This window comes from Calditrichota bacterium, assembly GCA_013152715.1.
Classification (GTDB): Bacteria; Zhuqueibacterota; Zhuqueibacteria; order Thermofontimicrobiales; family Thermofontimicrobiaceae; genus 4484-87.
The window spans coordinates 1-57,671 of sequence record JAADFU010000002.1; the positions used below are offsets into that span (position 1 = coordinate 1).

Here is a 57,671-nt window from a genome sequence, read left to right on the forward strand (position 1 = left end):
CCTGCCGTTTGCGGCGTTTTTGGCTCGAAAATTACTGAAGAACCAGTGTTCGGCGAGATCGGATCCAGCGTGCCGGTAACGCCCCAGGTAGCAAAAACATCATGGGAATAATTATCATAATTGTCAAACCCGGCCGCGTACAGCGTGAGTTTATCTTTTGAGGTCAGAGATGTGGCGCCGATTTCCTGACCGGTACCGCCGGCGGCATCCATTATTTTCAAATAAGAAACCTGCGCTGCATTGACATTAAAATAATTAGACTGCCCGAATTTGCCCAATTGCGTCGCGCGAATGTAAACATTTTGTCTCTTTTTAGTAATGGTGATTTGTCCGGCCCATTCCCCATTGATGAAATTAGTGGTTGCCGAGGGACTGATCGTACCGGTGTTGTCCGTCAAAGAGACAGTGGAAAAGAAAGACGTCACCGTATTTTCCATGGAATCTTTAGCGGCAATCGTCACCGAGAAAGGTTGACCAGCGATTTGCGGGGAAAAAATTTCAGACAATGCAAAATGATCAAGCGCGCCCGGAAGCACATTGAACAAATTCGACTCGCCTGATTTTCCTATTCCAGACGCAAATATGCGGTTGTAAGAATATGTTTTCGTAATTTTGACGGTGCCGCTCCAAATGCCGTTGGAGAAAGCAGTCGTCGTGGCCGGCGTAATTGTGCCGGTCAAATCTGTCAGCGAAACGGTGCCGGTAAACGTGGGCACAAGATTTCCTGTTCCGTCAATTGCAGAAATTGTAACGGAAATGGGCACGCCCGCCGTCTGCGACGTGCCGATCACTGAAAACTCAAAATGATCCACGGTTCCGGCTTCGACGTCAAACACGTTGGAAATGCCGGATTCTGTGCCATTGGTTTTTACCACAGAAATGCGATTGTTATTTTGCGCCTGACTGACGACGACATTTCCCGACCATGTTCCGTTCCCAAAATTTCCGCTCCTCGTCGGAGACACACTTCCGGAAATATCAGAAATATCCACCGTTCCCGTAAAAGCATCGACAACATTTTCGTACAAATCCCTCGCCGAAACCGAAAGCAAAAATGGCACTCCCGCGAACTGGTCTTCGAGGGGAGCAATTGTGAAATGATCCAGCGCTCCCGACTGAACGTTGAAATCATTGGAAACGCCCTGTTTCCCGCTGCCGGTTGCTGTAATGCTCACGTCATTCTGCTTTTTTGTAATGGAAACGTTTCCCGTCCAGACGCCGGCAGTGAAATTCCCCGTCGTAATCGGAGAAAGGGTTCCTGTGTTGTCCGATAAATTTACCGAAGAAGTGTAGTTCAAAACAGTATTTTCGTAAACATCTTTTGCAGTAATGGTAAGCGAAAAAGCGGTTCCTGCCACCTGCGGCGATCCGATGCTGCTCAGTTCAAAATGATCCAGAGAATTGGGATTGACATCGAAAGCGTTGGAAAATCCGGATTCACCCAGCGCCGTTACCGTGATTTTGTCGGAAACATAGTAGCCGGTGATTGTGACCTGTCCCGTCCAGACGCCGTTCACGAAATTTCCCGTGGTCTGCGGGGAAATTGTTCCGCTCAGATCGGACAGATTTGCCACACCGTTAAAATTTGTTACCGTATTCAAATCCGCATCTTTGGCGGTAATGGTGACAGAAAAAGGAACACCGGCAGTTTTCGGCGAGCTGATTGTGCTCACCACAAAAGTATCAACCCGGGAAGAAATGACGTCGAACGAATTCGACTGTCCGGTTTCGGTGCCATTGGTTCGCGTCACGGTGATGACATCGCCGCTGTTGGCCTGACGAATCATCACATTTCCCGACCACACACCGCTGATGAAATTATTGCTAATCTGCGGCTCGATGGTTCCGGAATTGTCGGAAATGTCGACAGTGCCGGTGAATTGTGTGGCAATGTTGGCAAAATTATCCCGCGCTGTTACGGTAACCAAAAAAGATTTCCCTGCCTGCTGAGTACTCACGGGATCCAGATCAAAACTCGCCAAGGCGCCTGGATTGACATTAAAATAATTAGAAATTCCTTGCTTACCGTTGTAAGCCGCTGTAATGCGCACATCGTTTTGCGCCTTGGTAATGGTCACATTTCCGGTCCAGCTTCCGGCGCTGAAGTTTCCCGTTGTCGCCGGAGTTAACGTGCCGCTATTGTCAGACAAATTTGCTGCATGTGTGAAAGAGGTGATTTTATTTTCATACGCGTCACGGGCAGTAATGGTAATCGAAAACGCTGTTCCGGCTATTTGCGGTGAATTGACCGGCTGAATTTCAAAATGATCCAGCGCATTGGGAGCGACGTTGAAATAATTGGAAACACCGGACTCGCCCAGCGCATTCACAAAAATCTGATTTGAACTGTATGATTTCGTAATTGAGACCTGGCCTGTCCAGACGCCATTGGAGAAATTTCCCGTGGTTTGCGGTGAAATTGTCCCGCTCAAATCCGACAAATTTGCCGTGCCGGAAAAACTGGTCACGGTATTCAAATCCGCGTCTTTGGCAGTAATCGTAATCGTGAATTGCGCCCCTGCCGTCTGCGGAGATGAAATCGAGCTAATGACAAAAGTGTCCACCTGACTGGAAATGACGTCAAACGCATTGGATTGTCCATTTTCCGTACCGCTGGTTCGCGTCACAGTAATGACGTCGTTGGAAGTCGCCTGCCGCACCAGCACATTTCCCGACCACATTCCATTGACAAAGTTGCTGCTCACCTGCGGCTCGATAGTTCCGGTCAAATCCGACAGATCGACGGTTCCCGAAAAATCATCCACCACATTTGCCTGGGCATCGCGCGCCGTGACCGTCAGCAAAAACGGGACGCCGGCTTTTTGAGTGCCCAAATTTGAAACATCAAAATTGGCTAAAGCGCCAGGGTCAACGTTGAAGTAATTTGACATCCCCTGTTTTCCGCTGTAGCTGGCAGTAATTCTCACGTCAGTTTGCGATTTCGTTATTGTTACATTCCCTGTCCAGACGCCGGAGCTAAAATTGCCTGACGTCACCGGTGAAATCGTGCCGGTATTATCGGACAAACTAACCGGCGCCGTGTGGCTCGTTACGGTGTTTTCGTAAACATCTTTTGCTGTAATTGTGACGGAAAAAGCCGATGCGGCTGTTTGCGGAGAATTAATCTCCTGAAAACTGAAATGATCCAGCGTCGCCGGAGAAACAGTGAAAGAATTGGACACTCCCACGTGGCTGGCATCGGTAGCGGTTATCTTGTCGGCGGAGTAACTTTTGGTGACGACAACATTTCCCGTCCATGTTCCGCCGGAAAAATTCCCGCTGTTCACCGGTGAAATCGTGCCACTCAAATCCGACAAAGAAACCGTGCCCGTAAATCCTGTGACTAAATTATTTGAAGCGTCCTCAGCGCGGATGGTCACAGAAAATTGCGTTCCGGCGGTTTGATTACCGATGGTTGAAATTGCAAAATGATCGACATTCACAGAGACCACATCAAAATTGTTGGAATAGCCGTCTTCGCTGCCACCCTGTCTGACAACGTGAATCCGGTCGCTGGTGTACGCTTGAGAAATGGTTAAGCTCCCGGACCACTGTCCCTGAGAAAAACTTCCGCTGAGCCCGGGCGAAATCGTTCCCGTTAAATCTGAGATCGTTACTTTTCCGGTAAATTGTGCGGCAGTGTTGCCGTATTGGTCTTTGGCAATTACTGTAATGGAAAATGGCTCGTTCGTCGTCTGGGTGCTGACGGCGCTGATTTCAAAATGATCGAGCGTTGTCGGGGAAACAGTAAAATTATTCGACGTTCCGGCTATCGCACTGCGTGTGGCACTAATTTGGTTGTCAACCTGACTCTGCGTAATGGTAACATTTCCGGTCCACGTTCCCGACGAGAAATTTCCCGTCACAGCCGGTGTCAACGTTCCGGTCAAATCTGACAAATTCGCGGTATTGGCAAAACTGGTAACAATGTTTTCGTAAACATCCCTTGCTTCAATGGTCAGGGAAAACGGTTGTCCCGCTGTCTGGGGGCTGGAGATTGTCGCAAAAGTGAAATGGTCAATGCTCGCGGATTGCACAGTGAAAGCATTGGACTCGCCCGATTTTCCTGCCCCGGCAACGGAAATTTTATTATTGGAGAATGATTTCGTTACCGTCAGATTTCCCGTCCACGCGCCGCCGGAAAAATTTCCCGTAACCGTGGGCGACAGGGTTCCGGTTAAATCGTACAAATTAACAGTCCCGGTGAAATTCGTCACTGTCTGGTTATTGGCATCCTGAGCCGTGATCGTTACAGAAAATGGCGTCCCGGCAGTCTGCGGCGATGAAATTGCTGAAATTTGAAAATGATCCACATTTCCCGCGACAACGTCGAACAAGTTCGACGAACCCGTTTGTGTCCCTCCGGAACGCGTAACGGTGATGCGGTCGCTGCTCATCACTTGTGTGATCGTTACAGCGCCGCTCCATTGTCCCTGATCAAAATTTCCGCTCGCCGTCGGGCTGATCGTGCCGGTTAAATCGGTGATGTCCACGGTTCCGCTAAAATCTGTTACGCGGTTGCTGTAAAAATCCAAGCCCGTCACTGTAATTGTGAACGACTCTCCCGCTGCTTGCGTGCCAATTGTGGAAACTGAAAATCTTTCCAATGGCGCCGGCACAACATTAAAATAGTTGGACGCGCCTTGTTTTCCGCTGCCCGAGGCGGTAATTCTCACGTCAGTCTGACTTTTGGTGATACTCACGTTTCCTGTCCAGACGCCATTGCTAAAATTCCCGGTTGTTACCGGCGAAATTGTCCCCGTATTGTCGAATAAATTCACCGGCGTCGTGTAAGTATCCACTAAATTGCCGTAAGTGTCGCGCGCGCGAATTGTAATCGAAAATGGCGTGCCTGCAATTTGAGGGCTTCCGATGGAGCTGATTTCAAAATAATCCAGCGCTGCGGCGTCAACATCAAAATTGTTTGAAGTTCCGGTTTTGTTGCCGCTGGTGGCCGTGATGCGATTAGATGGTTGGCTCTGCGTAATGGTCACGGTTCCCGACCAGACGCCGCCGGAAAAATTTCCCGTTACACCGGGATTTACCGTACCCGTTAAATCCGACAAACCAGCAGTACCGCTAAAACTACTTACCGTGTTATTGTTGGCGTCCATCGCGGTGATTGTGATGCTAAATCCCAGACCTGCTGTTTGCGGAGAGGCGATCGAATTAAACGCAAAATGATCCAGCGGCCCGGGCTGCACATTGAAAGCATTCGACTGACCGGACTCGACTTGAGTAGATGTGCGCACTACAGTAATTTTGTCCCCCGACTGCGTGGTTGCAATGGTTACATCGCCAGTCCAAATTCCCTGTGAAAAATTGCCGCTCACCGTGGGAGAAATTGTTCCGGTTAAATCGGAAATATCAGCCGTCTCGGTGAAATTCTCCACCGTATTTCCGTACTGATCCTGAGCCGTCACTTGAATTGAAAACGGCGCGCCGGCGGTTTGGTTGGCGATAGTGGAAATGGAAAAATTTGCCAGCGCCGCCGACTGCATGTTGAATAAATTTGACGAACTAACAATCGCGCCATAAGTAGCAATAATTGCCACATCTTTTCTCGCCTGAGTCATGGAAACATTTCCCGTCCACTGACCGGCGACAAAATTTCCCGTAACTGTGGGCGAAATTGTGCCAGTGCTGTCAGACAGATTCACGATGTCAGTGAAATCTGTTACCTGATTTCCCTGCGCATCAGCGGCGGTGATGGTTACAGAAAAAGCGGCTCCGGCGGTTTGCGGGCTGGAAATTGTCTGAAAAGTAAAATGATCCAGACTCCCGGCATTGACGTTGAAATTGTTCGATGTTCCGGCGATATTCTGATACGTTGCAGTAATGTTGTCGTTTTGGTAGCTCTGATTAATCACGACGGTGCCGCTCCAGACGCCTGACGAGAAACTTGTCGTCGTGGTTGGCGACAGCGTGGCGCTTAAATCCGAAAGAGTTACTGTATTGGAGAAAGTTTCGACCGTGTTACCGTAATTGTCCACAGCAGTAATTGTAATCGCAAAACCAGCACCGGCAGTCTGATTACCGATAGGCGCAAAATTGAACGTCGCCAGCGAGCCATGTGTGACAGTGAAATTCGCTGAAGTTCCGGAATCTATTTGTGTGTCATCGGAAAGGCGGGTTTCCATTTGCACTTGGTAAGTCGTAGCGGCAGTCTGATGATTTCCGACAACGGCAACTTTTAAACCGACGGCAGTGTTTCCCGCAATGACTGAACCGGTGCCGTCTCTCGTAACAAAAATTGTATCACCGGACACCGTTGTGGTCAAACCGCCATCCAGTACGCCCAAGTCTGTTGATTGCGCCAGCTCAGCGCTGGTCAAATCAAATCCCGCGGGAAAAATGATCACAACTTTTCCGTCCGCAGGAATTCCCACGTCCACACCGTTGCCGGTGGCAGAAGTTGTGAAACCAAAAGTGTAAATTGTCGGCGCACCGGCGGCGTTATTGCTGGGAGTAACAGTCACCGAAGTGAGTTGCCCTGCCAGCGTCATTTTTGCAAAAACAACTATCAAAAAGATTGCTAACGAAAATATTCTTCGCCCGTTCATGTATGCCCTCATCTATGTTCATATTTTCATTTTCGGAAAGAGTTGGCTGAAGTTCATGGGTGTGAAATGGATTAGTCTGTGCCAGGATGCAATTTTTTCTCGTTGGGTGCCATCTCTAAATTTTTCTAAAGCTTAATTCAATTTTGTTACAAAAAGTATGCCTTTTTCGCGCCACCCCGAGAATTTATGTTAATTGTCTAATTTTTAAAAGCTAAACGTAGCGCCCAAATTAACAACCTGTAACTTTTAGCCAGCGCCATCTGTGCAAAGCTGGAACAGTTGAGCGACTTTCGGGCGATTCTGATCATCTGCGCGCCTCAGATAAATTTCTTAAAAAACAAATATTTTGCCGTGCGCTAAATCACGTTTTCCGGCTAAATTATCTTAATCCAGACGCGTCTGCTCCGCGGTCCGTCAAATTCGCAGAAAAATACCGATTGCCAGGTGCCCAATTTTGCTCTGCCATTTTCCACAATCACTGTCTCGGAGCAACCCACAAGACTCGATTTAATGTGCGCCGCGGAATTTCCTTCGCTGTGATGATAGCCGTCGCTGAGGGGAATCACTTTGTTGATTTCAAACAGAAAATCGCGCACCACGCTCGGGTCAGCGCCTTCGTTGATGGTAACCGCCGCTGTGGTGTGCGGAATAAAAATTTCACAAATCCCGTCTTTGATGCCGCTTTCCTCGATAGCGCGATTCACCAGATGATCAATTTTCACCAGTTCGGTTTGAGAATTCGTTCTTACGTTAAATTCAAACATCCTGTCCATTATGTTTTCCTCTTTTTTTTCTTTGCCGCCGGAAATAAAATGTTATTCAAAATCAAACGATAGCCAGGAGAATTTTTGTGCAGCGAAAGCTGCGTCTTGGGATCGCCGACGAAATGGCGATAATCTTCCGGGTCGTGTCCCCCGTAAAAAGTGAATGTCCCCTTTCCTAAATTCCCGTGTAAATATTTGACCTGCTCCGTACCTTCGGTCTCCGCCATGATGACCACAGACCTTTTGATGAGACTTTTTCTGAAGCCGGTCGTCTGCCCCATAAATCCCTTGATTACTGAAACGTGGCACTGAGTGAGCATGGTCGGAACCGGGTCGTATTTGGCGGAAAATTCAAAAAGCGTGAAATAGTCCGTGGATTCGTCGCGCAAAATCGGATTGTTGCTCGGCGGAATGTCGATGTCGGAATATTCGTAAACCAACGGATCCGTGATCACTTTGAAATTCTGAAATGCGAGACATTTTGAGTAGTCCAATTTTTGCTGGAAATTCGGGTCCACCGGATCGCCGTCAAAAACCGCGGCGCAAATATCGGTGTTCGCGGCCGCCAATGCAATATCATAAGTGTCCGTGCCGGAACACATGGCAAACAAAAACCCACCGCGCAGAACATATTCCTTGATCATTTTCACCACGGCTAATTTTAATTGGGAAACTTTTTTGAATCCCATCTCGCGCGCCATGGCTTCGTTCAATTTGACCGTTTCCACATACCACGGCGTATTACGGTAATTTCGATAAAATTTTCCGTACTGTCCCGTGAAATCTTCGTGATGCAAATGGAGCCAATCGTATTTGTCCAGTTCTCCGGTCAGAACTTCCTTGTCCCACAATTTAGCGTAAGGAATTTCAGCGTAATCCAGAGCCAGCGCTACGGCGTCATCCCATTTGGTCTCGCGTGGTGACTGGTAAACGGCAACCGCCGGCGCTTTTTCCAGCAGGACAACGTCCATGTTGTTTTGCTCAATTTCTGCATAAATCCTCGCTGCAGCAGAGCCGGAAATCACCGAATAAGAAACGCCGCGGATACGCAATTCCCGTTCCACATCCGGGTTAAAATCAATGAAAAATGATCCGCCGCGATAATTCAGCAACCATTCGACTTTCAGACTTTTCTCCAGCGCCCAGTAAGCCACGCCGTACGCTTTCAGGTGGTCGTTTTGCTTTAAATCCATGTACACGAGTATTTTTTGCGCAAACGCCAGCCCTGCGAGAGTGAAAATTATTATGATTGACACAACGAAAATCCGCAACACCTTTTTCAGCATGACGCCCTGCCCGGTTAATTTATTTTCTGTTCTTCTATCCGACGAATTTTTTCCCGAACTTCTTCGAGATAAATGGAATCGGGATAATTCACCAACACGTGCTCGTACGCTTTCATCGCGTTTGTTTTGTCCTGAAATCCCTGCGCGTAAATGTCGCCAATTCGTTTTTGCGCCAGGTCCGCCAGCAGACTTTGCGGCACTTCCTCGATCACACGCTCAAAATCAGAAAGCGCAGAGGCATATTTTTTATTTTGAAAATGAATTTCTCCCAATTTGACAAGGATGCGATCTTTCATTTGCGCCCCGTTTTTCGATGTGAGCATTTTCTTCAAAATATCAATCGCCCGAGAAAATTCTCTCTGCTCCGTTTTCAGTTCCGCACGCGCAAAATTTTTCAACACTTCTTTTTGTTGACTATTTTCCTGAATGAGCATGACGTACTCAATGGCATCGTTCACAAAAAGGCCCTCATTCTTTTGCGGCACAAAAATCGGCGCATCAATGATTTCCTGAAAAATCTTTTGCGCGGCGTCAAATTCCCCCAACCAAAAATTTACCCGCGCTTGGTTAAATTTGGCTCTCATGCGATTGGTCTTCCTAAGGTCTGAGCGCTTCAAAATTTGCCCGAACCATTTCAGCGCCGGCTTCAGTTCATCTCTTTGAATGTAACAATCCCCAATGCGAAAACGCGCCTGAATGTCCAGGGAATTCGCCGGCTTCAAATTTAGTACCCGGCGAAATGATTTTTCAGCCCCCACCGGATCGTTCAAATCCTCCAACTGAATTTCCCCGATACGAAAATAGCACGTTTTTTCAATCTCCCGGTTCTTCCTTTCAACCGCCACTCTTTCATAGTGAGCGATGGCTTCGGGAAATTGTTTCAACCGTCGCAGACACTGGCCTATGCCCAATTCCGCGCTTGCGGCGTACGAAGATTTCGGATAACGCTGCGCCACCAAGCGAAATCCTTGTAACGCATATTCAAAAGCACCGTCATTCAGGGCATTTTGGGCGAACTGATACAATTCTCGGCCTAATCGGTTTTTTTCTGATTTTTTTCGAGTCAAAATATATTCGTCAATCGCAGTGTATTCGCTCAGCGCCGCCTGATAATTTGCCGTGCGGAAATAGGATGCTGCCAGCAAATGCCGGAGCTGCACGTTTTTGGGATTTTTTTTCACCCGCTCTTGCAAAATTTTAACAATGTCCTCGGCATAGTCGGGATTTGACGCCAGAGAGATGATATTGGATTCAACAAAAGAATATTGTTTCGGGAATGCTTCCAAATAGCTCAAATACTGTCGCGCGGCATTGAGATAGTCCATTTGCGAGCGATAAACATTTGCCATGTCGATTAAAAAAAGACGTTTATTTTTCAATCGTTTTTGTCCCAAACGATAAACTTGGATCGCCCGATCGAATTGCGAATTCTTCTGCATCGCCAACGCCACAATTTGATAACTGCTCTGGCTTTTAGGTCTGGCCGCTAAAATCTGATCCCAGACAGCAAATGCCTCATCTTCCCGCCCCATCTTGAAATAAACATCTCCCAAATCCGCTTGCACCAAATCTGATTTTGTGAATTGGAGCATCTGTTTGACCGTGCTCTCCGCTTCAGCAAAACGCCCCAGCCGAATGAGATTGTTCAACACGCCGCGATAGTAATTGATATTTGTCCGCGAGTTATTCCACAATTGCCGATACACATCAAGCGAAAGGTCGAACCGGCCTATTTGTTCAAGATTTCTCGCCCGCAGCAAAAGCTGCTCGTTATATTTTCGCTGGGCATCATTTTGCTGAGCCAACGAAACATTTGCCAGCAAAAGCAACGCGCTAATTATGATTCGGAATTGTATTTTCATCGGCCGCATTTTTCTTGATTAGTGCTTCAAAATATTTTTTAATTAATTGCTGATAATCTTTGGAATAGCCTTCTTTCAAAGCGCGTAACAAATCTTTTTGCATGGACTGCATTTTTTCTCCCAGATTTGCCGGTAATTTTCCCGGGTTCACCGCCGGATAAAATTTGCCCGTTTCAGCGCGCCGCTTGCGACTGAAATCCTGTCGCCGCGCTGACCGCTGTGCATCCAAAAGCCGTTGCAAAATTTTTTGCTGGCGCTGAATAGTGTGCCTGTTCACTCTCTTTGCCTGCAAATCTTTCACAACATCATCCATCTGTTTTCCGATGCCGTCTAATCTGCCTAAAATATCTGATCGTTCACCAAATTCTTTTTGCAGTTGTTCCATCGTTTTGCGCAACGCCTGTTGCTGTGCCGCCAAACGAGCCATTTGCGCCTGTTGACTCAGAGAAAATGGAATTTGTCCCGGTCCCATTTGCAAAGTCTGCTGATTGATGCCCTGCTGCTTGCCAGACATTTGCGCTAATTTTTGCATCATCTCTTCCAGTCCGGTAGCGGACTGCGCATTCGCCAAATCTTTCATGGCAGACATCATCTGTTTTGCCGCATCGTTCAAACTGAGCATTGCGCGCTGCTGATTTCTGCCGCTCTGTCCGATATTTCTCTGCTCGAATTGCGACAGCGCCTGAGACATGAACTGCATCGCCTGGCCCACAGCGCGCGCCATTTGCGGAGAGACAAAAAATGTTTTCTGCGACAAACCAGCCATTTTGTCTGCATTGCGATTCACCGCATTCAAAATGTTTTGCTGCTGATCTGCGATTTTATTCAATTGCGGACTATTGGGACTCAATTTCTCCGTTTTTTTGAGCAATTGTTCCTGGCGGTCAGACAGCAAAACAAAATTATGAGTCAGACGCCGCAGCTCGCGCATGATTTCCCGCTTCTGTTTTTGGATCATTTGCTGCTTCGCCTGATTCATGTTACTCAGCATGTTAGAAAGAGAATTCATCGCCTTCTGCGAACGACTTTGCGCTTCCTGCTGATTTCCCGCGCGCAACTGTTTTCCGACCTGACTCATGTTTTCCAGCAAACCTTCTCGCTTCGCCTGCTCCAACAATGCCTCAAGCGCCTCGTCCGGCATGTCCGGAAATTCTTTCATGGCGTCTGCCAACTGCTGAGTGTCGTCCATCAGGTTGCTGGTTTTCTCTTTCGCCTTTTGCTGATTCTGACAAATTTTGTCGGTCTCGTTCTGGTCAATATTTTTGTTAAGCTGCTCACTGATTTTTTGCTGTTCATTGATGAGTTGCTCCATTTTGCGCGCCAGCTCATCCATCTTTTGTTCTATTTGAATGCGTTTAAAAATTTCCAGCGTTTTTTCAATATTCTTTAAAAATTCTTCCTGAGAAAAATTCAACTGCTCCATCGCCTGTTTGATCAGTTCAGGGTCCATTTTCTCAGCCGCTTGCTGCAATTTCTTCAGCGCCTCTTTCAATTCATCGGTCAAAATCTCCTGCAATAAATTCTGCAACTCTGCGTATTTTTTCAACGTTTCCAGGCTGACGAGATCATTTTTCTCCATGCGCTCAAGCATTTGATCCAATTGCTGCTGCACTTCCGCGAGCGATTTTTCTACATCTTTCTGATTTTTCAGCACATCGTTGACTTGCTGCTTTTGCTCCCATTTCATTTCGGGATTTTTCTTCAGCTCCTGCACCAATTTGTCAATGTCCTGCTTGAGCGCTTTGCTTTTTTCGTACAAACCCTCGACGCTCTGATAAGTCTCCTCCTGTTCGGAATTTGCCGCAGCGTAAATTTCTTCCAGCGTTGGAAATCTCGCGGAATAAATCATCGATTTCATGCTTTTGGGACCGGAAATATCGTCGTTGTCAAAAACCTCGGCAAAATAACGCACGATATCTCCGGGAAACAAATTCAACGGAGTCAATTCCCAGACAAAGTCATTGAACAATTTTGTCTTTTGAAAAACCTCATATTTCAGCGGCAAAAACTGCCACGTTGTGTCTTGGTTGGGCGAATCAGAACGAAGAATTTTGTAGCCCAAGCGCAGCGCTGTAAATCCGAAATCATCCTCGGCCTCGATTTGCAGCGGCAGCACTAAATCTTCAGACAAATCTACGTCCTGGCCGGGTACTTTAATCGTGATCGTGGGATAGACATCTTCAATGATGGAAATGCGATACCGGATGGGATCTTTATTTTCCATTTCCTCGGCATCTTTCAGACGAATAAAATAAACCCCCGAATCGCGCACGCGAAATCCGCCCTGAGCGCGCATTCCGGAGAGGGACAAAGAAAATTCTTTTTTTTCATTCAAAACAATCTTCGCGCTTGTCAAAATTTTATTCGCCGCGATTTTCAACGAAGCGTATGAACCGCGCAGACAACTAAAGTCACCGACATTTTCTTCCAACGGCGTTGCTTTCATTCCCGAATATGTCGGAGGAATAATTGTCACCTTGAGCTGCCGAATCAACGGTAACTCCACAACATCGAGTTGAAAACGGGCGCTGTTGTTCTCTTTTGCCGAAAAATAATAAATTGTCGTGTCCTGAATGTGCGGAATGGTGTAGTAAAACTCACTTCCGTTTTTGGCAGTCAACGGATATTCCTGGTGAAACGCGCCGTGGATACCTTCCAGATGCAGGGAAATTTCATCAATTCGCTCCCCCGTCACTCGCGCTGAAATGGCGACAGATTCATTTTTTATGACCCGCCCGTTACCTGGCGTTACTTCAAAACTAATTTTCGGCGCATTTTTGAATGGCGTTCGCGGATGCAATAACCGATTTGCAGCACTTGAAAACGAAGAAGAAAAAACGATTTGCAAAAAAAGAAAACCGACCAGTGCAATTGACAGAAACTTTCCCCACTGCATCGCCGGACGCCAGGAAACTGCCTCGAGGAATTTTTTTTCTTTTGTCTGTTCGTAAATTTCTTCAACGCTCAAATCCGTCAGCTCGGACGACAGACCAAGTTCAGCATCGTCCCGCAGCCGAAAAACCTGAAGCGCATTAGCAAGACGATCGGAAATGCCGGGAAAATGACCCCCGATTTGCCGGGCAACTTCTACATCCTTGGGCTTATTTCGGGCCAACACAAGCGACAGCAAAGGCCTAATCAAAAAATAAACAGCCGCGGCCAATGCGCCAAGCACCAATACAACCATCAGCACGGTTCTTCCCATCGTGTCAAAACGGAAGACTGACTCCAAAATCTGCATCAGCAAAAAAGCGAGTGTAAGAAGAAAAACGAAAATAATACTACTTTTGACAAGCTCAATGATTTTGCTTTTCCGCCGAACCGCGCCGATTCTTTCCAATAAATTTTGATATTTTTCCTGAACAGTCATCTCTCCCCTAATGCGTGAGCGCATAAACAATAATGTTGGTGCCCATTTTGAAAGCCTCTCTGCGAACTTCTTCCGGATCGCCGTGAACTTCTGGATCCACCCAGCCGTCTGAAATGTTTGTGTTGAAAGAGTAAAACACGACCATTCTGCCCTCATGGAAAAAGGCATACCCGTGAGGCGGACCGCCATAGTGTTCGTGAATCTTGGGCAAGCCGCTGCTAAATTGAAACTGGCAATGATAAATCGGATGACTGAACGGCAGCTCGACCAGTTCTTTGTCGGGAAAAACTTTTTTCATCGCTGCGCGAAAAAATTTATCCATACCATAATCATCGTCCGCGTACAAAAAGCCCCCGTGCGTCAGGTAATTTCTCAATCGTGCTGCCTCTTCGTCAGAAAACTCGATTCTGCCGTGGCCTGTCATAAAAATAACGGGATAAGAAAACAATTCCTGATCCATAATTCCCACGCGTTGCTCATCTTCAGCCACTTGCAGCGTGGTGTGCTGTTTCATGAATTGAAGCAAGTTTGGTATGGCTGACGGGTCATTGTACCAGTCGCCGCCGCCGCGATATTTCAACCGCCCCACAGTAAACTTGCTGGACGGCTCGCGCAACTGAGCGAACAGAGCCGGCGCTGAAAACAAAATTAACAAGGCAACAATTGTCTTTTTCCAATGAATAGACATTGACAACTTCTTTCGAGAAAATTATTTGTCTGTTTTACTCAAAATCATTTCTCACAAAAAGAGAACATTCTATTTTACTGAACAGCAAATTCATCTGTTCCCTGTTTCCTTTTGATTTGCCTTCTAAAATCACAATGATCTTTTTTTGTAAACAAGACTCAATAGATTTAGCCCCATACAAAGTAAGCCCTGTGGATAACAGAATCCAAGGGCTTGTCTTCGCCAAAGAATTTTTCATAATCGAAAATCAATTCAGAAGCAAACTGCGGTAATCAGAATCTTTCATTTTTATTTCAACGTAAACATTTTTCTTATAATCATCCAGCCATTTCTGAAACTCTCTCTGCTGTTTAATTTTCAGCGCCCAGGCTTCCAATTGATCCCAATCTTTTTCAATGGAGATCTTTCTCGCATCCTGTCTGTCGTTTAATTTTAAAATATGCCAGCCGAATCGCGTTTTAAAAGGCTGGGAAATTTCTCCCACTTCAAGCGACTCTATCACATTCTTAAATTCTTTTTCCTGCAAATTGTCAACTTCAAACTTCCCCAAATGACCGCCCTGATCCCGGCTCGTTTCGTCGTCGGAATATTTTTTAGCGATCTCCGCGAAATCAGCACCCGGCTCGTCGAGCATTTTTCTTATTTTCAAGGCTTTTTCGTAGGTGCGTTTTTCGTCCTCTTTTGTCGGCTGCAACAAAATGAGCAAATGGCGCACGTTGATTTTGTCGCCGCGACGTTCGATGCATTGAATAATGTGATAGCCAAAACGCGTCTTTACAATATCGGAAATTTCTCCGGGCTTCAACATGAAAGCGACTTCTTCAAATTCCGGTACAAAATCGCCGCGCTGAATGAAACCCAATTCTCCGCCACGCGCTTTGCTGCCTGGATCTTCTGAGTATTGTCGACACAACTCAGCAAAATCTTCGCCCGCCTGAATTCGTTTTTGCAATTCCTTGATTCTCGCTAGTGCTTCTTTTTCCGCAGCTTCTCCGGGTTTGACATTCAATAAAATATGACTGATGTCCACTGTTTCTTTTATTTCAGGAATACTGTCCTTCATTGTCTTGTAAAATTCTTCCACTTCGCGACGTGAGATAGTTATTTTCTGAGACATCGTTCCGCGTAGTCGCTCCACCCTTAAATTATTTCTCACATCATCGCGAAATTTGCGTTTTATCTTTCCAATAGACATGCCTAATTGTTTTTCCAATTCAGCTTCAGAACCCACTCTTTTAATCATATTCTTGATTTGTTCCTCAAGCACGCTGTCTACTTGGCGTTCATCAACCTCAACGCTATCCTCTTCCGCCTTCGCCAGCAAAATTTTCTGATTGATCAAATTCTGCAACGTCCGCTTTTCCAGTTGTACAAATTTATCCGGATTTTTTCTCGGGTCAATTCCTAACTGAAAAGCCATGTTGAGGGAATACTGTGTCAGCTCTGAAGATAAAATAACATCATCTTCGACAATCGCGGCGATTCTATCAATTACCTGCTGAGAAAATAACCCGTTGACAGTACCCACGCAAAGAAGAATCGCCCATAAAAATATTTTGTTTTTCATCAAAAAAATCTCCATTATCAAAATTATGGCATTTTTTTCGCGGCAGCAGAATCACCGTACATTTGATTAATAAAAGATTCGTTCTTTTCCACTGCAATTTTTTGACGCAGATCAGAAATCAAACTGCGATATGCCTGTTTCTTTTTGCCGGCGCGCAAACGTTCATAAATTTGATTCTTGACATCATCAAATTTTCGAAAGGTGCCTCTTTCTCGCCTGGCTAATATTTTAAAAATATGATAACCAAATTCTGATTTGATCGGCCGGGTCACAGAACCAACGCGATACGAAAAAACCTTGTTCGCGACCTCCCGAACAACGTCGTCCTTATTAAAATAACCTAAATCGATTCGACCGCGGTCACGATAATCGACAGACAAATCTCGCGCCACCTTTTCGAAGTCCTCGCCGGCACCGATGCGTTTTAGCGCCTGATTTGCGATCTCAATCGTCGGCGCCAGTATGTGCAAAGCGTGGATTTCGGTCTTGGGAACAATAAAAGTGTCTTTATTTTTTTGGTAAAACGCCAACGCTTCATCCTCTGAAACTTGAGCGTCTTTGGTCAATAAATAACTTTCTAAAAATTTCCGCACCAAGAGCTCTTTTTTCATCTTTTCCAATTCCTGGAAATAATCCGCGTCCAAATCCATTCCCATTTTCACTGCCGCCTGATATAAAAGCTCCTGATCTATCCATTGCTGGATATAAATACCAACTTCCTCGTGCGACATTTTTCCCTTCAAATTATCCGGAATCTCTCGCGATAACATGCCCCAGGTCAACTTTTCGTTGCCAACACTTACAATAACTTGTTTCGATTCTTCTTTTTTCTTGGAGCAGGCAAAAAATGAAACAATTAACAGGAAAATAAAAAATCGGGTTTTCATTTATTTTAACATCCTTTAGCTTTCTAAAATTTTGCAAAATCTCTTTTATTAATAAAGAAAAAGACTACTCCTTCTTCAATCCACAGCCACAATATCAGGCCCAACATATTTTTTGCCTGTTTGCTTCAGCGCATTTTCATAGACAACAACATCGATTCTTTGTCTCAACGATTCCAGCCATTGTTTTTCCAGGCTGTCTTTTTTAATTCGGCGCAGTCGCGATTGCACCAAGCGCTTCGCCTCATCGTAGCTTTGCAGCGTCGCTGGTTTTTCGCCCAGAACCTTGATAATGCTATAGCCTTTGCCAATCAGAATCGGATCGGTCACGCCGCCAACTTTCACCTTGAAGGCCGGTTTTCCGATTCCTCCGCGGCCCCGTGAAATAAACCCAATTTTGCCTTTGTTTTTCTCCAAAGACTTCTTTTTATTGTACTGCTCGAACAAGCGGGTAAAATTTCTCCCGGCGCGAGCTAATTGAACAACTTTAGCGGCTATTTCTTTCGAGTTCACATAAATTTCCTGAACATCGCGCATGGGCGGATTTTTGAAATCCTCTCGATGTTCCTCGAAATATTTCTGATAATCTGCCTCTGTTAAATTCAATTTTTTGGAGACGCGATCGCGGTAAATCATCTGAATCAACTGCGCCTCTTTGAAATTTTTCACCTGCTCCTTGACTATCGGATCTTTTTTAAGATCGTTTACATTAATCTCTTTTTCCAGTAAGTACTTTTGCGCCACTCTTTCGTCTAAAAAAGTTTTCACGTCGTCAAGCGTTCGAAATCGGGGTCTGCGGTGTGACGGATAAATGCTCAACACATCCACTACGTCTCTGACCGAAATGGTCGTGAACGATAATTCCGCAATGACCCGACTCAGTTCTGCCGCAGAAAATCGTTGTTCAAGCTTTTTGGGTTTTGATTTTTCCCCTGCCGGCGAACTCGGCTTTTGATTTATCCGATCCAAGAACATTTGCATCACTGCTGACTTATATTTCAGACGATACTTCTTCTTTAATTGGTCTAAATAATCATAAAAACCCTGTTCAATCTCCCGATTATGAACGCGCCAAATCGCCTGTTTAATTTGCTCCTTCTGCTGTTCATAAGGAGGCGCAGGATACTTTTTGATGTGAACAACCTTGACGATATAAAACGCGCTTCCTACTTCAATAGGATCGGAAATCTCATTTTCTTTTAAATCGAACACCGCGACGTAAAGCGGATTTTTATAAGAAGTGGGTCCCCATTTCAAATAGCCCATGATGCCGCCCTGGGAAGCGGTTTTGGCGTCGTCGGATTCGCTCTTTGCAATTTTATCAAACCTATCGCCTGATTTTAATTTACGAACAATCGCGCGCGCCCGCTGCAAAGCGCGAGAACGTGAATCAGGAACGTTGGGATCAAATTTCACTACGATCTGTCGAATTTTCACCTCACGGTTCGCTTTGTGGTAGTAATCTTTCACGCGCGATTCCGGTACTATTTTTTCCACGACTTTCTTTTCCACGAGACGGCGAAACATAATAGCGCGAGATCGCTCGTCCAGTCTCTTTTGAAAGAGAGTATCTAAATCCAACTTGCTTTGATAGGCGTCGATCAATTTGAGAGCATTGTTAATCATGCCATTGAGATGCTTCTTTTTTTCTTCAAGCGTGGCTCCGCGCACCTGATTAGTCTTTTTATTTCTGGCAAAAGATTTGATAAAATCTTCTGCAGAAATTTTTTGACCGCCGACGCGTGCGACGAGTCGCTTATTTCTATCGCCGCAAGAAAATAATGTGACCAGCAACATCGCAGACAATGCAAGCGCCCAACCAAAACGACCGGAAATTTTCATTCCCTTCCTCCAAGTTTGTTAACCAACTGAAATTAAAGAGGTTAATCCACTATTATTTTTTAGAAACACACAAGCCCAATATAAACAAATAGTTACCATTTATTTTGGGGCGTTAAATTATCCTAAAAAAAGCTTCAACCGCTAATTTAAATTCATCAAGAAGTTTTTCCCATACTCGAGCGGATCCGCTTCCTTTTCTGGAATAAGAATTTTTATGCCAAAGCCCTCTTCTTTTCCCTGCACAAATTGATACTCACCATGTGCTTTGTCTATTATCCAACTGATTTTATTTTCAATTAGTTCCCGACTCGCTGCCTTGGCAATACGATCGCTGAAAAAGCACAACAGTTCTTGCGGGAAAAACTTGATTACTTTGAAATCATTTCTTTGCGCCAGCAATTTCAAAACAACAAAATTGAATAAATTTTTTGCGGGTTCAGGCATTCTGCCGAAGCGATCAATGACCTCTTCGCGAATCTGCTCCACTTTTTCGACTTCTGCCGCATTCGCCAGACGGCGATAAATATCCACTTTAAATTCCGGTCGGTCAATGTATTTGTCCGGCAGATAGGCGTCTTTTTCAAAAATAATTTTCACTTCTGTCCGCGGCTTGATTTCGGCAACCGGTTTTCCTTCCTGTTCCGCCTTTAATTCTTGAATCGCCTCATCGATTATCTTGGTGTACAGATCAAATCCCAGCGCCACAATATGGCCGCTTTGTTCTGTCCCCAAAAGATTTCCCGCGCCTCTGATTTCCAAATCCCGCATCGCGATATTGAAACCAGCGCCCAAATCCGCAAATTCTTCAATAATTCGTAGCCGTTTGAGCGCACCTCGGGTCAGACTTTTAATCGACGGCGCCAGCAAATATGCAAATGCCTGCTGATCCGAGCGCCCCACACGGCCGCGCAATTGATACAATTGAGACAAACCAAATCGATCTGCACGATTAATAATCATAGTATTCACATTGGGAATGTCCAGACCGGACTCGATAATCATCGTGGAAACAAGGCAATGGTACTTGCGCGTGGCAAAATCCCACATCACTTTTTCCAACTGCCGCTCATCCATCTGTCCGTGCGCTACAGCGACACTAATTTCCGGTACATGGCGGCGAATGATATTTGCCATCGACTCGATCGTGCCCACGCGATTGTGTACAAAAAAAACCTGTCCTCCGCGATCGACTTCTTTTAAAATAGCGCTCCGAATCAAATCCAAATTAAACGGCGCAATCTCGGTATGAATTGAGCGCCTGTTTTGCGGAGCCGTTGCGATTAAAGACATGTCCCGAATGCCCAGCAGCGCCATGTTTAACGTTCTCGGTATTGGCGTCGCCGACATGGATAAAACATCTACATTCACGTACTTCGTTTTGAGCTGTTCTTTTTTGTTGACGCCAAATCGATGTTCTTCATCGATGATCAGCAATCCCAAATTTTTGAATTGAACATCTTTGGACAGCAGCCGATGTGTGCCGATGACGACGTCTATTTTTCCCTGCGCCAATTTTTCGATGATGTACTTCTGCTCCGAACGTGAACGAAAACGAGAAAGCATCTCTATTCTCACAGGAAATTTTTCCAGCCGCTTCTTGAATAATTCATAATGCTGCAGCGCAAGAATGGTCGTCGGCACTAAAACAGCCGCTTGTTTGTTATCATTAACCGCTTTAAAAGCGGCGCGAATGGCGACCTCGGTTTTTCCGTAACCCACATCGCCACAAATGACGCGATCCATGGGGTAGGTTTTCTCCATGTCTCTTTTTACCTCTATCGTCGCTTTGCGCTGATCCGGCGTGTCTTCGAACTCAAAAGAGGCTTCCAATTCCTTTTGCCACAAACTGTCTTCGGAAAAAGCGTGTCCAGACTGGAGTTTTCTTTTCGCGTAAAGTACTGTGAGTTTCCGCGCGATATCTTTGATTCGCTTTTTGGTCCGTTTTTTTAAGCGATCCCAATCTTTGGAGCCCAATTTTGAAATTGTGGGAATGGCTCCTTCTTTGGCGGAATATTTCTGGATGCGATCCATTCGCTCCAGCGGCACATACAGCATGTCTCCGTCGCGATATTCGATACTCAGACACTCGCGCTCGTGGCCCAAAACGGTGATTTTTTTCAGCCCGCGATAAATGCCGATCCCTTTATCCACATGCACCACAAAATCGCCGACGCTCAATGTATTGAGTTGCTGCACCGTCAAGCCCTGAGGTATTTTTTTCCTCTTTCTCCAGCGAGAACGGCGACCGTAAAATTGATTATCGGTTAAAACGACAATTTGCCCCTGCCGAAAAATGAATCCCTGACTCAACCCCGAAACGACAAATTGCATTTTATCGAGATTTACACCGGCGTCTTCGAACAATTCGCTCAGCCTTTCTACTTGTTCTGCCCGTGCGCACAAAAAGAAAATTTGATTCTCGCTCCTCCCCGAATTGGTCATTCCGGCATAAGCGGCTACTTTTGTCTTCAGCAGTTTAACGTTTCCGTGCAGCGACTCCTGTTCCTGGGCGCCAAAATCAATGACTTCGGAAAAATCTCTGTCAGGAAGAAAAGAATTGTGTTCGATACGAGTGAATTTTTCGAGCTTTTGTTTAATTTTCTCCCAGGGAAAAAACAAATCACCCATATTTGTTTGTTTTTTAATGAGTTGTGTCGTTTGCTGCGGATTGTACCCAAAAAATTCTTCAAGATTTCTCTCGATAAGCGGCTTTTCGTCGACAACCACAATGGCAGTATCATCAAAATAGTCAAGAATTGACTTTTCAAAGGAAAGTGAATTTTCATCGGTCTGTTCAGGAAATTGAGAATAAACCGCTAATTCATGAATCTTGTTAACCGAGCGTTGCGTAACCGGGTCGTAGCTTCTGATCGATTCGATTTTATCGCCAAAAAATTCTACGCGGTACGGCGAGTCGCTTCCATAAGGAAAAATATCCACGATGCCGCCGCGAACGCTCATCTCGCCCCAGCTTTCTGCCAAATATTCGCGCACAAAGCCCAGATCAGATAGCATTTTTTTGACAAATTCAAAATCCAAAATTTTCCCGACTTCAAAATATAGTCTTTGCGCGCGGAAATCAGCCAACGAAGGAAATTTGTGCGCTAATGTTTTTGCCGGCAAAATAGTGATAAATTTTTTCTTTTCCAGAAGCTTCTGAATTGCTGACAACAGTTCGTTTTTGAGATGATCGTCGTAAAGAGAGCCTTTCGCAGCAAATTCTCTCAGACGAGGGAACGAAGCGACTCGGCTCTGGCCTAACAGAGATTCCAAATCGTCGCGAAAAAGCTCTTCGCTCCCTTCTTCGCCCGTAATAAAAATAATCGGGCGATGCAGGTTTTTGTACAGCGCCGCTAAAAAAAGAGCTCGCAACGAACCTGCCAGCCCTTTGATGTAAATCTCTCTTTTCGATTGAATACCAGAAAGAATCCGCTTTACCGGGTGAGATTTTTCAACAATATGTAAAATGTCTTCTACTGTCATAATTTGATTAAAAATTGCCTTCGATTGCCTTTCTTACAAATCCGTCCGATAAATTTAACCGCCTCTGCGCTTCTTTTTTATCCACGCCCTTCAAAATCATCACTAACGCCGTTTTTACATGACCTTCCGCTTCTTTGAGTACTTTTTTCGCCGTATCGTAGTCGACTCCCGTGACCATGATCACTGTCCTTTTGGAGCGCTCTTCCAATTTTTTTGACGTCATCTGCAGATCGACCATCATATTGTTGTAAACTTTTCCCAGACGAATCATGGTCGTCGTGGTCAACATATTTAACACCAATTTTTGCGCGGTGCCGGCCTTCATCCGCGTAGAGCCCATAATTACTTCCGGGCCGACAACAGGGCAAATCGCGACATCGACATCCAACTCCAATTGTTCGCGATGAGTACAGGTCACGTACAGCGTCTTGGCACCTATTTTTCGCGCTTGTTCGATTGCTCCGACGACGTAAGGAGTAATTCTGCTGGCGGAAATTCCGCACGCGACATCTTTAGCCGTAAAGCCAATTGCCATCAAATCGCGGGCTCCGTCCTCTTTTCTGTCCTCGGCGCCTTCCTGGGCTTCCACTAACGCCCTATTTCCGCCGGCAATGATTCCCCGAACCAAATTTTTATCCGCTCCAAAAGTAGGAGGAATTTCCGAGGCATCTAAAACACCGAGTCTGCCGCTGGTGCCGGCGCCTACGTAAATTAGCCGGCCGCCATTTTTTATTGCATTTACGACGATTTCCACTGCCTGCGCAATGTAAGGAATTTGTTTCTCTACTACCAGGGGAACGGTTTTATCTTGTTTGTTGATCACGAGCAAAATTTCTTCCACACTCATTGAATCCAGCCCCATTGTGTCAGGATTCTGCTTTTCAGTTACCAACGTTTTCAACTTCTCATATAAATTTGATTCCAACTTACAACTCCTCCATTTTAGACTTTCACGTACACAAGGCATCTTTTTCTTGCCGGATCTACTAATTGATGATCCATTTCTTTGCTTTTCACCGTTTCGATTAGATGGTTTTGCTTCAATTCTTCAATTTCCGAATTCACATCTCCGCCTTTCCAGGCGATGAAAAATCCTTCTTTTTTCAACAATGCTTTTGTCCAACCAAAAACGACAGCGAGTTTTGCCACGGCTCGCGTCACGACAAAATCAAAAGAATGAACTAAGTTATCTTCCCGCCGCAGATTTTCACAGCGATCCATTATCACGCGCACATTTTTTAAATCCAAACCTTCAGCCACTTCCTTCAAAAAAAGCGCTTTCATTCGTTTCGATTCATTGAGAAAAACCTCAAGTTCAGGACGCAAAATAGCAATGGGAATGCCTGGAAAGCCGCCGCCGCTGCCAACGTCTAACATTTTTCCTTTGTTTGGAACAAAAAAATCAGCGAAGATAGCCAGCGACTCGGCAAAATGGTGCTCAACAATGTGAGCCGTATCGCTGCGAGAAATCAGATTTGTGCGCTGATTCCATTGCTGCAATAACTGATAATAACGCGCAAAACGGCTAATCTGAAAAGCAGAACCCGGTTCGCCTATCAGAGCAAAAATATTCTCTAATTTCTCTCTATCCTCGTTTCTCATTCTCTTTCAAATTGTTTCACGTGGAACATTTTAACCAGCCATCTTTTTCATGGCAACCAATAACACGGCGATATCCGAAGGAGATACTCCGGCAATACGAGAAGCCTGACCTATGGAACGCGGCTGTATTTTTTTTAATTTCTCCCGCGATTCTCGGGAAAGAGACGCCACATCTTCAAAATTGAAACCCGCCGGGATTTTCTTGTTTTCCAACTTGCGAAATTTTTCCACCTGCGCTTGCTGTCTTTTTAGATATCCCTCGTATTTGATTTCAATCTCCACTTGCTCGCAAACTGATTTCAGCAGCGAATCTTTTTCCGCTTTAAAAAGCGGGTGGTCTAAAATTCCCCCGAAATCCTCTAATTTTAATTCAGGCCGCTTGAGCAAATGGTACAGCGATGCCTTTTCAGAAATCGTTGACCGCTGTCTTTGCTGCAGAATCGGATTAATATCTTCAGGCGCGATCATTGTTTTTTTGAATTCTTCAATGTAACGAGCGATGAGTTGTTTCTTTTGTGTGACGCGTCGGTAAAAATTTTCGGGTATCAGTCCAAACCCATGCCCGAAATGCGACAGTCGTAAATCCGCATTATCCTGGCGCAGCAGCAGGCGATACTCTGACAGCGAGGTAAAAATACGATATGGCTCATCGATTTCGCGATTAATCAAATCGTCGATCAAAACGCCAATGTATGCCTGAGATCTATCGAGAATGAAAGGCGATTCATGGCGTAATTTTCGTGTTGCATTTACCGCAGCCACAAATCCCTGCACTGCTGCCTCTTCGTAACCGGACGTGCCATTTATCTGACCAGCAAAATAGAGATTTTCCACCAACTTGGTTTCCAGTGTTGCTTTCAATTGGTTGGGCGGAAAAAAATCATATTCGATGGCGTAGCCCAGACGAGTTACCTTGACATTTTCCAGCCCCGGCACGGTGCGCAAACCTAAAATTTGCGTATCTTCGGGCAAAGAAGTAGAAAATCCGTTCACGTAATACTCGCTTGTATCCCTGCCTTCGGGTTCGAGATAAAGCTGATGACTAATTCTGTCGGGAAATTGATCCAGCTTGGTCTCTATTGAAGGACAATAGCGCGGGCCCACGCCGATTATTTTCCCGGCAAACAGCGGCGACCGGACAAATCCAGAACGGAGAATTTCGTGAGTCTTTTCGTTAGTCGCCGTCAAAAAACACGGCACCTGCTGCTGGGTAATTTTTTCCGTTTGAAAAGAAAACGGTACCGGCTCCGGGTCTCCGGGCTGTTCGACCATTTTGGTGAAATCAGCCGTTCTGCCGTCGATGCGCGGCGGTGTTCCCGTTTTAAGTCTGCCGGCACGAAAACCGATTTTCACAAGACTCTCAGTGATCCCGGTCGCGGCAAATTCCCCGGCTCGCCCAGCAGGAAAACTCGTCATGCCAATATGTACCAGCCCATTCAAAAAAGTACCCGCCGTCAGAATCACTGCTTTGCCACGAATCTCGCTGCCGGTAAAAATACGAACGCCAACACATTTGTTTTTTTCTACAAGCACCTCAGTGGCCATCGCCTGCAGTAAATCCAGATTCTCTTGCTTTTCTATGGCACGACGCATACGCACGCTGTAGCCCAGTCGATCCGCCTGAGCGCGCAGAGACCACACAGCCGGGCCTTTGGATTTATTCAACATGCGAAATTGGATTCCTTCGTCATCGATAGCTTTTCCCATTTCTCCGCCCAAAGCATCTAGCTCGCGCACCAAATGTCCTTTGGCCAGACCTCCGATTGCCGGGTTGCAGGACATCTGGGCAATGGTAAAAATATTCATGGTGATGAGAAGTGTTTTCATTCCCATTCTCGCCGCAGCAAGGGCAGCCTCACTTCCGGCGTGCCCCCCGCCAACAACGATGACGTCGTACTGTTCTCTGAAATTGCTCATTCTTATTTTTCTAAAAAATTTGTTCCACGTGAAACAATTAAGTTAACGATTCGATTCTTATTTTCCAATACAAAATTGAGAAAAGATGTGATTTAAAATATCCTCACTGGTCACTTTGCCGCTGATTTCTCCCAGATGATCAAGGGCGTCTCTGAGATAGACAGCGATGAATTCAGAGGAAAGCCCTTTTTTTAATTCTTCTTTTACTTTTTCTAAATCGTCCGCAGCGTTTTTCAGTGCTGAAAAATGGCGCAGGTTTGTCACCATTACTTCCGAATTTTGCAATGGCGCAAAACTTTTCACTAATGAAATTATTTCATTTTCAAACTGCTTAATGCCTATTTTTTTTAATGCGGAAAGTTGCAATATTCTGACATTATTTTTAAATAGCTCTTTTTTTTCGATTTTTTGTGGTAAATCGCTCTTGTTTATTGCTCGAACATAACCTGCCGGCTGCTGCCGATCGATGAAATCCATAATTTCAACATCTTCGCGGGAAATATTTTCTGATCCGTCAAAGACGTGCACGACGATATCCGCGCCTCGCAAATATTCTCTGGCGCGGCGAATCCCCTCTTGCTCGATAACATCATCGGATTTTTTGATGCCAGCGGTGTCAAAAATGCGAAATAAAATTCCCTGAATATCCAGTCTCACTTCCAGCGCATCTCTCGTCGTTCCCGGAATGTCAGTCACAATGGCACGTTCCTCATTAGCCAGTGCGTTCAACAAACTCGATTTTCCGACATTCGGTTTGCCGACGATAACCAATTTCACGCCGTCACGAGCAATTCTGCCAGCTTGGTAAGTGTCAATTAATTGTACCAGCTCCTCGCGAATTTTATCCACTTGGGCGATGAACTCAGCGCGATCGACAAATTCCACATCTTCTTCGGCAAAGTCCAACTCCAATTCCAACAAAGAAAGTGCATGAATGAGCTGCTCGTAAATTTCCCGAATTCGCAGGGAAAGTTTTCCCTCCAACTGTCGCAGCGACGCCTGCAAACTAAATTCGGTTTGCGACTGAATCAAATCAGAGACGGCTTCCGCCTGAGATAAATCGACTCTGCCGTTCAAAAATGCTCTCAGCGTAAATTCCCCGGGCTCCGCCAATCGCGCGCCGCTTTCAACGAGTAATTCCAAAATTCGCTGGCTGACGTACACGCCGCCGTGGCAATTTATCTCGACCAAGTCTTCGCCGGTGAAAGAATGAGGCGCCTGAAATTTCATAACAATCACTTCGTCGACGAGATTTTCGCCGTCATAAATTTTTCCGTAAGTCGCTTTCCAATTTTCAATCTCATCGAAATTGCTCTGGCAGCGAAAAATGCGTTTCACGATTTCAAAACTCTTCTCACCGCTGAGGCGGACGATAGCAATTGCTCCCTGTCCAAAAGGAGTGGCAATCGCGGCAATTGTATCTTCAGTTTGGTACTTTTTCATAAATCAAAACAATCTGATATACAAAAAGCCCCACCAGAGTCATAGGGCTTTTTGAAATGAGAAAAATTTTTCTCGAAGTCTATTTTCGATTTCTTTTCTTTTTATTGCGGTCTACAGGTTTCATGACTACCGGTTTTGTCACCACAACTTGCTCTGGTGTCGCCTTATTTTCCGGAATATATTTTTGCTGTATCATCGAAAAGAGATTAAATAAAGTGTAATACAAATTCAGCCCGCTGGGAAATGAATTAAATAACAGCGTAAAAAACGCGGGCATCATGTAAACCATCGCTTTCTGTTTCGGATCGCGCATGGTCATTTTTTGCTGCAAAAACATAGTCACACCCATCAAAATCGGCAGCACATTCACCAGATTTCCGTAAAACGGAATGGAGAAAGGCAACACGGCAATCGTGTCTGGCGCGGACAAATCTTTTATCCACCAGATGAATGACGCATCGCGCAACTCAATTGTATTGCGAAAAATGATAAAAATGGCAAACAACAACGGCATCTGTAACAATTGCGGCAGACAGCCGCTCACCGGATTGACGCCTTCCGTTTTGTACAATTTCATCGTCTCTTTATTCAATCGCTGCGGATCTTTGCCGTATTTCTCCTTCAGTTCATTTAACTTGGGCTGCAAACTCTGCATACGATGCATGGACCCATAACTTTTTCGCGTCAGCGGCCAGACGATAATTTTAATCAAAATGGCAAACAGAATCAAAACTACGCCGTAATTGGGAATAAATTTGTGCATAAAAATAAATACTTTCAATACCAATTTGGCGAACGGCCTGATGACTGACATGCCAAAATCCATCAGTTTTGCTAATGTGGGATGGTATTTTTTCAAGCGAAAATAATCCATCGGCCCAATGTAGACGCGATAACGATAAGAAACAATGTTGGCATTGGACGTCGGCGGAAATTGATTTTTTAGATGAATCGCATATTTTTTTAACACGCGATTTCTTAAATCTTTTTCTTTATAAATTTCAGACGTCTCGCCGTACAACGTGGGTTCAATTTCTTTATCCGTCTCCGGAATAATGATCATGGTGAAATATTTAGTACGAATCGCGGTCCAATCCACGCTACCGCTAAAATCAGACCTCTGCTTGCGAATACCCGGTTTGTCTGGCAATTTCAATTCCTCTTTTTCACCGCCCTGATAAACGTAAGCTTTGGAATAGTTGACATCCTCTTTGCTGATATGACCCTGATAATCGAGTTCAGCATATTTGAGACCTGATTCCCAATTCAGGAAATAAATACCGTTATCAAAAAAGTTTGTCAAATTTTTAAATGTTAAATACAGATCGATAAGATACTCATCTCGATGAAAAACGAGTGTTTTTATGATTTGACGATTTCTTCCCAGATCTAAAGTAAATTTCAGCGTATCTGTCATTTTTCCGTCTGAAAAGTCTATTTTACGCTTATTTGGAGTGAAAATCGCGTCATACGTATTCAAAGTATCGCCCTGATAAATGAAAGCGACACCTAAATTTCCGTATCCGTGATTTTGAATTAATTCGACTTTTTGATCGCCGTCATAATTGTATTTTTTTAACGTCCACTGTGAAATAACGGCGCCGCGGGGATTAATTTTCGCTACATAGTTATCAGTTTCAATCGTGATGTCGCTGACATACACATTTTTCCCTGCCGCCAACTTTTCAGCAAGAGGGCTGGACGGCAAAGATTTATTCTGTTGTTCCTTATTCTCAATCTGAACCGCTGCGACGGGAGCGGTACGCTGTGCTTCTTTTTTCGCTTCAGTTCTGATGCTATCTGCAATTGCACTCCGCGCACTATCGCTGGCCACGCTTTGTGTCAAATCTGCCGGCGACATTTTTAACACTTTCTCTTTATAAAATTTCGTCTGCATAAGAACGAGAATCAAGCCAATTAATACGAACGCCGCTATAGTTTTTTTATCCATTGATTAAACCTAATTTTTTTGTGATGAATTATTTTACCGGATCGTACCCGCCTTTGTTAAAAGGATTACATCTTAAAATTCGCCAAATCGCCATCAGCAATCCTTTGATCGCCCCATGCTTTTGTATGGCCTGAAAAGAATACTGCGAGCATGTCGGATAGAATCGACAGGACGGTAAAAAAAAAGGCGAAATCGCCTTTTGATAAAACCGAATAAGAAACATGAAAACGTATTTCATAACAGACGCTTCTTTAAGATGTTTGTTCAGTCAATTAAATATCAAAAGAAATAAATCACGAGAACTATTATTCGCCAATCTTTTCTGTCCGCCTCATTTCTGATACTAATTCTAAAATTTGATTTTTCAATTCTTGAAAATCATAACTCGTTCCCCTGGCCAATAAAATACAGTGATATTTTTCTGGAAAAAAATTCTTGTTCTGGCGGTAGATTTCTCTCAATTTTCTCTTCAATCGATTTCTGTGAACTGCTTTCCTGATTCGTTTGGAAACGACAAAACCGATTCTTTTTTCATCTGCTTTCAAATAAAATAGAATGGTATGGGATTTTTGCAACGAACGCCCGTTTTTAAAAACCAGATCAAAAGAACCGTATCCTCTTAAAATTTCGTTTTTCAAAAGCCTCGCTTTTTTTCGGGAAGACCCCATACCAGTAAATTTTATTCATCGCTGACAGTTAATCTTTTCCGGCCTTTAGCGCGACGTCGTTTCAAAACCAGTCTGCCGGCCTTGGAACTCATTCGCGCTCGAAAGCCATGTTTATTCACTCTTTTTCTGTTGCTCGGCTGAAAAGTCCGTTTCATTTTTCTCTCACCTCTTCTTTCTGCTCATATTTTCTTATTCCATAATTTTTCAAACTCTAAAAATATTAAAAATATTGGAAAAAGTCAAGTTTTTTTTCAAGTTATTTCAATTTGGCACATGACAAAATTGTCAAATTAAAATTATCACGTTTTATCATTGACTTTGACAGATTTTTTTTTAAATTAGAGTTGTGGGAAAAGCTTACTTCTATTTAAGAAATTGTGGATAACTACAACGGATATTGATTTTGAGTTTTCCATTCCGACTTTCCAAAAAACAAATACCCAAATTTTATTATTAAAGTCATATTTTTTAACGCTATATTTTTTTGTTTTTAATGAAGTTATGTTTAATTAATATTAAACGCTGAATTATTCTTGTCGTGATTGCGGTTAAATTGACACAAAATTTTTAACCGATAAATTTTTAAGCCTTTACAACGGTTTTGTGAATAAGTTGTGGACATTGTGAGTAAACTTAGCAATATGGAGTTTTAAAATGCCAGTCAATCATGTGGACATCTGGTCGAATATTTTGGAGATCATCCGGCCAAAATTAAACGAGCAAGCATTTATGACCTGGTTCCATCCGATCAAGCCGATTAACGTACTCGACAACCAATTGACTGTACAAGTGCCTAGCCAATTTTTTTATGAATTTTTAGAATCACACTACAAAGAAATTATCGACGCGGCGACTGTTGAAGAGATGGGAAACGGAGCAAAAATTATTTATTCCATCGTTGTCGATCAAAACACTTCCGCCGACGTCAATCAGCCTCCACTGAAATTGCCGGAAAAAGCTCAAGATAAAATGTCGCTTTATTTGAATCGACTCAATGAAAGATACACCTTTGATAATTTTGTCGAAGGAAGCAATAACCAATTCGCCCGGGCGGCGTCCCTTGCCGTTGCCAACGATCCTGGCGGCACCAGTTTTAATCCTCTGGTTATTTACGGCGGCGTCGGCTTAGGCAAAACACATCTAATCCAGGCTATCGGAAATTACTTGCTGCGAAACACAAACGGCAAGACAAAACGAGTGCTTTATATTTCCAGCGAAAAGTTCACAATTGATTTCATTGATTCTATTCAGAATAACAAAATGACCGAATTCAGTAATCACTACCGAAATGTCGATGTGTTGCTTGTGGATGATATTCAATTTCTTACTAATAAAGAGAGAACGCAGGAAGAATTTTTTCACACTTTCAACACCATCCACCAAAACAAAAAGCAAATTGTGCTGACATCCGATAGACCGCCAAAAGAATTAAAGGGAATAGAGGAGCGCCTCATCTCTCGTTTTCAATGGGGATTGGTCACCGATATTCAAGCGCCGGATCTGGAAACCCGCATCGCTATTTTACAGAAAAAAGCGGAGGAAAATCAACTGACGTTGCCTAAAGAAATAATCCATCTTTTCGCGACAAACATCACCACTAACATTCGCGAGTTGGAGGGTTCATTGATTCGGCTGTTAGCCGCTTCGTCTTTGACAGGAAAAGACATCAACGTCGAGTTGGCAAAAAATGTATTGAAAGATTTGCGTCTGGTCAGGAAAAGACAAATGAGTATCGAAGATATCCAGCGCATTGTGTGCGACCATTACAGCATTCCCGAAGATTTAATCCGCGCAAAAAACAGAAAGAAGGAAATTGCTCTTGCGCGACAAATCGCCATGTTTCTTTGCAAAAAATACACCAATCACAGCTACATCACCATCGGCTTGCATTTCGGAGGCCGCGACCATTCAACGGTAATTCACGCCATCAAAACCGTTGAGAATTTCATAAAAACCAATAAAAAAACAAAAGAAAACGTGCAGGCGCTCGAAAGAAAAATAGAATTAGAGAGCATTTGATGTGCAAATTAAGCTCGAAAAAAATCGATGGCTATCAGCACCAGAAAACGGCAAAGTTAAATGCAACTGTTATCCACAATCAAAAATGAGAGAGTCGACTTTTTTATTGATTAATTGTCTAAAAAATAAGTCATTCTCTTCTGCAATTCTTATCGACATTTTACCCACATTCCCGCATCATTTTCCAAAACAAGGTGTGCATAACTCACGATTTTTTTGTGACAATATTTTTAATCCACAATACCCTATGCTTTATTCACAATGAGTTCACAAACAAACAGATGTTATCAACAGTCAATGATTTTTTTAGCAGGCTATTTCTATTGTATTTCTTTGACGAAAATTGAGGTTATCCACCTTACCCACATCTCTATTACAATAACTAATTTTTTATCTCTCTATTATTATATTTATTAAAAACAAAACTTCAAAACAATGTTAATCTATCCAAAAAGAAAAAAATTCATTGATAATCTTGAAAATATTTATTATATTAATTGATACTATTTTCAGGTGAGAAAGTAAAGTAATTTACAAGGAGATGAACATGCACTTTACCGTTAACAGAAGTGTGATGCAAAAAGGTCTTCAAAAAGTTGTCGGCGTTATTCCGACGAAGACGACCATTCCTATTTTAGAAAATGTTCTGCTGGAATTACAGGAAAACAAACTGAAATTGACCGGTACAGATTTAGAAATTTGCACAGCAACGGAAATCAGCGTCAATGGCGAGGTTGATGGTGCGTGTGCTATTCCGGCAAAATCTTTCAATGAAATTCTTCGTGAACTTCCGGATATTCCCATTGACGTAGAATTGAACGATCAGAGCAAGGTGACCATCAAAACGCCAAATGGTACTTACAAACTAAGCAGTCAACCTCGGGAAGAATATCCGCGAATCGAATTAGAAGAGAGTGAAAACCAGATTGAGATTGAAGCGAATATCTTGGCACGAATGGTGGATAAGACAATTTTTGCCGTCTCTACCGACGAGTTGCGCGTTATTTTGATGTCCGTCTATTTCCAATTTATGGAAGATGAATTTCGCTGTGTGGCAACCGACGGCCATCGGTTGGTTCGATTTGTCAATTACAAAATCAAATCACCCGATTTTATCAAAAACGTGCTTGTTCCCACTAAGGCGCTGTCTCTTTTCTTGCGCAACATTGACGCCCTGGAGCAACCTGATAAGACTAAAGTAAATCTTTCCATTGGAGAAAATCACATTGTTTTTAAATTTGAAGATACATTCATCTATTCGAAATTGGTTGAAGGCGAGTATCCGAAATATGAAAATGTGATTCCCCTTGACAATGACAAAAAATTGATTGTAGCAAAAGACGAACTGATAGCTGCGGCAAAACGCGTATCGATTTTTTCCAATTCGTTTACTCATCAGATAAAATTTATGATCCAAGGCAATAAAATGGATATCAGCTCCAAAGATGCAGAATTTGGTGGAGAAGGGAACGAGCAAATCGATGTAACATTTGACGGCGATAGCCTCGAAGTTGCTTATAACGGCGTTTATATTCTCGATTTGTTAAGACATGTCGATACAGATGACGTTGTTTTTAAGTTGAAAGATTCTGTTAGCGCCGCGATCATTCAGCCGTCCGTGCAAATGGACAACGAACAACTGACGATGCTGATTATGCCGATTCGTTTAAATGAAGGTTAATTTGCGCGCATGAGAATTCATTCGCTTGAGTTAATAAATTTTCGCAATTACCAGAAACAAGCTGTGCAATTCGGAAATGAAAAGAATTTTTTCATCGGAAAAAACGCACAGGGAAAAACGAATTTATTAGAAGCTATTCACTTATTATGTCTGACAAAAAGTTTTCGCACCAGGCATAACAAAGAAGCAATTTCTTTTTCTACTGAGGAATTTATATTAAAGGGCAAATTTGAGTTAGACAACGGAAATCCGCAACGGATAGTATTAACTTATTCACGAAAGGAAGGAAAGCAGCTTTCGATTAATAGGAAACGAGTCAATCGACTTGCAGAATTTGTCGGCAATTTGCCAGTAGTAATTTCGTCTCCTGATGAATATGAAATTACAATCGGTCCGCCACCTGAACGAAGAAAGTTTTTTGATATTTTAATATCACAAATTGATCGACGCTATCTTCATTATTTAATAGAATATCTCCGGATTGTAAAACAAAAGAGTGCTATTTTCCAGCAGTGGAAACAGAAAAGGACAATTAATCCGAAAGTCATTGAGCCCTGGAACGAGCGATTGGCTAATATCGGCGCGCAAGTTATTAATCGACGTCATCAATTTACAAGCAGACTTTCTCTGCATTTAAATCATATTTACGCTTCCTTTACTCAATCCCGGGAGAAGCTGGAAATTTTATATCGGCCCAATCTGGCATATCAGGACTTGGCCGACATTCAAGCTGCTTTTGCAAAAGAACTGAAAGAAAATTTGTCACGAGAAATTCAGCGCGGACTTTGTTTAATCGGACCGCATCGCGATGATTTTATTTTCAAAATTAACGGACATGAGCTTAAAAAATACGGCTCCCGCGGTCAACACAAGACAGTGTTGATCGCTCTGGCATTAGCGGAATTTGATTTGATATTTGAAGTCAAGAACGAAAAGCCGATTATTTTAATTGATGATTTGTTCTCCGAACTGGATAATGAACGAGAGGAATTAATTTTAAATAAATTAGCGAACACAGGCCAAATCTTTTTAACGGCTACTGAAATACAGAGTAATATTAAAAATGAACAAGCCGCTTTTTTTGTCGTTGAAGATGGGAAAGTTATTCCGCAACGGGAGTTGTTGAAATAATGGAAACAATCGGCGAAGCGCTGATAAAATTATTGAGTCAATTGGGCTTGCAAAAAGAAGTTCAGCAAAATCAACTGCTCGCTGAATGGCCCGAAATCGTGGGGGAGCAAATTGCCAAAGTTAGTTCAGCAGCGCGAATGGAAGATGGCATTTTGTTTGTGAAAGTAAATCACAGCGTCTGGCGGAACGAGTTGTATTATCGAAAGGCTGAATTAATCCAGCGACTAAATCGAAAAGCCGGGCATAATCTGGTGAAAGATATCCGATTTTACTAATAGAAGAGGTAAAAAAAGAGCTTATGGATGAAAAAGAAAAACAGCTCATTGAACAGAGCGGTGAAAAATATGATGCAAAAAAAATCACTATTTTAAAAGGATTAGAAGCGGTACGAAAACGTCCCGCCATGTACATTGGCGATGTTTCTGTTAGGGGACTTCACCATTTGGTCTATGAAGTTGTCGATAACAGCATCGACGAAGCTCTCGCTGGTTTTTGCTCAAAAATCGACGTTGTCATTGGCGAAGATAACTCAATCACCGTCACTGACGACGGTCGTGGCATTCCTGTAGATTTGCATCCGGAACAGAAAAAATCTGCGCTGGAAGTTGTGATGACTGTGCTTCACGCTGGAGGAAAATTTGATAAAAAGTCATACAAGGTTTCCGGCGGTTTGCACGGCGTAGGCGTTTCCGTGGTCAATGCACTCTCTGAATGGTGCGAAGTGGAAGTCTATAAAGAGGGGAAAATTTACTATCAAAAATATCACCGGGGACAGCCAGTAGCGCCGGTGAAAGAAAAAGGCGTCACTAAAAAAACGGGTACGAAAACAGTTTTTTTACCGGACAACGAAATTTTCAAAAAAATTAACTTCAATTATGAAATTTTATGTGAAAGACTGCGCGAGCTTTCTTTTCTCAATAAAGATTTGACAATCAAAATCACTGACAAGCGAGATGGCAGAACCGATACTTTTCAATCCAAAGGTGGCATCATTGAATTTGTCAAATACCTGGATCAAAATCGCACGTCAGTTCATAGAAAAGTGATTTACATCAGCGGTGAAAAAGAAGAAGTTCCGGTGGAAATTGCATTTCAGTACAACAGCGGTTACACCGAAAACATTTTTTCTTACGTGAATAATATTCATACTATTGAAGGCGGATCGCATTTGGTGGGATTCAAAACTGCGCTGACACGAACAATCAATAATTACGCTTCAAAAAATAACATGCTCAAAAATGTCAAATTCACTCTTTCCGGTGACGATGTCCGCGAAGGGCTGACGGCCATTGTGAGCATAAAGCATACTAATCCTCAGTTCGAAGGCCAAACAAAAACAAAATTAGGGAACAGCGAAGTAAAAGGCATTGTTGAAAGTATTGTCGGCGATGGATTATCGTTGTTTTTTGAGGAAAATCCGTCAGAGGCAAAACGCCTAATTGAAAAATCTATTTCAGCCGCTCGTTCTCGAGAAGCAGCGCGAAAGGCGAGAGAAATTGCCCGGCGCAAAACTGCCATGAACGGCGGTGGTTTGCCGGGAAAATTAGCCGATTGTTCCAACAAGGATCCGCAATTTTGCGAACTTTTTCTCGTTGAGGGCGACTCCGCCGGCGGATCTGCGAAACAGGGACGAGATCGTCGCTTTCAGGCAATTTTGCCTTTAAAGGGAAAAATTCTCAATGTTGAAAAAGCGCGCCTGGATAAAATTCTTTCCAACGATGAAATTCGAACGATTATTACGGCATTGGGGACAGGTATCGGAGCGGATAATTTTGATATTGCTCGGTTGCGATATTACAAAATAATTATTATGACCGACGCTGACGTGGACGGCGCCCACATCAGAACGTTGCTGCTGACTTTCTTTTTTCGTTACATGAAAGAACTGATTGAACAGGGACACATTTACATTGCCCAGCCGCCGCTGTATCGCGTATTTAAAGGAAAGCAAGAGATATTCGTTTACGACGAAGATGAATTAAAAGAGACAGTTGATCGCATGGGCAAAAAAAATGTCAATATTCAACGCTATAAAGGTCTCGGCGAAATGAATCCGGACCAGCTCTGGAAAACGACAATGGATAATGAATCCAGAACACTGTTGCAGGTGACAATCGAAGAGGCGGTAGCGGCGGATTTAATTTTTTCCACGCTCATGGGGGATAAAGTGGAACCGCGCAGAAAGTTCATCGAAGAAAATGCGAAATATGTCCGCAATTTAGATATTTAACCGAAGGCTGAACAGATAATTTGGAGAGAAAACAGTAGCAGATGAAAAGAGAAAAAGTTATTCCCATATTTATTGAAGAAGAAATGAAGGATTCCTACATTGATTATTCGATGTCGGTTATTGTCGCACGCGCTTTGCCGGATGTGAGAGACGGACTGAAACCTGTGCACCGGCGAGTGTTGTATGGGATGCATGAATTGGGTCTGCGGCCTAATTCTCAATTTAAAAAAAGCGCGCGTATCGTCGGTGAAGTTTTGGGTAAATATCATCCGCACGGAGACTCTGCGGTTTACGACACCATGGTGCGCATGGTGCAGAATTTTTCTCTACGCTACCCATTGGTGACCGGACAGGGAAATTTCGGTTCGGTGGACGGAGATGCGCCGGCAGCCATGCGTTACACCGAGGCAAAAATGGCTCCCATTGCCGAAGAACTTTTGCGAGATCTGGACAAAGATACAGTCGATTTTGCGCCTAATTTTGACGAAACGCTGAAGGAACCCACTGTTTTGCCTTCGGTGCTTCCTACGTTGTTAGTGAATGGTTCCTCGGGAATCGCCGTGGGAATGGCAACAAATATTCCGCCTCACAATCTGGGAGAAGTCGTTGATGCGTTGGCGGCTATGATTGATAATCCGGAAATTTCCATCGATGAATTGAAGGAATATGTGTTGGGACCTGATTTTCCGACCGGCGGCATAATTTATGGCCGCAGCGGAATCGATGAGGCCTATTTGACCGGCCGCGGTAAAGTTCTCATCCGCGCACTCGCAAATATTGAATCTGTGCGCAGCGGAAGGGAAAATATTATCATTACGGAAATTCCCTACATGGTCAATAAAGCGAATCTGATAGAAAAAATCGCTGCGCTGGTTAATGCAAAGAAATTAGACGGGATCACCGAAATTCGCGACGAATCCGATAAAGATGGCATGAGAATCGTTCTGGAATTGCGTCGCGATGTCCAGCCGCACGTGATTCTCAATCAGCTTTACAAACACACTCAGATGCAAGTGACTTTTGGTATCATTATGTTGGCGCTGGTTCACGGAGTGCCGAAAGTACTGAACCTGCAACAAATATTGAAATATTTCATTGAATTCCGGCATGGGATTGTGGTTCGGCGGACAAAATATGATCTGGCTAAAGCGGAAAAACGCGCGCATATTTTGGAAGGATTAAAAATTGCGCTGGATAATATTGATGAAATTATTGCGTTGATAAAAAAATCGCGCAATCCGGAGACCGCGAAAGAAAATTTAATGAAAAGATTCAAGTTGTCCGAAATTCAAGCGCAAGCGATTTTGGACATGCGTTTACAGCGATTGACCGGTTTGGAGCGCAAGAAAATCGAAGAAGAATATTTGGCGACGATCAAGTTAATCAATAAATTGAAGGCAATTTTGGAAAGCAAGCAACTGCGGATGCAAATTATCAAGGATGAATTGAGCGAATTGAAGAAAAAATACAACGATGCCCGCCGCACTGATATTATTGAAAAAATTGAAGAATTCTCCATTGAAGATATGATTGCGGAAGAAGACATGGTGATTACGATTTCTCATAATGGTTTCATCAAGCGATTTCCTGTTTCCGGTTTTCGCCGCCAATCAAGAGGGGGCACAGGATCTTCCGGCGCATCAACGCGGGCAGAAGATTTTCTCGAACATCTTTTCATTGCCTCGACGCATCATTTTATTTTGATTTACACGGACAAAGGTCGTTGTTACTGGCTAAAAGTGCATGAAATTCCTCAGGCAGGCAAAGGGTCTCGTGGCAGATCAATCGTAAATTTGATTGAAAAGCAGAAAGATGAAAACATTAGCGCTATCGTTAACGTTCGCGATTTTGACAACGAGCATTTTGTCATCATGGCGACAAAAAAAGGACTGGTGAAAAAAACAGTACTGTCCGCCTTTGGAAACCCCCGCCGCGGAGGCATTAATGCCATCACTATTCGCGAAGGAGACGATCTAATTACGGCGAAAATTACAGATGGCAATCACGATATTGTCCTGGGGACATTTCATGGCAAAGCGATTCGTTTTCATGAATCAGACGTCAGACCAATGGGGAGACAGGCTGCGGGAGTCACGGGAATTTCTCTGGCAAAAGATGATTTTGTTGTCGGTATGGTCACCGCGAAAAGAGGTTCAAATTTGCTCGTCGTGACTAAAAATGGTTATGGAAAACGAACGCCGATCGATGATTATCGCGTGACTCGTAGAGGCGGCAAAGGCATCGTGACGGTAAAAATTACTGATAGGGTGGGGTCCATGATTACCATTAAAGAAGTTCAAGACGACGACGATCTGATGATTATCACAACGAGCGGAAAAGTCATCCGACAAAGTGTAAAACAAATTCGTAAGATGGGAAGATCCACACAAGGAATTCGTTTAATTCGCCTTTCAAAAAATGACCAAATAGGCGACGTTGCGCGTATTGTCAAAGAGAATAACTATTAACTAAAGCGCATCTGCTCGGGCGACACCGGGAATTTGAGGATCGGAGATGACAGCATCAATTGAGGAAACAGAAAAGAAACTACTTGCCGAGCGCGTTCAGGAAAGACTTATTGGCTCAAAAAACAGTGTTCTTTATTCTGATTTATTAAATGAAACGATACCGACTTTTTTAAAAAATTATCTGCAAAATTCAGTAAAAAGGATGGTTAATACGGAGGAGCCGGTACAATTTAAAAATTCAAAACGGTTTGATTTTGATCATCCAAAAATTAAGCAATTGCGAAATTCGCTGTTACAGGCATTTGAAGAAGTAACAATTTTTCCGCGCGAGGAATTGATTGAGGCGATTAATAAAACTGTTCGTTTGCAATTTGATTTGATCGTTCGCCCCAGTACGACGTTAATGACAATATTTTACCGTAATAAATCGGACCGCACAAAAAACGAAATATTGCAGATACTCGAAGCGCTACATGACGATCGCGTTTATCTGAATGAAGTTATTGCTAAAATAAAAGGTTTCGATCAGTTTCATGTCGTTGAAGCAGATTTTAGAAAATTGCTCACAGAGACTGAAACAGAAATCTACAAGGAAAAATTTTTAGACGTTTTTCTTTCAGAAGTAAAAACGTTCATCAAATTTTTAGGCATGATCCACGGCTTTAACAGTTGGGAAATAAAATTAGAGTTAGTTAAATTATTATTAGACGAAAGAAATTTGAACGGCGTCGCACAAGCGTTTGCGCATTATCAGTCAAGCGCAATAGATATTGCTGATTTAAAGCATTTATTAGAATTATTTATCAAAGAAAAAGAGAACGGGCCGGGGGGAAACGGCGGTGACGAAAGTGACAATTTTATCATGTATTCATCCACAAACCCGGACGTGAAAACTGAAAGGATCACTGTTGTGAATGGCCACACTGAACTTGACTCTACTTCTGCGAACAATCCACTAGTAGAACCCGTTGCTAATGAAAAAAGAAAGAGGGTTCAGATCATCAATAGCCACGATCAGGCTGATGATTGGATCATTGATCGCACTAAAATTGAACAACGCCCAGAAGGCCCGCTGGAACCGTTGGAAAAATTGATCGATGAGAAAAGCCGAAAATTTATTGTTAAAAAGATTTTTGACCAGGACTGTTCGGCTTATGAAAATTTCATTTCCAGATTGAATGAAATTGATAATTGGAAAAATGCTAAAGAGGTGATCGAAATCGAGCTGCACCAACGTCACGTCATGCCTTTTTCCAGAGAAGCTTTACGATTGGGGGATTTAGCTTTTACAAGATATTTTCCGGAAAAACAAATTTAAAATTTAAAGAGGTAATTATGAGTAAAAATCCTTTCAATCGTTTGAATTTTGGTGGGGGATTGCTGATTGTTTTGTTGAGCAGTCTGCTAATCTTTTCTTTTGCCGGCGACAAAGAGAAATTTATGAGCAAAGAAAAAAAGGGGCTGATAACTTACAGCAATGGTCGCGTGCGTAAAAAACAGATCAATGCCGCAGAATGGAAGCCAGCAGCGGTAAATACCTCTGTTGTGAGCGGGGATAAAGTTCGCACTTACAAAAAGTCCAGAGCGGAATTGGAATTGATGAAATTAGATATTATTCGTATGGCTCCGGAGACGATCATCGATGTAGTTAAACTTTACGAAGAAACAAAAGACCAAAAAAAACAAACGCAAATTGCGCTACAGCAAGGGGATATCTGGGCAAAGATAAAAAAGAAAGGCAAAAATGCCAAATTTGACATCAATGCGCCGGTTGCCGTGGCGGCAATAACCGGAACTGTTCTGCGCATGAATGTGGACGCTGATTCTTCGACCGAGCTGAAAGTTTACAACGGAGAAGTGCATATTACCAATGCGCCGGAAAAAACGAACCTCACGCCGCATTTTATCGGCGTATATGAAGTCCCCGGACCTCACGAAATCCCCGGACCGCACGAGGTTTCTGCGGAACAATGGGTTTACATTGTCAAAAACATGCAGAAAATCAAATTGGACAAAAAGGGGAAAGTGAAAGAAGTCGGTGATTTCAGTCTGAATGATAAAGACGAACAAACGGACTGGGTGAAGTGGAATCTGCAGCGAGATAAAATGAAATAGTTTTTTGTATTAGTGCGAGGCCGGATTTTCGTGCAAATCCGGCTTCTCATTCTTTTTTTTGTAAAACTAAAAATCAAACCCTGCGCTAAAATATGCCACTATTTTCCCTCTATTCGATCTACCGAGAGCGAAAGAAATAGGTCCAGCCGGAGTACTGACAGAAATTTGCGCGCCAACGCCTTGAACAAAATCTCTGGAACTAATGTCCACGTAATTTTTCCACGTAGCGCCGATGTCGTACCTGGCGCTAACATAAAAATCGAACGGAAAACCAAATGGAAAGCGATAGCGATATTCGAGACTGCCTTCGATTAAATGCCTGCCGATGTTTTCACGCTCGTTAAGGCCGTAAAACGAAGACTCGCCGCCAAGGGAAAAGAATTCAAAAAAAGGCGTGGACAAATCAGACGTCCCCCACAAAGTACGCAGATGAAAAGTATTCCTTTTGAGTGCTGTTGCAAAAAAGTCCAGAGATGAAAAAAGTTTAAAATAAGAGATCTGGCTATTCAAAATAGTTGCCGACGATAATTTGTATTGAAAAAAATAGTATTTTCCATTGTTGGGAAACGGATATTTATCCTGGGTATCGACGATAGATCGAATTTCAATAGTTTTTATGTCGTAATTTGCTATCGGAAAGCCGTCTCCGTAAATGGGCGTCAGCGCAACTTGTTTGACAGACGAGATAATGGAAAAAATTCCTAATCGTTCGATTTGTTGTCCCAGAGAAATTGAAAACCCATTTTCGCGCTGGCGATACTCTCCCTGGACAGATGAGTTGTTGTACACAAAATAATCATTTTCCTGCAAAAAAGCGTAAATTGAATTTGTCAAAAAAGTATTCAAAATTCGATCAGATCTGTATTTGAATGAAAGCGATTTATCCCGAGCGCCATACTGAACCTGAAAGGAGAGCGGATTGCTCAAACCAAGGAAGTTTTCTTCCGTCAACTCGATTAGCGTCTTATTTTTTCGTTCAAGATTGTAGCGATAGCTAAAACGAAAAATTGTAAACGCCTTTTCCTCAAGATTGATTTTTATTCGAGCTTGGTTATTCTCATCTTTGTTTACATCAATGGAAACAGTTTTAAATAGATTGGTACTGTAAATATTATTTAGCCCTGTTTTTATTTTATTAATGTTAAAATAGTCACCGGATTTCAAAGGAAATTCCCGATAAATGACAAAATTTTTTGTACGGTTATTGCCCGCGACGTCGATGGAAGAAATTTTTCCCTCGTCAACGCGGATAGTGAGCGTATCATGGCGTAGCACTACAGATGAAATGGTCATAAAACTGTAGCCGTGGTCGCGATAAAATTTAAGGACATCTCTGATATCGGCGACGGATCGTTTGTGGTTTATTGGCTTTTCCGGTTGGCTATGGATAAGTGGTCGCAAAATTGAATCAGGAAAGACAATATTGTTGGAAAAGCGTACGCTGCGAAAAAGTGGGTTCAATTCCGTGAGCAAGTTTACACGCAATGTGTCCTGTCGTTCGAGGCATTTGGCTTCTATATTTTGAAAATAGCCGGTCTCATAAATTTTTCTCAAGCATAAGCGAACGTCGGACAAACGCCGCAAGGAAAGTGAATTTATCAGCGAATCGGTGAGAGAATTCACCGGTTCTGGCAACGCCTGTTTTTCTATTTTGATTTGAGAATAAACTTTATCGTCTTTGCTCGGCAACTCTTTTTGGAGAATGAGTTTTTTAATTTGAGAAATTTTTTGCCGCGCGGCAAATTCTCCCATTTGTATCAACTCGTCAGCGAACTGAAAATTATCAGATTTAAAATTTTGCAACTTTGGCTGAATGAGCACATCCGCCCGTTTTCTTTGGCGTCTGTTTTTTTCTTGCTGCATGATAGTCGTCACCTGATCCGCCATCTTCCAGGGCACGTTCAGTTGATCGGGTTCATTTAAATCAGAAGTGGTATCAATCGCTAAAATGATATCCACATTATATTTGGCGACTTCGTCAACAGGAATGTTGTTCACCAGCCCGCCGTCCGCGAGCAGTTCGCCATTCAAGGGGACAGGCGCAAAAAGCAAAGGAATCGCTGAAGAGGCTTTCATGGCAATGGCAAGACTGCCGTTTTTTAGAAGCACTTTTTTGCCGGACAAAAGATCGCAGGCCACGGCGCGGAATGGGATAGGAAGCTGATCAAAATCAGAATCGGATTGAAAATCGGCGCCGATGGTCAAATTCGTGAGCATGGAAATGAGTCTTTGTCCGGGCGTAATCGCTTTTGGTAAATCAATCTTCAATCCTTTGAAACGGATTTGGAGAATTGTTTTGCTTCGTTCTTGTTTTTGTCCGATAAAGAGTTGGGTTCTCGGCGGCTTATCGGACATAATGTGACGCCATTCTGCGTTGTGCGCTATTTTTTCAATTTCCGCCGCTGAATAGCCGGCGGCATAAAGTCCGCCGACGATGCTTCCCATGCTGGCGCCGACGATAAAGTCGATGGGGATATTGTTCTCCTCAAATACTTTTAAGGCGCCGATTTGGGCAAACCCTCTGGCGCCTCCCCCGCTGAGGGCGAGACCTATTCGCGGTCGGTGAAGTTTTTTGTGAGGAATAAAACACGCCGGAGGTTTTTCGACGCGATCAAAAGTAAGCTTAATGAAAAACGAATCCGATGCCGTTTGTCCCAATGCAGAAGAAAAGTAAATTAGCACGATAATCAATGCTAAATAAAAGCGAAAGTCGGTTTTTGTCATGGCCTAAATTTTGAAGTAAATGATAGGTTCTTGATAGTCAGCGGCATTATGCCTTTGTACTTCAAAACAATTAATAAGTTCAAAAAAGAGCGTGGGCAAAAAATAGAATTGACTTTGACAGATTTTTTTTGTAATTTTATTCTAATTTTATTTTTATGGTAAAGATTAACAAATGAAATCTCATCGATCATTAATTTTGACCGGCTTGTTTGCCGCGTTGACGGCGGTTGGCGCCTATTTGAAAATTCCTTTGCCCGGCGTACCCATAACTCTCCAGACTTTTTTTGTGTATTTGAGCGCCAACGTTTTAGGAGCCTATTATGGCGCCTTGAGTCAAATTTTATATTTATTGATCGGCCTGATCGGAATTCCCGTTTTCGCTTTTGGCGGCGGTCCCGGTTATCTGTTTCAGCCGACGTTCGGATATTTGCTTAGCTATCCGATCAGCGTCTTTTTCATTGGCAAAGCTTTGAACGCTTTTAGAGTCAATCGCAGTGGATCGCCAAAAAAGCTATCACATCTTTTTCTGAGATTCGTTGCCGCTGATTTGGTAGGTGTTGTTGTTATTTTTTTCTTTGGTTTGGGATATATGTATTGCAATTTGCACTGGGGATTATATCTGAAGTTTAATGAAAGCGCCGCTTCAAATTTATTGAGCTGGAAAAATTTGCTTCGCACGACGATGCTGATTTTTGTTCCAATAGATTTGATAAAGGTTTTTCTGGCGTCGCTGGTCTCAACACGATTATTTCAAAAATATTCTTTTGTAAAATTGCCTGTTATTAAAAAGGCAGAAGTTAGCTAAAGTGATGCGAGAGAGGAAGGTAAAATGTCGTTTTTTATTGGTGTAGATGGCGGTGGAACAAAAACAGAATTGGTTTTGCTCGACGCTGAAGGAAACTTGATCGTGAAAACTCGTGTAGGAAGCACTAACTATCAAGCCGTTGGCGCAAGTCGTGTGAAACAAGAATTATTGAACGGATTCCAGCAATTGCTCAAAAAAAGCAAGGTGGATGTAAAACGAGTGGCAGATATTTTTCTGGGATTAGCGGGGGCCGGACGGAAAAACGATCAAATCGAAGTTAAAAAACTTTTTGATGGTACGCCGTATCAAGGAAAAATTTTTGTTGATACGGACGCAGTGATTGCCCTTGCCGGGGCCTTTGGCACAAAACCCGGGATAGTCATCATTTCCGGCACCGGGTCCATCTGTTTTGGTAAAAATAGTCAGGGTCAATTCATTCGCGCCGGCGGCTGGGGTTATTTGCTTGGAGACGAAGGCAGCGGCTATTTTATCGGCAGCAGCGCTATCATCGCCGCGCTAAAAGATTTTGACGGGCGGGGTGACCGAACTCAGCTCCTTCAGGAGATTACTTCCCATTTTCAGTTGAAATCAATAGACGAGATCATTCCGCTCATTTACCAAAATAAAATTGATCGCATAAAAATTGCGGATTTAGCGCCGTTGGTTTTTCGCGTCGCGAAACAGGGAGACCTGATTGCCGAAGAAATCATCAAAACTACGGGCAAGGAATTGGGAATGTTGGCGCGCGCCGTAGCGGTAAGACTTGGCTTTAGCGGCGAAGAAGTGAAAGTCGCTCTCATTGGCAGCATTTTTAAACAGCGCGATTATCTGATTAATCATATTTCCAAGGAATTGTATGAAATTTCCTGGAATGTGTCCATTACTGACGCCATGTTTCAACCATCATTCGGCGCGGCTTTGCTGGCGATGCAGCGGTCAAATATTGAAATAAACGAAATGTTGCTGGAAAATTTGAAAAAATCGATCAGCATGTATGTTGAAAACGATTAACGAGCATCCGCTCATCCGTCTGTTGGAAGATAAGCGGAGCAAATTTGTCATCGGTTTGATGTCCGGAACTTCCATGGACGGCATTGACGTTGCGCTTGTGAAAATTGACGGTTTCGGACTGCAAACGCGCGTGGATTTGATAGCCTTTGACACTGTGAGTTACTCGAAGGAGCTTAAAAACAAATTATTGTCAATTGCCACGGCGCGCAGAGAAAGCGTGGACGATATTTGTCGCTTAAATGTTGTTGTCGGCGAATATTTTTTGGATGCAATTTATCATATATGTCAAAAAAGTGGAACTGATATCAAAAGCATCGATCTCGTTGGAACTCACGGCCAGACAGTGCGTCATTTACCAGAAGAGGCGGAGCTGTTCGGGAAAAAAGTTCGCTCCACTTTACAAATCGGAGATCCGGCGATAATTTCAGCGCGCACGGGAATTGTTACTGTCGGATTGTTTCGAAATTCCGATATGGCGCTCGGTGGCCAAGGAGCGCCGTTGGTTCCCTATTTTGATTATTTGCTTTTTCGGTCGCGGGAAAAAAATCGCGTTGTTGTCAATATCGGCGGAATTGCCAACATCACTCTGCTGCCCAAAAACTGTCAACCGGAAGAAGTTGTCGCTTTTGATAGCGGCCCCGGAAACATGGTCATCGACGGTTTAATGCGGCGACTTTTTCAGCAGGAGTTTGATCGGAACGGCGAAACGGCCGCGGACGGGAACATTTCCGTTGATTTGTTAGAAAAATTATTAGCGCATTCTTATTTTCGAAAATTGCCGCCAAAATCCACTGGCCGCGAAGAGTTCGGGGAAGCTTTTATTGAATTTGTATTGGGCCTGGCGGAAAAAGAACGACTCGCCGCGAAAGACGTCATCGCCACGGCGACTGAATTAACGGCAAGGACAATTAAAAATTCCGTGGAGCTTATTTCCGCTTCTGCAAATGCAGTCGATGAAGTCATCGTCGGCGGAGGCGGAATTTACAATAAAAATTTGATGAAACGACTGGTAAAATTATTTTCAACGAGTTCCGTTTTAGCGACCGATGAAGTGGGAATTTCCTCCGATGCAAAAGAAGCAATCTGTTTTGCAGTTTTGGCGAATGAGACGGTTCACGGCGTTCCCGCGAGTTTGCCCTCGGCAACGGGCGCCACACGACCGTCAATTTTGGGCGCAATTTATTTGGGTTAATTTCCAATTGCAAAAAATTGTACACTTTTATTCAGCGGATCATTCTATTGACGAAGAAGCAGAAATCAGTGGCGCCATACACAAAATTGCCGCTAATTTACGACGAGGTTATGGCTCATGTGGATTACAACTTGTGGGCGGAATATTCGAAAAAAATAATTAGAAAACTTGGCGAGAAGCCGCGTCGTTTTTTGGACATCTCTTGTGGAACCGGCAGCTTTTTGCTGTCATTTTATGAAGCGGGTCATTTGTATTTTGGATGCGACTTTTCTTTGGAAATGCTTCGCATTGCGAAGACCAAAACGCAACAGAAAACCATTCGTCTGTTTCAAGCGGATATGACATCTTTTTCCGTTAGCAAAGAAATGGACGTGATTTTTTGCCTTTATGACAGCATAAATTATTTGAACAGTTTTGCGTTATGGAAGAAAACTTTTGCTTGCGTCCATAATGCCTTACGCGCCAAAGGGCTATTTGTTTTCGATATTTGCACGGAATTGAATTCTATTGAATATTTTGACGGCATGGTGGAGAAAAACACAGGTCGCGGCTACAAATACATTCGCGAAAGTTTTTTCGACAGAAACAGACGGATACATCATAATAAATTTTTTATTAATTTTGCCGGCGATTCGATTGAATATATCGAAGATCATCAACAGACCATTTATCGCGTGAGTGACGTCATTGCATTGATCGAATCGTCTCCGTTTGAGTTCGTGGGTGCTTATGACGGATTTACGTTTCAGCCGGGAGACGAAAATTCTTTGCGAGTTCATTTTGTATTGAGAAAGCGGTAAAATGATAGAATTGTCAAATGCAAAAGCAAAATATCCGGGCGGCGACGGTTTGGAATTGGTAAATTTGTCCGTCCGTCCGGGAGAATTCGTCTATTTAATAGGCCCGTCCGGCGCCGGAAAGAGTAGTGTTTTGAAGCTTATTTACATGGACATTTTCCCTCAATCCGGCTATGTAAAAGTTGACGGCTACAATTCGCTAACGATTAAAAAGCGCCAGATTCCCTATTTGCGCCGAAGATTAGGGATTATTTTTCAGGATTTTAAGCTTCTGACCGATCGCGATGTTTATGAAAATGTCGCTTTCACGCTGCATGTGACAAATACGCGACGTCAAGAAATCAAGCGCCGCGTATTGCGCGCGTTAGCGGAGGTGGGTCTGAGTCACAAAAGGTCAAAAATGCCGCATGAACTTTCCGGGGGGGAACAGCAAAGAGCGGCCATTGCTCGCGCGTTGGTAAACGAACCCATTATTTTGCTGGCGGATGAAATTACCGGAAATTTAGATGCGGAATCCGAAGATGAAATCGTGCAGTTACTGGAAAAAATAAACGCAAAAGGGACAGCGATTTTGATGGCGACTCACGATGATCGTCTCGTCCGCGGTCGAAAGCGAAAAATTGTAAACATCATAAAAGGAAGAACCTTATAATTGTTTCGCGGGATGATATATTCTATCACTGAAGGATTGCGAGGATTAAGACGGGCGCGCTTTTCCACGACCGTTTCAATTTTCACTATTTTTTTGTCATTGATACTCATTGCCATTTTTTTGATTATTATTCTGAATGTGCGGGCCATTGTCCAGCAAATACAGTCCAGAATGGAATTAGAAGCGTTTATCGATGAATCTTTTTCACAGGAACAAATTGAAAATTTGCAGAGTCAAATAAAAGATTTGCCGGGCATTGAGCAGGTGAATTATATTTCCAAAGAGAAAGCGGCGGAAATTTTTCGCAAGCAAGTGGGGCATGATATTTTTGAGATTCTTGACGAAAATCCACTGCCGGCGTCGTTTCAAATCCGGTTGACGCCGATGTATCGTTCCGCGAATAGAGCGAAGCTTTTATTTGATCAAATTTTGTCGTTGGACGGAATAGACGAAATTATCTACCGCCACGATTTGCTTGTGCTGTTGGAAAAATACATGCATATATTTGTGCTGGTCATTGCAACTTTAGGCGCGCTGTTAGCGCTAAGTTCTATCGTCCTGGTTTCTAATACAATTAAGCTGGTAATTTTTTCGCGGCGAAAAATCATTGAAATCATGAAATTAGCAGGCGCGACGCGGGGTTTTATCAGACGTCCGTATATCGTGGAAGGTGTCTTACAAGGACTTAGCGGCGGCGCTTTCGCATCATTGTTCATTTATTTCGTTTTCAAAATTATGAACATTGAAATTCCCGAATTAATTTTAATTGATCAACGCATTTATTGGGTGCTGGTTTTATTAGGCGGGTTTTTCGGTTTTGTGGGCAGCTTTATTGCATTGCGGAAATTTTTAAAATATTAAGAGAGGACAGAATCTGTTTTTGTGAAAAAAATCAATTCTCTGAAGAGGCAAAAGGGTCGTTAATGCATAAATTTTACTTGACAATAGAATTAAAAATTGTTATCTTTAAATTGTATTAAAATAATATTTTAATTTGAACTTAGAGGAAAATTTTACGAAATAGCAGAAGAATGTTTAAGATGCAATTGCCAGAATTGACATACAAAGAGAGCTCAATTTTAAATAATTTGGTAAAAAATTTTGTCAAATCGGCGACGCCGATAGGGTCAAAATTTCTATCTGCCCAACTGCATGGTCGAATGAGTCCGGCAACAATTCGAAATGTTTTAATGACTTTGGAGAAAAAGGGGTTGGCGCATCAACCACATACATCAGCGGGCAGAATGCCCACGGATCTTGGCTATCGCTATTATGTGAATGATTTGATGAAAATCGAACGGTTGAGCCAAACAGAGAAGCGGTCAATTGATGCCAATTTGAAACATATCGCTGATGAAAATGTCGATACGATTTTAGACAAAGCCTGCGAAGTGCTGTCAGAAATTTCCAATCAATTGGGCGTCGTATTAGAGCCGCGATTTTACAAAGGTGTTTTTCAAAAATTACAATTATTTCGTTTGAGTGAAAGTAAACTGTTGGTGGTCATTTCCTTATCGGATGGATTTGTGCGCACGATTTTGATGGAGATAAAGTTTTCTATTCCGGACAATAAAATCAGGGAGACCGAACGAATTTTGAACGAGCGCCTGTCAGGCCTGGCGCTGAAGACCATTCGAAAAACGATCAAAAAGCGCGTCAGAAATGTGAATTATGGCGATCCGGCCCTTATTCATCAAGTTGCGGATTTGGCAGATAGCTTATTTACTGTGGATAGCAATCAGGTGCATTTTAAAGGCGCGTTGAAAATTCTCTCCCAGCCTGAATTTTCAGAAAAAGAACATCTGGCAAAAATATTGCAGCTTATTGACAATCGGGATATTTTAGTGCATATTGTCAAAAATTCTTCGAGAAAGGGCGACAGAATTTCCATCACCATCGGCCAGGAGCATCGAGATGAACTCGTGAAAAATTGCAGCTTGATCTCTGCACCCTACAAAATAGGCGACATAACCGGGACGATAGCGGTGATAGGCCCGACGAGGATACAGTATGAAAAAATGGCCGCGTTGGTTGATTATATTGCAAAGGGAATTAATCAATTGTTTAGCTAATGCATTTGAAAGGCATGTAATTTAAGATGAGTTGAAAGCATGGCAGAGAAACAAAAGAGCAAAAAGAAAAAATTTTCAGACGCCACACAAAAAAGAAAATCACAAAAGGAACAAATAAAAAAATTAACTAACGAAATAGAAAAATTAAGCGCTCAATTAGCGGAAACCAATGACAAATATTTGCGCATGATGGCGGAATTTAATAATTTTAAGAAGCGCAAGGAAAAAGAATTTGCTAATTTGCTAAGTGGTGCCAATCGCGAAGTTATTTTGGAGTTGCTTCCGGTAATAGATGATTTTGAGCGATCGTTGAATAAAAAGACCAAAAAACAAAGTCTGAAGTCATTTCGGGAAGGGATTGAGTTAATTTACAAAAAGGTGACCCGGATTTTGCAAAAATTTGGTCTCGAGCCGATCGATTCGCTGGATCGTCCGTTTGATCCCGAGCTACACGATGCGCTGTTGCAAGTGGAAATACAAGATAAAGAGTCGAACATTGTCGTGGAAGAAATTGAAAAGGGCTATAAGTTAAAAGACAATGTGCTCCGTCATGCAAAAGTGATCGTGACCAAGTAGATTTTTGTAGTAATGTTTTTTAGATTGTCATTTGGTTGAGGAAGAACAGCAGCATTATGGATAGAGATTATTATGAAATTTTAGGAATATCCCGAGAAGCAAATGAGAGTGAGGTAAAAAAAGCATATCGAAAGTTGGCGTTACAGTTTCATCCGGATAAAAATCCCGGCGATAAAGCAGCAGAAGAAAAGTTTAAAGAAATTTCTGAAGCTTATGAAGTGTTGAAAGATCCGGAGAAGAGAAAGCGCTACGATATGTACGGCAAATCCGGCATGAAGGGCGGTTTTGAAGGATTTGGCGGGTTTGATTTTGATCTGAGCGATGCGTTACGGACGTTTATGTCCGAGGGTTTTGGCTTTGGCGATTTTTCTGATTTTTTTGGAACGTCTTCGCGTTCGCAACGGCGTGCGTCGCGAACTCGCGGTGCTGATTTACAAATTCGGTTGCGGTTGACGTTGGAAGAAATCGCAGAGGGAGCGACAAAAAAAATCAAGCTTAAGCGATATGTCCCCTGCGTTGCATGTGGAGGAAGCGGAGCAAAAAAGGGGAGCGCGGTGACGACGTGTCCTGTTTGTCATGGTAGCGGTGAAATCCGCCAGACGGCCAGGACGATCTTCGGCCAGATGGTCAACGTGACCACATGTACGCACTGCGGCGGAGAAGGTCGAGTGATTAGGGATCGTTGTCCTCTATGCAACGGAGAAGGACGTACCAAAGAAGAAAGTACTCTTTCGGTGAATATTCCGGCTGGCGTCGCCACAGGAAATTATATTACGTTGCGCGGCGAGGGACATGCGGGACCTCGCGGAGGCGCGACTGGTAATGCGATTATTATTATTGAGGAAGAGGAGCACCCCTATTTTGAGCGCCATGGCGATGACATTTTGTACGATTTGTACGTCAGTTTTAGTCAAGCCGCTCTGGGAGATGGCGTGGAAGTTCCGACTCTAAAAGGAAAAGCAAAATTGGTTATTCCGGCGGGGACACAGTCCGGGAAAATTTTGCGGATGCGAGGAAAGGGCATTGGCCATTTGCACAACCATAGCCGCGGCGACCAGTTGGTTCGTATTTTGGTGTGGACGCCGACCAAGTTGTCGGAAAAAGAGAAACAGCTTTTTAGCAAATTAGCGGAGATGGAAAACATCCATCCGCCTAAAGGCGATAAGAGTTTTTTCAAAAAAATCAAACAAGCGCTCTTTGAATGATCGAATTATTTACGCGACAGGAACGAATTGTCTTACTTTTTCTGGTTTTCGGTGTAGTGGTTGGTGCTGCGATTAAGTTATTCAAACCAGAGTACAAAAGCGCGGCGGTTGCGAGAAAAGCGCATGAAGAATTTCAGCGTCACATTGAGGCCATGACGACGTCTCAAAACCAATTAAAATCTTTGCAAAATGCGAAGAAACCGGCTGCCCAAAAGGGCGCTTATGATTTTAAAATAAATATAAATACTGCATCGGTCGATGAAATTGTTCGGCTTCCAAAGGTAGGGCCTGTATTGGCAAGCCGTATTGTAAAATACCGGGAGCAAAACGGCTATTTTCAGACGCCGGAAGAATTAATCAAAGTTAAAGGAATCGGCAAGAAGACTTTAGAAAAGTTGAAACCATTTATTTTTGTAACTCCAATGGAATAACAATTTATCTGTATTTATCAAAGTAATATTTTAAGGAGGGAAGATGGCAAAAGACATGTCAAAGGGCTCCATAATTCTTGAAATTCTCATTGTGATTCTTGTTGTCGCCCTGATAGCGACAATTTTGTATCCTAAGAAAATTTGGGAGCAGGAAGAGAAAAACACGCAACTGTGCCGGTCAAATATGGATCGCATACTAAAAGCAGAGCTTGTTTTTCAAAAGTATCATAACACTTATACAGATAGCTTGCCGGAATTGGTTAGTTTTATTCGCGATGATAGCACCAAGCAGGCGCTCAGGGACTACTTCTATGCTGATACGGCTCTTGCCGAAAATTTATTAACAATGTTGCGGGACAAGGAAGCGAATGCAAATTTGCTTGTAGAGAATATTTTGGCTGACACACTGTTTTTCTCGATCATGGAGAATGTAAACTATGATTCAAATTTGGCGCATGTCTTGCTCAATCGGCTGACGAACACGGACCTGGCGGACACGATCAAGGCCTGGCGCCAAAGCGATAGTTCAGAAGTTGTTGTTTTCAAGCAGGTGAAAAGACAATTCCCAGCGCTGAGTTTGTACAATCCGATGCGCGATGACGACTCTCTCAAATTGGTCTTTGCGCGCATGATGCCGGAAGTTTCCACGGGGTTTCTGTTGGATACTTTGTATGCGACCAACGCAGAATGGGCAAAAAAAGTCGATAGCGCGGTGGCGCACACATTAGAAAATTTTGTCACCTGTCCGACTGTGGGGCGCGAATACATTATTACCGTGACAGACACATCGGTGATTAAATACGTCAGCATTGCCTGTCCATTGGATTCCACTGATATTGAAGCAAGCAAAAAAGATTTTGTAAAATATCATCTGGGTCATTTACGTTTGAAAAACCATGGTCGCATTTCAGAAACAGGCGAGAAAAGTTGGACTAAATAATTTCCCTTTGAACCGCGGGTTCAGTTGGTAAATCCATAATCAGAGGGAGTTCTATGAAAGAGAGCAAAGGAGCAGTTAGGTCGGGAATATTCGTTTCTGAAAATGATTTTAAATATGTTGAAGTCGAGCGTTCCGCGCTAAATCAAGTGCGAATCAAAAAAATATTTCAGACGTCTCTGGAGTCTCCTCTGAACTTGTTCACGATTCAGAACGATTCTATTGTTGAGCAGGTTGGGCTGCAAATCCGAGAAATTTTGGATGCTTTGCAAATTCGGCTCAACAAAGTTGTTTTTGCTTTAGACAGCTCTTTTGCTCTCATCAAGAAAATAATAATCGATAGTGATCTTTCTGAAGAAGATTTAATCGATCAAGTCGATTGGGAGGTCAAGCAATTTTCCTATTCTCCCGACGATGAATATATTGTCGATTTTGATAAAATTGATCGGCTAAACGCTGCTGATGACCAGCAAGATTTAGTTATTGTTTCAGTGCGGGAAAAAATAGTTCAGCAATTGCGAAAACTATTTCGCGCGGGTAGATTGTCGGTGGGCGTTATTGATCTGGATTTATTTGCGGCAATTCGGACCGTCGATTTTAATTATGGGCTTAGAGCCGGTGAGGATGCGGCAATTGTTGATGCCAGCAATCGAGCGATAAAGTTTACGCTGCTCAAAGGGAAAGAATTTTACAACTACCATGAAGTTTTACCCACGAAAAGCGGAGATCGAATAGAATCGTTTTCTTCTTTGGATGAAAACAATTTGTTCAACATTGTTGCTACAGAATTAAAAAAATTCGTTTTGAATTCGCGATTTAGCGATCAAATTGAAAACATTAGCAGAATATTCTTGCATGGTAATTTGGTCAGAGAGAATATTTTAGAAATGCTGCGGAATAGCTATAATGTTCGTATTGATATGGTAAACCCCTTCAGAGATATAAAAATGACGCAATCAGTGACGGTTGATGAAAAAATTAGCGTTCACCCGGAAACATTTACCGTCTGTGTGGGGTCGGCACTGCGAACAAAAGACTAATTGGCTTCATAAAAATTCACCCCAGGGATATTTGAAAGATTATTTTTTTATGAGAATAATTTCAAATTAATCGATTTAAGGAGGAGTCATGGTTGACATCAATCTGATCGGGGATGACCAGACTCAGTTTGAGCCGGATGAAAATGAAAAAAATTTTCAGGATGCGTATAGTGCTGACAGCGGAGACTTTTCGCAGAATTCATTTATGCGAAATGACTCTTTTGAAAATTCAGACTATACCAAGGTTATCCACAAAAGCGGTTCCAGAGTTGGGGTGATCGTTCTTTTTATCATCGTGTTGGGCTTATTGGCGATCACGGCTTATATTTTGTTTAAGCCGGCAAAAACGCAGCGCATCGCGTCTGTTGATAACGCAGATATGGAATCGGCAGTTGAAGCGATTCCGGCCGGAGATTCTACCCTGACTCCAGTCGAAGATGGCGCGAACACGTCTGCCACCCCGGCGGGGGGACAAGCAGCGTCAATGTCGACAACAGCTATTCCGGCAACGATACTCGATCGAATTACCAGATCTTACAGCGGATTCAATACCATAAATCAATTGGTAAACTCTATTCCTCCTGCGGCGAATTTTACAATGATCACTTACAGCGACGGCAGAGTTATCTTTGAATTACTGTCTGAAGACGCAACGACTCTTTCCGATATTGACGCGGTTTTGCGACAACGGATGCCTTCAGCGAATCTGGAAAAAGTATCGGGAAGTAGCAAAATCATTAAAGGGAAGAAATATTTTCAGGCATTGATTAAAGGGGAAATTGATAGCAGGCAATTCGCCGGACAGCCGCCAGTATCCTCGACGCCTAGATTTTTGGACGCGGCTGAAATGCAGCAATTGCTCAAACGTGTTTGCGAACAGAACGGAGCCCGTCTGCTCGAACTGTCTCAGGGAACTGAAAAAATCGAAAAGGGTCTCGCCGTTTCGCCGCTGACGGTGCGAATTTCCGGACTGAAAAGCAATCTGTTGCAGACAATGAAAAACATATTGGACGAAAATGTGAATATTAGCTTTGTCAAAATTTCCTTGATTGCTAAAGAAATGGAGTTAGGAAATCCGGAAATGACGCTGGTATTGCATGTGTCCATGTACAGAAATGCTTAATGTTATGGATTTTTTATGCGGGTGATTGCCGGTCAGTGCAAGGGGAGAACATTATTTTGTCCCAAAAGCAGCGCCATTCGACCGACGTCAGATCGCATAAAAGAATCCGTTTTCAATTTTATCGGCGATCAGATTGTTGGGCAAAGGACGCTGGATCTCTTTGCCGGCACAGGAAATTTGTCAATTGAAGCGCTCAGCCGCGGTGCACGGCAAGCGGTGTTAGTGGACAGATCTCGGGAAGCTGTCGCAATCATTTACAAAAATGTAAAGTTGACCGGATTCGCGGACAAGTGCCGCGTGCTGCGATCAGATGTATTTCGCTATCTCAACTATGCGATTAAAACGAACGAACAATTTGGCGTGATTTTTGCTGATCCACCTTATTTGCAGAATGTGATTGGGTCACTCGTGGAGAAAATCGACCTGAGCTCTTTGCTAAATAATGGTGGATTATTTGTTTTAGAGCGTGACGCAAAAAAGGAATTTAATCCGTCGTTGAATTCATTTGTTGTAATCAGAGAAAAAAACTACGGAACTACGACAGTCACCATTTTTCGAAAAAACGAGGAAATCAGTGCGAATAGCCATCTATCCGGGGACATTTGACCCGATCACTAACGGCCATATTGACATTATAAAACGGGCCGCTACTCTTTTCGACAAGGTTGTTGTCGCAGTGACAACAAATCCATCGAAGAAGCCGTTGTTCAGCGTTCAGGAACGAGTGGATATGGCTGAACAAGCAGCAGGCGAAATTGAAAATGCAGAATTCGATAGCTTTAATGATTTATTAGTTAATTATGCGCTGCGAAAAAATGCCGTAGCGATAATTCGCGGATTACGAGCGATTTCTGATTTTGAATATGAATTTCAAATGGCGCTGTTCAATCGAAAATTGTCGGAAGAATTAGTGACAGTTTTTCTGATGCCCAACGAACGCTACACTTATTTGAACTCAAAAATTGTCAGAGAGGTCGCCAGCTTTCACGGCGACGTGAGTTGTTTCGTCCCTGAATATGTGCACCAGAAACTCAAAGAAAAGTTTTCAACAACTTAATTGCAGGCGAGGTGTGAGGATGGAAAATATCGGCTTTAACAACGATGTTCAAGTCGGCGGAAAGATTTTTCATGTCCAGACTGAGTACATGGAACCCACAGAAAAGGCCGTTTCCAGCGTATTTGAGGACGGCCGGTTGATCATGAAAAAGAATCTGGAACTATCAGCGTCACAGCCGGCGGCGCAAATTCGCAAACAAGTGGACCTGATTCACAGTCAAATGATGCAGGAAATTGAGATCATGTTTTACATCTCGGATAAGGTTCGCACCATCCGTCATGCGCCGTCGAATTACAAGCTGGGGCTGTTATTTTTTAGCCGAAATTTATTTGAAGAAGCCATCGACGAATTCAGAAAAGCCGTCGCGATTGATCCTGAATTTGCGGAAGCTTATTTGCAATTGGGTCGTTCTTACCTTAAGGCAAATCTGCTGCAACAGGCTAAAGAAACGCTTGTTGAAGGATTAAGCAGGAAAAAAGATTTTGCTGATCTTCATTTTTATCTGGGCTATGCTT

General features: G+C 43.2%; 43 protein-coding genes (1 of these 43 running past the window's edge). 24 read left to right on the forward strand and 19 right to left on the reverse strand.

The window, feature by feature from the left end:
• The 18 genes from GXO74_00195 to rpmH all read right to left on the reverse strand — a co-directional run.
• On the reverse strand, positions 1 to 6,563 hold a 6,563-nt coding region (locus GXO74_00195), incomplete at its 3' end, for a hypothetical protein (protein NOZ60077.1).
• Positions 6,564 to 6,937: 374 nt separating this feature from the next.
• Positions 6,938 to 7,327: a YjbQ family protein gene (locus tag GXO74_00200; protein ID NOZ60078.1), complete on the reverse strand. Its 390-nt coding sequence runs from the start codon at positions 7,325 to 7,327 to the stop codon at positions 6,938 to 6,940.
• Positions 7,328 to 7,335: 8 nt separating this feature from the next.
• On the reverse strand, positions 7,336 to 8,613 hold the full coding sequence (locus tag GXO74_00205; GenBank protein ID NOZ60079.1) for a deoxyribodipyrimidine photo-lyase: 1,278 nt from the start codon (positions 8,611 to 8,613) through the stop codon (positions 7,336 to 7,338).
• A gap of 14 nt (positions 8,614 to 8,627) precedes the next feature.
• On the reverse strand, positions 8,628 to 10,475 hold the full coding sequence (locus GXO74_00210; GenBank protein NOZ60080.1) for a tetratricopeptide repeat protein: 1,848 nt from the start codon (positions 10,473 to 10,475) through the stop codon (positions 8,628 to 8,630).
• Positions 10,447 to 13,845, reverse strand: coding sequence for a hypothetical protein (locus tag GXO74_00215; protein NOZ60081.1), 3,399 nt, complete (start codon positions 13,843 to 13,845; stop codon positions 10,447 to 10,449). The genes GXO74_00210 and GXO74_00215 overlap by 29 nt, the downstream gene beginning before the upstream one ends.
• A 7-nt stretch (positions 13,846 to 13,852) precedes the next feature.
• On the reverse strand, positions 13,853 to 14,533 hold the full coding sequence (locus GXO74_00220) for a DUF4159 domain-containing protein (GenBank protein ID NOZ60082.1): 681 nt from the start codon (positions 14,531 to 14,533) through the stop codon (positions 13,853 to 13,855).
• Positions 14,534 to 14,780: 247 nt separating this feature from the next.
• Positions 14,781 to 16,100, reverse strand: a complete 1,320-nt coding sequence (locus GXO74_00225; GenBank protein ID NOZ60083.1) for a parvulin peptidyl-prolyl isomerase — start codon at positions 16,098 to 16,100, stop codon at positions 14,781 to 14,783.
• A 23-nt stretch (positions 16,101 to 16,123) separates the two neighbouring features.
• Positions 16,124 to 16,987, reverse strand: a complete 864-nt coding sequence (locus GXO74_00230; protein ID NOZ60084.1) for a hypothetical protein — start codon at positions 16,985 to 16,987, stop codon at positions 16,124 to 16,126.
• Positions 16,988 to 17,062: 75 nt separating this feature from the next.
• On the reverse strand, positions 17,063 to 18,826 hold the full coding sequence (locus GXO74_00235) for a hypothetical protein (protein ID NOZ60085.1): 1,764 nt from the start codon (positions 18,824 to 18,826) through the stop codon (positions 17,063 to 17,065).
• A 141-nt stretch (positions 18,827 to 18,967) separates the two neighbouring features.
• Entirely contained in the window at positions 18,968 to 22,309 is a 3,342-nt protein-coding gene (mfd, locus tag GXO74_00240) for a transcription-repair coupling factor (protein NOZ60086.1), read from the reverse strand.
• Positions 22,310 to 22,316: 7 nt separating this feature from the next.
• Positions 22,317 to 23,276 carry an N-acetylmuramic acid 6-phosphate etherase gene (murQ, locus tag GXO74_00245; protein NOZ60087.1) on the reverse strand — a complete coding sequence of 320 codons (960 nt, stop codon included), beginning with the start codon at positions 23,274 to 23,276 and terminating at the stop codon, positions 22,317 to 22,319.
• Positions 23,252 to 23,911, reverse strand: a complete 660-nt coding sequence (rsmG, locus tag GXO74_00250) for a 16S rRNA (guanine(527)-N(7))-methyltransferase RsmG (GenBank protein NOZ60088.1) — start codon at positions 23,909 to 23,911, stop codon at positions 23,252 to 23,254. The genes murQ and rsmG overlap by 25 nt, the downstream gene beginning before the upstream one ends.
• Positions 23,912 to 23,941: 30 nt before the next feature.
• On the reverse strand, positions 23,942 to 25,828 hold the full coding sequence (gene mnmG, locus GXO74_00255; GenBank protein ID NOZ60089.1) for a tRNA uridine-5-carboxymethylaminomethyl(34) synthesis enzyme MnmG: 1,887 nt from the start codon (positions 25,826 to 25,828) through the stop codon (positions 23,942 to 23,944).
• Positions 25,829 to 25,885: 57 nt separating this feature from the next.
• Positions 25,886 to 27,271 (reverse strand): tRNA uridine-5-carboxymethylaminomethyl(34) synthesis GTPase MnmE, encoded by a 1,386-nt coding sequence (gene mnmE, locus GXO74_00260; GenBank protein ID NOZ60090.1) that lies wholly within the window; start codon positions 27,269 to 27,271, stop codon positions 25,886 to 25,888.
• A gap of 79 nt (positions 27,272 to 27,350) precedes the next feature.
• Entirely contained in the window at positions 27,351 to 29,222 is a 1,872-nt protein-coding gene (gene yidC / locus GXO74_00265; protein ID NOZ60091.1) for a membrane protein insertase YidC, read from the reverse strand.
• 28 nt (positions 29,223 to 29,250) lie between these two features.
• Positions 29,251 to 29,460 (reverse strand): membrane protein insertion efficiency factor YidD, encoded by a 210-nt coding sequence (yidD, locus tag GXO74_00270; GenBank protein ID NOZ60092.1) that lies wholly within the window; start codon positions 29,458 to 29,460, stop codon positions 29,251 to 29,253.
• A gap of 67 nt (positions 29,461 to 29,527) precedes the next feature.
• Complete coding sequence (gene rnpA, locus GXO74_00275; protein NOZ60093.1) at positions 29,528 to 29,860, reverse strand: ribonuclease P protein component; 333 nt, start codon at positions 29,858 to 29,860, stop codon at positions 29,528 to 29,530.
• Between the two features lie 41 nt (positions 29,861 to 29,901).
• A complete protein-coding gene (rpmH, locus tag GXO74_00280; GenBank protein NOZ60094.1) occupies positions 29,902 to 30,045 on the reverse strand; it encodes a 50S ribosomal protein L34 in 144 nt (47 codons plus the stop codon).
• A 499-nt stretch (positions 30,046 to 30,544) separates the two neighbouring features.
• Here rpmH and dnaA point away from each other — a divergent pair, with 499 nt between their 5' ends.
• The 8 genes from dnaA to GXO74_00320 all read left to right on the forward strand — a co-directional run bounded on the left by dnaA (position 30,545) and on the right by GXO74_00320 (position 41,534).
• Complete coding sequence (dnaA, locus tag GXO74_00285) at positions 30,545 to 31,909, forward strand: chromosomal replication initiator protein DnaA (GenBank protein ID NOZ60095.1); 1,365 nt, start codon at positions 30,545 to 30,547, stop codon at positions 31,907 to 31,909.
• 547 nt (positions 31,910 to 32,456) lie between these two features.
• Positions 32,457 to 33,590, forward strand: coding sequence for a DNA polymerase III subunit beta (gene dnaN / locus GXO74_00290; protein ID NOZ60096.1), 1,134 nt, complete (start codon positions 32,457 to 32,459; stop codon positions 33,588 to 33,590).
• Between the two features lie 9 nt (positions 33,591 to 33,599).
• Positions 33,600 to 34,721: a DNA replication/repair protein RecF gene (gene recF / locus GXO74_00295; protein NOZ60097.1), complete on the forward strand. Its 1,122-nt coding sequence runs from the start codon at positions 33,600 to 33,602 to the stop codon at positions 34,719 to 34,721.
• A complete protein-coding gene (locus GXO74_00300) occupies positions 34,721 to 34,996 on the forward strand; it encodes a DUF721 domain-containing protein (protein ID NOZ60098.1) in 276 nt (91 codons plus the stop codon). Before recF ends, GXO74_00300 begins: the two co-directional genes overlap by 1 nt.
• 23 nt (positions 34,997 to 35,019) lie before the next feature.
• Positions 35,020 to 36,951, forward strand: a complete 1,932-nt coding sequence (gene gyrB, locus GXO74_00305; GenBank protein ID NOZ60099.1) for a DNA topoisomerase (ATP-hydrolyzing) subunit B — start codon at positions 35,020 to 35,022, stop codon at positions 36,949 to 36,951.
• Between the two features lie 41 nt (positions 36,952 to 36,992).
• The gene (gyrA, locus tag GXO74_00310; protein NOZ60100.1) at positions 36,993 to 39,419 is read left to right on the forward strand and encodes a DNA gyrase subunit A; all 2,427 of its coding nucleotides are present in this window, start codon (positions 36,993 to 36,995) and stop codon (positions 39,417 to 39,419) included.
• A 46-nt stretch (positions 39,420 to 39,465) separates the two neighbouring features.
• Entirely contained in the window at positions 39,466 to 40,737 is a 1,272-nt protein-coding gene (locus GXO74_00315; protein ID NOZ60101.1) for a hypothetical protein, read from the forward strand.
• A gap of 17 nt (positions 40,738 to 40,754) precedes the next feature.
• The gene (locus tag GXO74_00320) at positions 40,755 to 41,534 is read left to right on the forward strand and encodes a FecR domain-containing protein (protein ID NOZ60102.1); all 780 of its coding nucleotides are present in this window, start codon (positions 40,755 to 40,757) and stop codon (positions 41,532 to 41,534) included.
• 66 nt (positions 41,535 to 41,600) lie between these two features.
• On the opposite strand, the gene GXO74_00325 is transcribed toward GXO74_00320, so the two are convergent.
• Positions 41,601 to 44,258: a BamA/TamA family outer membrane protein gene (locus tag GXO74_00325; GenBank protein NOZ60103.1), complete on the reverse strand. Its 2,658-nt coding sequence runs from the start codon at positions 44,256 to 44,258 to the stop codon at positions 41,601 to 41,603.
• Positions 44,259 to 44,430: 172 nt separating this feature from the next.
• On the opposite strand from GXO74_00325, the gene GXO74_00330 reads away from it, so the two are divergent.
• The 16 genes from GXO74_00330 to GXO74_00405 all read left to right on the forward strand — a co-directional run.
• Complete coding sequence (locus tag GXO74_00330; protein NOZ60104.1) at positions 44,431 to 45,063, forward strand: biotin transporter BioY; 633 nt, start codon at positions 44,431 to 44,433, stop codon at positions 45,061 to 45,063.
• Positions 45,064 to 45,087: 24 nt separating this feature from the next.
• Entirely contained in the window at positions 45,088 to 46,074 is a 987-nt protein-coding gene (locus GXO74_00335; GenBank protein NOZ60105.1) for a hypothetical protein, read from the forward strand.
• Positions 46,058 to 47,266, forward strand: coding sequence for an anhydro-N-acetylmuramic acid kinase (locus GXO74_00340; GenBank protein NOZ60106.1), 1,209 nt, complete (start codon positions 46,058 to 46,060; stop codon positions 47,264 to 47,266). The genes GXO74_00335 and GXO74_00340 overlap by 17 nt, the downstream gene beginning before the upstream one ends.
• Before the next feature lie 68 nt (positions 47,267 to 47,334).
• Complete coding sequence (locus tag GXO74_00345; protein ID NOZ60107.1) at positions 47,335 to 48,066, forward strand: class I SAM-dependent methyltransferase; 732 nt, start codon at positions 47,335 to 47,337, stop codon at positions 48,064 to 48,066.
• A gap of 1 nt (position 48,067) precedes the next feature.
• Positions 48,068 to 48,715, forward strand: a complete 648-nt coding sequence (locus tag GXO74_00350) for an ATP-binding cassette domain-containing protein (GenBank protein NOZ60108.1) — start codon at positions 48,068 to 48,070, stop codon at positions 48,713 to 48,715.
• Positions 48,716 to 48,886: 171 nt separating this feature from the next.
• On the forward strand, positions 48,887 to 49,576 hold the full coding sequence (locus tag GXO74_00355) for a hypothetical protein (protein ID NOZ60109.1): 690 nt from the start codon (positions 48,887 to 48,889) through the stop codon (positions 49,574 to 49,576).
• Between the two features lie 170 nt (positions 49,577 to 49,746).
• Positions 49,747 to 50,787, forward strand: coding sequence for a heat-inducible transcription repressor HrcA (gene hrcA / locus GXO74_00360; protein NOZ60110.1), 1,041 nt, complete (start codon positions 49,747 to 49,749; stop codon positions 50,785 to 50,787).
• 39 nt (positions 50,788 to 50,826) lie between these two features.
• Positions 50,827 to 51,363, forward strand: coding sequence for a nucleotide exchange factor GrpE (grpE, locus tag GXO74_00365; GenBank protein NOZ60111.1), 537 nt, complete (start codon positions 50,827 to 50,829; stop codon positions 51,361 to 51,363).
• 56 nt (positions 51,364 to 51,419) lie between these two features.
• Positions 51,420 to 52,568, forward strand: a complete 1,149-nt coding sequence (gene dnaJ / locus GXO74_00370; protein ID NOZ60112.1) for a molecular chaperone DnaJ — start codon at positions 51,420 to 51,422, stop codon at positions 52,566 to 52,568.
• Positions 52,565 to 52,999: a helix-hairpin-helix domain-containing protein gene (locus tag GXO74_00375; GenBank protein NOZ60113.1), complete on the forward strand. Its 435-nt coding sequence runs from the start codon at positions 52,565 to 52,567 to the stop codon at positions 52,997 to 52,999. The genes dnaJ and GXO74_00375 overlap by 4 nt, the downstream gene beginning before the upstream one ends.
• A 43-nt stretch (positions 53,000 to 53,042) precedes the next feature.
• Complete coding sequence (locus GXO74_00380) at positions 53,043 to 53,939, forward strand: hypothetical protein (protein ID NOZ60114.1); 897 nt, start codon at positions 53,043 to 53,045, stop codon at positions 53,937 to 53,939.
• Positions 53,940 to 53,992: 53 nt separating this feature from the next.
• A complete protein-coding gene (locus tag GXO74_00385; protein ID NOZ60115.1) occupies positions 53,993 to 54,976 on the forward strand; it encodes a pilus assembly protein PilM in 984 nt (327 codons plus the stop codon).
• Between the two features lie 88 nt (positions 54,977 to 55,064).
• Positions 55,065 to 56,099, forward strand: a complete 1,035-nt coding sequence (locus tag GXO74_00390; GenBank protein ID NOZ60116.1) for a hypothetical protein — start codon at positions 55,065 to 55,067, stop codon at positions 56,097 to 56,099.
• Between the two features lie 15 nt (positions 56,100 to 56,114).
• A complete protein-coding gene (gene rsmD / locus GXO74_00395; protein NOZ60117.1) occupies positions 56,115 to 56,705 on the forward strand; it encodes a 16S rRNA (guanine(966)-N(2))-methyltransferase RsmD in 591 nt (196 codons plus the stop codon).
• Positions 56,674 to 57,156, forward strand: a complete 483-nt coding sequence (gene coaD, locus GXO74_00400) for a pantetheine-phosphate adenylyltransferase (GenBank protein NOZ60118.1) — start codon at positions 56,674 to 56,676, stop codon at positions 57,154 to 57,156. Before rsmD ends, coaD begins: the two co-directional genes overlap by 32 nt.
• Before the next feature lie 19 nt (positions 57,157 to 57,175).
• Positions 57,176 to 57,671, forward strand: partial view of a tetratricopeptide repeat protein gene (locus GXO74_00405; GenBank protein ID NOZ60119.1) — the start only. 632 nt of this gene lie beyond the right edge of the window; only the first 496 of its 1,128 coding nucleotides appear in the window; it begins with the start codon at positions 57,176 to 57,178; its stop codon lies beyond the right edge, outside the window.

What these genes read in the sequence shown, in the direction of transcription:
- GXO74_00200 (NOZ60078.1), bottom strand. Translation starts at nt 7,327, where the DNA reads ATGTTTGAATTTAACGTAAGAACGAATTCTCAAACCGAACTGGTGAAA.
- GXO74_00205 (NOZ60079.1), bottom strand. Translation starts at nt 8,613, where the DNA reads ATGCTGAAAAAGGTGTTGCGGATTTTCGTTGTGTCAATCATAATAATT.
- GXO74_00210 (NOZ60080.1), bottom strand. Translation starts at nt 10,475, where the DNA reads ATGAAAATACAATTCCGAATCATAATTAGCGCGTTGCTTTTGCTGGCA.
- GXO74_00215 (NOZ60081.1), bottom strand. Translation starts at nt 13,845, where the DNA reads ATGACTGTTCAGGAAAAATATCAAAATTTATTGGAAAGAATCGGCGCG.
- GXO74_00220 (NOZ60082.1), bottom strand. Translation starts at nt 14,533, where the DNA reads ATGTCTATTCATTGGAAAAAGACAATTGTTGCCTTGTTAATTTTGTTT.
- GXO74_00225 (NOZ60083.1), bottom strand. Translation starts at nt 16,100, where the DNA reads ATGAAAAACAAAATATTTTTATGGGCGATTCTTCTTTGCGTGGGTACT.
- GXO74_00230 (NOZ60084.1), bottom strand. Translation starts at nt 16,987, where the DNA reads ATGAAAACCCGATTTTTTATTTTCCTGTTAATTGTTTCATTTTTTGCC.
- GXO74_00235 (NOZ60085.1), bottom strand. Translation starts at nt 18,826, where the DNA reads ATGAAAATTTCCGGTCGTTTTGGTTGGGCGCTTGCATTGTCTGCGATG.
- mfd (NOZ60086.1), bottom strand. Translation starts at nt 22,309, where the DNA reads ATGACAGTAGAAGACATTTTACATATTGTTGAAAAATCTCACCCGGTA.
- murQ (NOZ60087.1), bottom strand. Translation starts at nt 23,276, where the DNA reads ATGCCTTGTGTACGTGAAAGTCTAAAATGGAGGAGTTGTAAGTTGGAA.
- rsmG (NOZ60088.1), bottom strand. Translation starts at nt 23,911, where the DNA reads ATGAGAAACGAGGATAGAGAGAAATTAGAGAATATTTTTGCTCTGATA.
- mnmG (NOZ60089.1), bottom strand. Translation starts at nt 25,828, where the DNA reads ATGAGCAATTTCAGAGAACAGTACGACGTCATCGTTGTTGGCGGGGGG.
- mnmE (NOZ60090.1), bottom strand. Translation starts at nt 27,271, where the DNA reads ATGAAAAAGTACCAAACTGAAGATACAATTGCCGCGATTGCCACTCCT.
- yidC (NOZ60091.1), bottom strand. Translation starts at nt 29,222, where the DNA reads ATGGATAAAAAAACTATAGCGGCGTTCGTATTAATTGGCTTGATTCTC.
- yidD (NOZ60092.1), bottom strand. Translation starts at nt 29,460, where the DNA reads ATGAAATACGTTTTCATGTTTCTTATTCGGTTTTATCAAAAGGCGATT.
- rpmH (NOZ60094.1), bottom strand. Translation starts at nt 30,045, where the DNA reads ATGAAACGGACTTTTCAGCCGAGCAACAGAAAAAGAGTGAATAAACAT.
- dnaA (NOZ60095.1), top strand. Translation starts at nt 30,545, where the DNA reads ATGCCAGTCAATCATGTGGACATCTGGTCGAATATTTTGGAGATCATC.
- dnaN (NOZ60096.1), top strand. Translation starts at nt 32,457, where the DNA reads ATGCACTTTACCGTTAACAGAAGTGTGATGCAAAAAGGTCTTCAAAAA.
- recF (NOZ60097.1), top strand. Translation starts at nt 33,600, where the DNA reads ATGAGAATTCATTCGCTTGAGTTAATAAATTTTCGCAATTACCAGAAA.
- GXO74_00300 (NOZ60098.1), top strand. Translation starts at nt 34,721, where the DNA reads ATGGAAACAATCGGCGAAGCGCTGATAAAATTATTGAGTCAATTGGGC.
- gyrB (NOZ60099.1), top strand. Translation starts at nt 35,020, where the DNA reads ATGGATGAAAAAGAAAAACAGCTCATTGAACAGAGCGGTGAAAAATAT.
- gyrA (NOZ60100.1), top strand. Translation starts at nt 36,993, where the DNA reads ATGAAAAGAGAAAAAGTTATTCCCATATTTATTGAAGAAGAAATGAAG.
- GXO74_00315 (NOZ60101.1), top strand. Translation starts at nt 39,466, where the DNA reads ATGACAGCATCAATTGAGGAAACAGAAAAGAAACTACTTGCCGAGCGC.
- GXO74_00320 (NOZ60102.1), top strand. Translation starts at nt 40,755, where the DNA reads ATGAGTAAAAATCCTTTCAATCGTTTGAATTTTGGTGGGGGATTGCTG.
- GXO74_00325 (NOZ60103.1), bottom strand. Translation starts at nt 44,258, where the DNA reads ATGACAAAAACCGACTTTCGCTTTTATTTAGCATTGATTATCGTGCTA.
- GXO74_00330 (NOZ60104.1), top strand. Translation starts at nt 44,431, where the DNA reads ATGAAATCTCATCGATCATTAATTTTGACCGGCTTGTTTGCCGCGTTG.
- GXO74_00335 (NOZ60105.1), top strand. Translation starts at nt 45,088, where the DNA reads ATGTCGTTTTTTATTGGTGTAGATGGCGGTGGAACAAAAACAGAATTG.
- GXO74_00340 (NOZ60106.1), top strand. Translation starts at nt 46,058, where the DNA reads ATGTTGAAAACGATTAACGAGCATCCGCTCATCCGTCTGTTGGAAGAT.
- GXO74_00350 (NOZ60108.1), top strand. Translation starts at nt 48,068, where the DNA reads ATGATAGAATTGTCAAATGCAAAAGCAAAATATCCGGGCGGCGACGGT.
- GXO74_00355 (NOZ60109.1), top strand. Translation starts at nt 48,887, where the DNA reads ATGGAATTAGAAGCGTTTATCGATGAATCTTTTTCACAGGAACAAATT.
- hrcA (NOZ60110.1), top strand. Translation starts at nt 49,747, where the DNA reads ATGTTTAAGATGCAATTGCCAGAATTGACATACAAAGAGAGCTCAATT.
- grpE (NOZ60111.1), top strand. Translation starts at nt 50,827, where the DNA reads ATGGCAGAGAAACAAAAGAGCAAAAAGAAAAAATTTTCAGACGCCACA.
- dnaJ (NOZ60112.1), top strand. Translation starts at nt 51,420, where the DNA reads ATGGATAGAGATTATTATGAAATTTTAGGAATATCCCGAGAAGCAAAT.
- GXO74_00375 (NOZ60113.1), top strand. Translation starts at nt 52,565, where the DNA reads ATGATCGAATTATTTACGCGACAGGAACGAATTGTCTTACTTTTTCTG.
- GXO74_00380 (NOZ60114.1), top strand. Translation starts at nt 53,043, where the DNA reads ATGGCAAAAGACATGTCAAAGGGCTCCATAATTCTTGAAATTCTCATT.
- GXO74_00385 (NOZ60115.1), top strand. Translation starts at nt 53,993, where the DNA reads ATGAAAGAGAGCAAAGGAGCAGTTAGGTCGGGAATATTCGTTTCTGAA.
- GXO74_00390 (NOZ60116.1), top strand. Translation starts at nt 55,065, where the DNA reads ATGGTTGACATCAATCTGATCGGGGATGACCAGACTCAGTTTGAGCCG.
- rsmD (NOZ60117.1), top strand. Translation starts at nt 56,115, where the DNA reads ATGCGGGTGATTGCCGGTCAGTGCAAGGGGAGAACATTATTTTGTCCC.